The 56847-nt window shown below is 70.6% G+C and carries 53 protein-coding genes and 1 pseudogene (2 of these 54 running past the window's edge); 22 read left to right on the top strand and 32 right to left on the bottom strand.

The genetic code is table 11. The annotated features are described in order from the left end of the window. Positions 1 to 13 carry the end of a GNAT family N-acetyltransferase gene (locus AB0B45_RS40740; protein ID WP_358142554.1) on the top strand. It extends 878 nt beyond the left edge of the window, so the window shows 13 of its 891 coding nt (coding positions 879–891); the start codon falls outside the window, past its left edge; its stop codon occupies positions 11 to 13. A 3-nt stretch (positions 14 to 16) separates the two neighbouring features. Here the strand turns inward: AB0B45_RS40740 and AB0B45_RS40745 are convergent, their stop codons facing one another. Beyond that, positions 17 to 469 carry an Lrp/AsnC family transcriptional regulator gene (locus tag AB0B45_RS40745; protein ID WP_358142557.1) on the bottom strand — a complete coding sequence of 151 codons (453 nt, stop codon included), beginning with the start codon at positions 467 to 469 and terminating at the stop codon, positions 17 to 19. A 79-nt stretch (positions 470 to 548) separates the two neighbouring features. On the opposite strand from AB0B45_RS40745, the gene AB0B45_RS40750 reads away from it, so the two are divergent. The 4 genes from AB0B45_RS40750 (at position 549) to AB0B45_RS40765 (ending at position 6940) form a co-directional block, all read left to right on the top strand. Continuing rightward, positions 549 to 3818, top strand: coding sequence for an indolepyruvate ferredoxin oxidoreductase family protein (locus AB0B45_RS40750; protein WP_358142559.1), 3270 nt, complete (start codon positions 549 to 551; stop codon positions 3816 to 3818). A gap of 31 nt (positions 3819 to 3849) precedes the next feature. Next, positions 3850 to 5478, top strand: a complete 1629-nt coding sequence (locus AB0B45_RS40755) for an alpha/beta hydrolase (RefSeq protein WP_358142562.1) — start codon at positions 3850 to 3852, stop codon at positions 5476 to 5478. Then, positions 5475 to 5936, top strand: coding sequence for a hypothetical protein (locus AB0B45_RS40760; RefSeq protein ID WP_358142565.1), 462 nt, complete (start codon positions 5475 to 5477; stop codon positions 5934 to 5936). The genes AB0B45_RS40755 and AB0B45_RS40760 overlap by 4 nt, the downstream gene beginning before the upstream one ends. A 239-nt stretch (positions 5937 to 6175) precedes the next feature. Further along, positions 6176 to 6940 carry an SDR family oxidoreductase gene (locus tag AB0B45_RS40765; protein ID WP_358142568.1) on the top strand — a complete coding sequence of 255 codons (765 nt, stop codon included), beginning with the start codon at positions 6176 to 6178 and terminating at the stop codon, positions 6938 to 6940. Positions 6941 to 7130: 190 nt separating this feature from the next. Here AB0B45_RS40765 and AB0B45_RS40770 read toward each other — a convergent pair whose 3' ends face one another. The 9 genes from AB0B45_RS40770 to AB0B45_RS40810 all read right to left on the bottom strand — a co-directional run bounded on the left by AB0B45_RS40770 (position 7131) and on the right by AB0B45_RS40810 (position 18804). Continuing rightward, a complete protein-coding gene (locus AB0B45_RS40770) occupies positions 7131 to 10118 on the bottom strand; it encodes a chondroitinase family polysaccharide lyase (protein ID WP_358142571.1) in 2988 nt (995 codons plus the stop codon). 62 nt (positions 10119 to 10180) lie between these two features. After that, the gene (locus AB0B45_RS40775; protein WP_358142574.1) at positions 10181 to 11614 is read right to left on the bottom strand and encodes an aldehyde dehydrogenase family protein; all 1434 of its coding nucleotides are present in this window, start codon (positions 11612 to 11614) and stop codon (positions 10181 to 10183) included. After that, a complete protein-coding gene (locus tag AB0B45_RS40780) occupies positions 11611 to 12690 on the bottom strand; it encodes a P1 family peptidase (RefSeq protein WP_358142577.1) in 1080 nt (359 codons plus the stop codon). Before AB0B45_RS40780 ends, AB0B45_RS40775 begins: the two co-directional genes overlap by 4 nt. A gap of 31 nt (positions 12691 to 12721) precedes the next feature. Then, complete coding sequence (locus AB0B45_RS40785; protein ID WP_358142580.1) at positions 12722 to 13903, bottom strand: M20 family metallopeptidase; 1182 nt, start codon at positions 13901 to 13903, stop codon at positions 12722 to 12724. Next, complete coding sequence (locus tag AB0B45_RS40790; protein ID WP_358142583.1) at positions 13900 to 14685, bottom strand: ATP-binding cassette domain-containing protein; 786 nt, start codon at positions 14683 to 14685, stop codon at positions 13900 to 13902. The genes AB0B45_RS40785 and AB0B45_RS40790 overlap by 4 nt, the downstream gene beginning before the upstream one ends. Continuing rightward, on the bottom strand, positions 14654 to 15556 hold the full coding sequence (locus AB0B45_RS40795; RefSeq protein ID WP_358142586.1) for an ABC transporter ATP-binding protein: 903 nt from the start codon (positions 15554 to 15556) through the stop codon (positions 14654 to 14656). The genes AB0B45_RS40790 and AB0B45_RS40795 overlap by 32 nt, the downstream gene beginning before the upstream one ends. Then, positions 15543 to 16364: an ABC transporter permease gene (locus AB0B45_RS40800; protein ID WP_358142589.1), complete on the bottom strand. Its 822-nt coding sequence runs from the start codon at positions 16362 to 16364 to the stop codon at positions 15543 to 15545. Before AB0B45_RS40800 ends, AB0B45_RS40795 begins: the two co-directional genes overlap by 14 nt. Further along, complete coding sequence (locus AB0B45_RS40805; protein WP_358142592.1) at positions 16361 to 17299, bottom strand: ABC transporter permease; 939 nt, start codon at positions 17297 to 17299, stop codon at positions 16361 to 16363. The genes AB0B45_RS40800 and AB0B45_RS40805 overlap by 4 nt, the downstream gene beginning before the upstream one ends. Further along, complete coding sequence (locus tag AB0B45_RS40810) at positions 17296 to 18804, bottom strand: ABC transporter substrate-binding protein (protein ID WP_358142595.1); 1509 nt, start codon at positions 18802 to 18804, stop codon at positions 17296 to 17298. The genes AB0B45_RS40805 and AB0B45_RS40810 overlap by 4 nt, the downstream gene beginning before the upstream one ends. Before the next feature lie 120 nt (positions 18805 to 18924). Between AB0B45_RS40810 and AB0B45_RS40815 the strand changes: the two genes are divergently transcribed. Continuing rightward, positions 18925 to 19617: a FadR/GntR family transcriptional regulator gene (locus tag AB0B45_RS40815; protein WP_358142597.1), complete on the top strand. Its 693-nt coding sequence runs from the start codon at positions 18925 to 18927 to the stop codon at positions 19615 to 19617. On the opposite strand, the gene AB0B45_RS40820 is transcribed toward AB0B45_RS40815, so the two are convergent. Genes AB0B45_RS40820 through AB0B45_RS40845 form a run of 6 tightly spaced genes read right to left on the bottom strand, consistent with a single transcriptional unit; the run spans position 19578 to position 25339 of the window. Continuing rightward, complete coding sequence (locus tag AB0B45_RS40820) at positions 19578 to 21026, bottom strand: HAMP domain-containing sensor histidine kinase (protein ID WP_358142600.1); 1449 nt, start codon at positions 21024 to 21026, stop codon at positions 19578 to 19580. The genes AB0B45_RS40815 and AB0B45_RS40820 overlap by 40 nt on opposite strands. Next, complete coding sequence (locus AB0B45_RS40825; protein ID WP_358142603.1) at positions 21023 to 21724, bottom strand: response regulator transcription factor; 702 nt, start codon at positions 21722 to 21724, stop codon at positions 21023 to 21025. Before AB0B45_RS40825 ends, AB0B45_RS40820 begins: the two co-directional genes overlap by 4 nt. Beyond that, a complete protein-coding gene (locus AB0B45_RS40830; protein WP_358142606.1) occupies positions 21711 to 22220 on the bottom strand; it encodes a hypothetical protein in 510 nt (169 codons plus the stop codon). The genes AB0B45_RS40825 and AB0B45_RS40830 overlap by 14 nt, the downstream gene beginning before the upstream one ends. Next, positions 22213 to 23433, bottom strand: a complete 1221-nt coding sequence (locus AB0B45_RS40835) for an ABC transporter permease (RefSeq protein WP_358142608.1) — start codon at positions 23431 to 23433, stop codon at positions 22213 to 22215. The genes AB0B45_RS40830 and AB0B45_RS40835 overlap by 8 nt, the downstream gene beginning before the upstream one ends. Further along, positions 23430 to 24248 (bottom strand): ABC transporter ATP-binding protein, encoded by an 819-nt coding sequence (locus tag AB0B45_RS40840; protein WP_358142611.1) that lies wholly within the window; start codon positions 24246 to 24248, stop codon positions 23430 to 23432. The genes AB0B45_RS40835 and AB0B45_RS40840 overlap by 4 nt, the downstream gene beginning before the upstream one ends. Continuing rightward, positions 24245 to 25339: an efflux RND transporter periplasmic adaptor subunit gene (locus AB0B45_RS40845; protein ID WP_358142614.1), complete on the bottom strand. Its 1095-nt coding sequence runs from the start codon at positions 25337 to 25339 to the stop codon at positions 24245 to 24247. The genes AB0B45_RS40840 and AB0B45_RS40845 overlap by 4 nt, the downstream gene beginning before the upstream one ends. Positions 25340 to 25486: 147 nt before the next feature. Here AB0B45_RS40845 and AB0B45_RS40850 point away from each other — a divergent pair, with 147 nt between their 5' ends. From AB0B45_RS40850 to AB0B45_RS40870, 5 genes are all read left to right on the top strand, one after another. After that, complete coding sequence (locus AB0B45_RS40850) at positions 25487 to 27076, top strand: efflux RND transporter periplasmic adaptor subunit (RefSeq protein WP_358142617.1); 1590 nt, start codon at positions 25487 to 25489, stop codon at positions 27074 to 27076. A 73-nt stretch (positions 27077 to 27149) separates the two neighbouring features. Further along, positions 27150 to 28214 carry an FUSC family protein gene (locus AB0B45_RS40855; protein WP_358142620.1) on the top strand — a complete coding sequence of 355 codons (1065 nt, stop codon included), beginning with the start codon at positions 27150 to 27152 and terminating at the stop codon, positions 28212 to 28214. 177 nt (positions 28215 to 28391) lie between these two features. Then, a complete protein-coding gene (locus tag AB0B45_RS40860) occupies positions 28392 to 28766 on the top strand; it encodes a BlaI/MecI/CopY family transcriptional regulator (protein WP_358142622.1) in 375 nt (124 codons plus the stop codon). Further along, positions 28763 to 29704, top strand: a complete 942-nt coding sequence (locus AB0B45_RS40865; RefSeq protein WP_358142625.1) for a M56 family metallopeptidase — start codon at positions 28763 to 28765, stop codon at positions 29702 to 29704. Before AB0B45_RS40860 ends, AB0B45_RS40865 begins: the two co-directional genes overlap by 4 nt. A 260-nt stretch (positions 29705 to 29964) precedes the next feature. After that, positions 29965 to 30810 carry a DUF4097 family beta strand repeat-containing protein gene (locus AB0B45_RS40870; protein WP_358142627.1) on the top strand — a complete coding sequence of 282 codons (846 nt, stop codon included), beginning with the start codon at positions 29965 to 29967 and terminating at the stop codon, positions 30808 to 30810. 22 nt (positions 30811 to 30832) lie between these two features. Here the strand turns inward: AB0B45_RS40870 and AB0B45_RS40875 are convergent, their stop codons facing one another. The 3 genes from AB0B45_RS40875 to AB0B45_RS40885 are packed head-to-tail and all read right to left on the bottom strand — an operon-like array spanning position 30833 to position 34569. Continuing rightward, positions 30833 to 31729: a hypothetical protein gene (locus tag AB0B45_RS40875; RefSeq protein WP_358142630.1), complete on the bottom strand. Its 897-nt coding sequence runs from the start codon at positions 31727 to 31729 to the stop codon at positions 30833 to 30835. Continuing rightward, a complete protein-coding gene (locus tag AB0B45_RS40880) occupies positions 31726 to 32913 on the bottom strand; it encodes an MFS transporter (RefSeq protein WP_358142633.1) in 1188 nt (395 codons plus the stop codon). Before AB0B45_RS40880 ends, AB0B45_RS40875 begins: the two co-directional genes overlap by 4 nt. A 3-nt stretch (positions 32914 to 32916) precedes the next feature. Beyond that, positions 32917 to 34569, bottom strand: a complete 1653-nt coding sequence (locus AB0B45_RS40885; protein ID WP_358142636.1) for a discoidin domain-containing protein — start codon at positions 34567 to 34569, stop codon at positions 32917 to 32919. A gap of 345 nt (positions 34570 to 34914) precedes the next feature. Between AB0B45_RS40885 and AB0B45_RS40890 the strand changes: the two genes are divergently transcribed. Both AB0B45_RS40890 and AB0B45_RS40895 read left to right on the top strand, forming a co-directional pair. Then, a complete protein-coding gene (locus AB0B45_RS40890) occupies positions 34915 to 35331 on the top strand; it encodes a VOC family protein (RefSeq protein WP_358142639.1) in 417 nt (138 codons plus the stop codon). A gap of 25 nt (positions 35332 to 35356) precedes the next feature. Further along, positions 35357 to 35980: a helix-turn-helix domain-containing protein gene (locus AB0B45_RS40895; protein ID WP_358142642.1), complete on the top strand. Its 624-nt coding sequence runs from the start codon at positions 35357 to 35359 to the stop codon at positions 35978 to 35980. Positions 35981 to 36260: 280 nt separating this feature from the next. Here the strand turns inward: AB0B45_RS40895 and AB0B45_RS40900 are convergent, their stop codons facing one another. Beyond that, positions 36261 to 36893 (bottom strand): response regulator transcription factor, encoded by a 633-nt coding sequence (locus AB0B45_RS40900; protein WP_358142645.1) that lies wholly within the window; start codon positions 36891 to 36893, stop codon positions 36261 to 36263. After that, positions 36890 to 38029, bottom strand: coding sequence for a sensor histidine kinase (locus AB0B45_RS40905; protein WP_358142648.1), 1140 nt, complete (start codon positions 38027 to 38029; stop codon positions 36890 to 36892). The genes AB0B45_RS40900 and AB0B45_RS40905 overlap by 4 nt, the downstream gene beginning before the upstream one ends. A gap of 112 nt (positions 38030 to 38141) precedes the next feature. On the opposite strand from AB0B45_RS40905, the gene lgt reads away from it, so the two are divergent. After that, positions 38142 to 38960, top strand: a complete 819-nt coding sequence (gene lgt, locus AB0B45_RS40910; RefSeq protein WP_358142650.1) for a prolipoprotein diacylglyceryl transferase — start codon at positions 38142 to 38144, stop codon at positions 38958 to 38960. 363 nt (positions 38961 to 39323) lie between these two features. Next, a complete protein-coding gene (locus tag AB0B45_RS40915; RefSeq protein WP_358142653.1) occupies positions 39324 to 41339 on the top strand; it encodes a hypothetical protein in 2016 nt (671 codons plus the stop codon). A 452-nt stretch (positions 41340 to 41791) separates the two neighbouring features. Here AB0B45_RS40915 and AB0B45_RS40920 read toward each other — a convergent pair whose 3' ends face one another. The 6 genes from AB0B45_RS40920 to AB0B45_RS40945 form a co-directional block, all read right to left on the bottom strand. Then, complete coding sequence (locus tag AB0B45_RS40920; protein WP_358142655.1) at positions 41792 to 42100, bottom strand: hypothetical protein; 309 nt, start codon at positions 42098 to 42100, stop codon at positions 41792 to 41794. 330 nt (positions 42101 to 42430) lie between these two features. Further along, a complete protein-coding gene (locus AB0B45_RS40925) occupies positions 42431 to 43006 on the bottom strand; it encodes a hypothetical protein (protein ID WP_358142658.1) in 576 nt (191 codons plus the stop codon). Positions 43007 to 43010: 4 nt separating this feature from the next. Further along, entirely contained in the window at positions 43011 to 47153 is a 4143-nt protein-coding gene (locus AB0B45_RS40930) for a hypothetical protein (protein WP_358142660.1), read from the bottom strand. A gap of 4 nt (positions 47154 to 47157) precedes the next feature. Further along, complete coding sequence (locus AB0B45_RS40935) at positions 47158 to 47466, bottom strand: hypothetical protein (protein ID WP_358142663.1); 309 nt, start codon at positions 47464 to 47466, stop codon at positions 47158 to 47160. Further along, positions 47466 to 47852 carry a YbaB/EbfC family nucleoid-associated protein gene (locus AB0B45_RS40940; protein ID WP_358142666.1) on the bottom strand — a complete coding sequence of 129 codons (387 nt, stop codon included), beginning with the start codon at positions 47850 to 47852 and terminating at the stop codon, positions 47466 to 47468. The genes AB0B45_RS40935 and AB0B45_RS40940 overlap by 1 nt, the downstream gene beginning before the upstream one ends. 166 nt (positions 47853 to 48018) lie before the next feature. Then, the gene (locus tag AB0B45_RS40945) at positions 48019 to 48402 is read right to left on the bottom strand and encodes a lantibiotic dehydratase (RefSeq protein WP_358142668.1); all 384 of its coding nucleotides are present in this window, start codon (positions 48400 to 48402) and stop codon (positions 48019 to 48021) included. A 14-nt stretch (positions 48403 to 48416) separates the two neighbouring features. On the opposite strand from AB0B45_RS40945, the gene AB0B45_RS40950 reads away from it, so the two are divergent. The 3 genes from AB0B45_RS40950 to AB0B45_RS40960 all read left to right on the top strand — a co-directional run bounded on the left by AB0B45_RS40950 (position 48417) and on the right by AB0B45_RS40960 (position 50819). Then, complete coding sequence (locus AB0B45_RS40950) at positions 48417 to 49004, top strand: MFS transporter (protein WP_358142671.1); 588 nt, start codon at positions 48417 to 48419, stop codon at positions 49002 to 49004. 341 nt (positions 49005 to 49345) lie between these two features. Then, positions 49346 to 50200, top strand: a complete 855-nt coding sequence (locus tag AB0B45_RS40955; RefSeq protein WP_358142673.1) for a helix-turn-helix transcriptional regulator — start codon at positions 49346 to 49348, stop codon at positions 50198 to 50200. Between the two features lie 61 nt (positions 50201 to 50261). Further along, positions 50262 to 50819: a hypothetical protein gene (locus tag AB0B45_RS40960; RefSeq protein ID WP_358142676.1), complete on the top strand. Its 558-nt coding sequence runs from the start codon at positions 50262 to 50264 to the stop codon at positions 50817 to 50819. Between the two features lie 198 nt (positions 50820 to 51017). Here AB0B45_RS40960 and AB0B45_RS40965 read toward each other — a convergent pair whose 3' ends face one another. The 3 genes from AB0B45_RS40965 to AB0B45_RS40975 all read right to left on the bottom strand — a co-directional run bounded on the left by AB0B45_RS40965 (position 51018) and on the right by AB0B45_RS40975 (position 53059). Next, the gene (locus AB0B45_RS40965; protein ID WP_358142679.1) at positions 51018 to 51836 is read right to left on the bottom strand and encodes a hypothetical protein; all 819 of its coding nucleotides are present in this window, start codon (positions 51834 to 51836) and stop codon (positions 51018 to 51020) included. Between the two features lie 97 nt (positions 51837 to 51933). Next, positions 51934 to 52071 (bottom strand): hypothetical protein, encoded by a 138-nt coding sequence (locus AB0B45_RS40970; RefSeq protein WP_358142700.1) that lies wholly within the window; start codon positions 52069 to 52071, stop codon positions 51934 to 51936. Positions 52072 to 52336: 265 nt separating this feature from the next. Further along, positions 52337 to 53059 carry a TetR/AcrR family transcriptional regulator gene (locus tag AB0B45_RS40975; RefSeq protein ID WP_358142681.1) on the bottom strand — a complete coding sequence of 241 codons (723 nt, stop codon included), beginning with the start codon at positions 53057 to 53059 and terminating at the stop codon, positions 52337 to 52339. A gap of 118 nt (positions 53060 to 53177) precedes the next feature. Here AB0B45_RS40975 and AB0B45_RS40980 point away from each other — a divergent pair, with 118 nt between their 5' ends. Further along, on the top strand, positions 53178 to 54458 hold the full coding sequence (locus AB0B45_RS40980) for a hypothetical protein (protein ID WP_358142683.1): 1281 nt from the start codon (positions 53178 to 53180) through the stop codon (positions 54456 to 54458). A gap of 3 nt (positions 54459 to 54461) precedes the next feature. Here the strand turns inward: AB0B45_RS40980 and AB0B45_RS40985 are convergent, their stop codons facing one another. Then, positions 54462 to 54692, bottom strand: coding sequence for a hypothetical protein (locus AB0B45_RS40985; protein WP_358142685.1), 231 nt, complete (start codon positions 54690 to 54692; stop codon positions 54462 to 54464). Here AB0B45_RS40985 and AB0B45_RS40990 point away from each other — a divergent pair. The 3 genes and pseudogenes from AB0B45_RS40990 to AB0B45_RS41000 all read left to right on the top strand — a co-directional run. Then, positions 54691 to 54996 carry a hypothetical protein gene (locus tag AB0B45_RS40990; RefSeq protein WP_358142686.1) on the top strand — a complete coding sequence of 102 codons (306 nt, stop codon included), beginning with the start codon at positions 54691 to 54693 and terminating at the stop codon, positions 54994 to 54996. The two genes, AB0B45_RS40985 and AB0B45_RS40990, sit on opposite strands and share 2 nt — an antisense overlap. Positions 54997 to 55900: 904 nt before the next feature. Beyond that, the gene (locus tag AB0B45_RS40995; RefSeq protein ID WP_358142688.1) at positions 55901 to 56164 is read left to right on the top strand and encodes a hypothetical protein; all 264 of its coding nucleotides are present in this window, start codon (positions 55901 to 55903) and stop codon (positions 56162 to 56164) included. Positions 56165 to 56613: 449 nt separating this feature from the next. Further along, positions 56614 to 56719 (top strand): annotated as a pseudogene (locus AB0B45_RS41000) (transposase); the annotation flags it as partial. Between the two features lie 62 nt (positions 56720 to 56781). On the opposite strand, the gene AB0B45_RS41005 reads toward AB0B45_RS41000, so the two are convergent. Then, positions 56782 to 56847, bottom strand: the 3' end of a protein-coding gene (locus tag AB0B45_RS41005; RefSeq protein ID WP_358142689.1) for an MFS transporter. It continues 1221 nt past the right edge of the window; 66 of the gene's 1287 nt are visible here — the last part of the coding sequence; its start codon lies off the right edge, out of view; the stop codon is at positions 56782 to 56784.

The raw sequence follows: 56847 nt of genomic DNA on the forward strand, positions 1-56847 counted from the left end.
CGACAACTTCTGAGCGTCACAGGGGCAGCGAGCCGCCCGGCTTGAGGGCCTTCATGGCGATCTGCGAGGTGAGCTTGTCGAGGCCGGGCAGGCGGCCGAGCTTCTCCAGGCAGAGGCGGCTGTAGGCGTCCATGTCGGCCACCGCCACCCGCAGCACGTAGTCGGGCCGCCCGAACATGCGCAGGCACTCGACGACGTCCTCCACCTCCATCACCGCCGACTCGAAGGCGGTGACGGTCTCGGCGTCCTGGCCCTCCAGCTCGACGTACGCCAGGACCTGGAAGCCGCGCCCGATGGACGGCGCGTCGACGACCGCCCGGTAACCGGAGATCACCCCGGTCTCCTCCAGGTTGCGCACCCTGCGCAGGCACGGCGACGGCGTCAGCCGTACGCGATCGGCCAGCTCGATGTTGCTGAGCCTGCCGTCCTCCTGCAGGAGGCGAAGAATTGCGCGATCCGTGGCATCCATGACTTCAGATGCTAACCGGGGCATAAAGTACCGCAAGTATTGACATCGAATATCCCCATCCTTGAAATAATCTCACGTCATGACGAGCAACGCCTTCATGAGTGGTACGCAGGCGCTGGTGCGGCTGATCGAGGATCAGCTGGCCGCGGACCGGAGGGCGGGCCTGGACACGGGCGCGATGGTCTCCGGCTATCCGGGGTCGCCGCTGGGCGGCTTCGACCAGGAGCTGGCCAAGAACACACCCGAGGGCGTGGTCCACCGTCCCGGCCAGAACGAGGAACTGGGCGCGACCGCGGTGTGGGGCAGCCAGCTCGTGCCCTCCCTGCCCGACCCGCGCAAGGCGGGCGTCCTGGGCGTCTGGTACGGCAAGGCCCCAGGCGTCGACAGGGCCGCCGACGCGTTCAGGCACGGCAACTTCGTCGGCGCGCACCCCGACGGGGGGCTGATCGCGCTCTGCGGCGACGACCCGACCTGCAAGTCCTCCACGCTTCCCAGCGCCACGGAGAGCACGCTCGTCGCGCTCGGCATGCCGGTGATCTACCCCGGCACCGTTCAGGAGCTGCTCGACCTGGGAAGGCACGCGATCGCGGCGTCCAGGGCGAGCGGCCTGTGGGTGGCGATCAAGGCGGTGGCCAACGTGGTCGACGCCACCGCCACCGTCAACCTCGACCCCGACAGGGTCAAGCCCGTCATGCCCGAGGTGATGTGGCAGGGCAAGCCGTACCGGCACACGCCCGACGCGACGCTGCTCACGCCGTACTCGCTGGACATGGAACGCACGCTGGTCGGGCCGCGCCTGGAGCTGGCGCGCGCCTACGCCCGCGACAACGACCTCAACCAGATCACCGTCGCGGCCCCCGACGCCGCGATCGGCGTGATCGCGGCGGGCACGGCCTACTACGACGTGCGCGAGGCGTTCGGGAAGCTCGGCATCACCGACGAGGTCCGCCTGCTGAAGATCGGCATGCTGTGGCCGCTCGAGCCGACGGTGGTCCAGGAGTTCGCGCGCGGCCTGTCGGAGATCATCGTCGTCGAGGAGAAGGCGCCGCTGCTGGAGGGGCTGGTCAAGGACGTCCTGTACGGCACGCCGAACCCGCCCGCCGTGACCGGCAAGGCGGTGATCCCGCAGCACGGCGGCGTCGACGCCGACCTGGTCGCCAGGGTCCTGGCCGACCGGCTGTCCATCGACCTGCCGCGCCGGCGCGAGCCGCTCAAGCTCCTCGGCCCTGCCCGCACGCCGTTCTTCTGCTCGGGCTGCCCGCACAACCGCTCCACCGCCGTCCCCGAGGGGTCGGTCGTCGCCGCGGGCATCGGCTGCCACACCATGGTGGTGCTCAACCCCGCGGGCAAGGGCGACCTGGCCGGGCTCACCCAGATGGGCGGCGAGGGCGCGCAGTGGATCGGGCAGGCGCCGTTCACCGGCACGCGGCACATCTTCCAGAACCTCGGCGACGGCACCTTCCACCACTCGGGCTCGCTGGCGGTCAGGGCGGCGGTCGGCGCCGGCGTCAACATCACCTACAAGCTGCTGTACAACAGCGCGGTCGCCATGACCGGCGGCCAGACGATCACGCCCGCGCTGTCGGTGGCGTCGCTGACCCGCTGGCTGGAGCTCGAGGGCGTGCGCAAGGTGATCGTCACGACCGACGATCTCGCCCGCTACCGGGGCGTACGGCTGTCGCCGATCGCCTCCCTGCGCGACCGCGCCGACCTCGAACAGGCCCAGCGGGAGCTGGCCGCCGTCGAAGGCGTCACGGTGCTGATCCACGACCAGCAGTGCGCGGCGGAGAAGCGGCGGCTGCGCAAGAAGGGCGACCTGCCCGACCCGGTGAAGCGGGTGGCGATCAACCAGCGGGTGTGCGAGGGCTGCGGCGACTGCGCGCAGAAGTCGGAGTGCCTGTCGGTGCTGCCGGTCGAGACGGAGTTCGGCCGCAAGACGGAGATCCACCAGTCGTCGTGCAACAAGGACTACTCGTGCGTCGAGGGTGACTGCCCCTCGTTCCTGACGATCATCCCAGGCTCGAAGAAGCGCTCGACCGCACCTGCGCCTCCCGAGATGCCGGTTCCTGACCTCCACGCGAAGGACACCACGATCAGGCTGGTCGGCATCGGCGGCACCGGTGTGGTGTCGGTCGCCAGGCTGCTCGGCAAGGCGGCGCTCATGGACGGACGCCAGTCGCGCGGCCTCGACCAGACGGGGCTCGCGCAGAAGGGCGGCACCGTCGTCTCCGACATCCGCCTGTTCGACGGCGAGGAGGACAGGTCGGGACAGGCCAGCGCCGCCTCGGTGGACGCCTATCTGGCCCTCGACGTGATCGGCGCGACCGACCCCAAGCACCTGCGCACCGCCTCACCCTCACGTACCGTCGCGGTGGTCTCCACCCACCTGTCGCCCACCGGCGGCATGGTGCTCGACCCCGCCACGCACGTCACCGACCTCGGGCCGCAGCTGACCGCGCTGGAGGCGCGCACCCGCTCGGTCGTGGCGCTCAACGCCGAACGCCTCGCCCAGGCGCTGTTCGGCGACCACATGCAGGCCAACACGATCGTGCTGGGCGCCGCGTGGCAGCTCGGGCTCATCCCGCTGTCGCTGACGTCGATGGAGAAGGCGCTCGGCGCATCCGCGACCGCTTTCCACTGGGGTCGCGCGGTGATCGCCGCCCCGTCGGCGGTGGACGCGCTCTTCCCCGCCCCCTCGGTGGCCGAGCCGTCTGCCGAGGTGCTGCGGCAGATCGCCTTCGCCGGCGAGGACAGCGAGCTGCACCGGCTGCTGGCCGTACGGGTGCCCGACCTGGTCGCCTACCAGAATCCCCGCTACGCGCTGCGCTACGTGGCGGCCGTCCGCGAGGTCCACGCGCTCGCGCCCGGCGCGGTCGCCGAGGCCTACGCCACGCATCTGCACCGGCTCATGGCCTACAAGGACGAGTACGAGGTCGCCCGCCTCCACCTCGACCCCACCGAGCGCGCCAGGATCGCCGCCGAGTTCGGCCCCGGCGCGCGCGTGGCCTACAACCTGCACCCGCCGGTCCTGCGCGCGCTCGGGCTCAAGCGCAAGCTGAGCCTCGGCCCGTGGTTCGACCCCGCCTTCAAGGCCCTCTACGGCATGCGCACGCTGCGCGGCACCAAGCTCGACGTGTTCGGCCTCGGCGAGGTGCGCAGGACCGAGCGATCGCTCGCCGCCGAGTACACCCGCGACGTGCTGCGCGCGCTGTCGTCGGGGGCGCCGGAGGAGAAGGTGCTCCAGCTCGTGGAACTGCCTGACGTGATCCGCGGCTACGAGCACGTCAAGCTGCGCGGCGTCGCCGACTACCGCGAGCGGGCGGCCGCGTTGCTGGAATCCACCGGCTGATCCCGTAGTCGCCCGGCTACTCTTTGTGGCCATGGTGGCCTTTCAGCATGCCGTACGGCACGCCGCCGAGGTAGCGGGCGTCCTCGACGAGCCCGCGCGGGCCATGGCGGCGCAGGCGTGGGTCGGCGGCGGCGCGCCCGCGTTCGCCGCCGAACTCGCCAGGCGGCGCGCCGCCCTCACCGCGGCCCTGGAGTCGGCCCTGAGCAGGCTCGCAGGGGAGGGCGACGCCGTCCCCTCGCTGGCCAGACCGGCCACCGCCATGACCGCCCTCCACGGCTCGTTCTCCGGCGTCGAACCCGCCCAGCTGCGGCGAGTGGTCACCGGCCTCACCACGGCGGCCGGCGAGCTGCCGCGCGCGGCCCAGAGCCTCGGCGCGCCCGAGGTCGCCGCCATCGGCTCGTGGTCCGCCGCCCAGGCCGACGACCTGCGCCGCCGGCTCGCCCTCATCCTGCGCGACGGCGGCACACCGGCCTCCGCGCCCCTGGTCGCCTTCGGCCTGTACGGCGGGCACGCCCCCTCCGCCGTCACCGCCCTCCTGACCGGGGCCGCGGGAGGTGACGCCGCCGCGCTCGCCCGGCTGGTGGACGTGCAGCGCCAGGCGTCCGACCCGACGCTCGCGGCCAGGGTGAACGCCTGGTGGCGCATGCTCGACGCCTCGGCCCGCGACCAGGCCGAGAAGGCGCTGCCCGGTCTCGGACTGCTCGACGGGCTGCCCGTGGCTCTCCGCGACCGGGCCAACAGGGCGCTGCTGGCGGGTGAGAAGGCCCGGCTCGCGGCGCTCCTCACCACGGTGCCGTCCGATCGGCAGCTCCTGCTGACCTGGCCCGCGTTCCTCGACCGGGTGATGCGGGAGCTGGACCACGTGAAGATCATCGAGGAGGGGCTGGCCCAGGGCGGCAGGAACGGGCGGCCTCCGGCGTACCTGCTGTCCTTCGACACCCGCGCCCTCGGACAGGCGGTGATCTCCTTCGGCGACCCCGACGCGGCGGACCGCGTGGTGGCGTACGTGCCGGGGTTGAACACGGTGCTGGCCTCGTACGGGGGTGACCTGAACAGGGCGGCCGTCCTGTGGGACCAGGCGCACTACTTCGCGCCGGCCCAGAAGATCGCGTCCATCGCGTGGCTGGGGTACCGGGCGCCGCAGATCGACTGGCAGCTGAACGTCCCGGGGAGAAGCGTGGCGGCGGACGGGGCGGCGGAGAAGGGGGCTCGGGCGCTGGTCTCGCTGACGGACGGCCTGCGCGCGAGCCACGGCCCATCGGGGACGGCGAAACTGACGATCCTGGGCCACAGCTACGGCTCACTGGTGACAGGGAAGGCGGCGGTGCTCCGCCCGGGCCGATTCGCGGACGAACTGGTCTTCGTGGGCAGCCCGGGGGTGGGGGTGCGACGGGCGGAGGAACTGGGGATGGGGCCAGGGCGCGTCTGGGCGGGAGAGGCGGCTGGTGATCCGGTGGCGGACCTCGCGCGCTTCGGCAACGACCCCGGAGATGACAGCTTCGGGGCGCGCCGCTTCTACGTCGAGGACGGACCCTTCTACCTGACCTTCAAGGCCCACTCCGACTATTGGAACGTTCACTCCAAATCGCTGAGAAACCTGGCCCGCATCGTCAATGGTGACCACCACAAGGTCACCACACATCCAGGAGCCCAGCCGTGATCCGCCTCAGCGCTCTGCTCCTGTTCGTTCTCGTCGCCTGTGGGGAGACATCTGCCTTGAACGAGAGACAAGCGACCGAGCGGGTCGAGCAACTCATTCGTGAATCGGTAGCGGTGATCAGACCACAACCCAGCCTTGAGTTGTATCGCCCCAGTCTCAACAAGAACCTTTGTCTGGGAGCAACGGACGGCGGATCCGAAGAGCGCGTCATCATCACCCGCACGTACTACCTTCGCGGCCTCCCGAAAGATCGCTTTGTTGATGTCGCCCAGGCGGTCAAGGCCCACTGGCAGGAGCAGGGGCACGTCATCACTCAGACGCGCGGCCTCGACACGGGAGAGCCCGAGATAGCGGCCCAGAGCCGTCCCGATGACTTCATCCTCTCCCTCTCGTGGACCCAGGGGGACGTTCTGGGCATCGGTGTGACCTCCACCTGCGTCTGGCCCGACGTGAAATGAGCTCGCTCATTACCTGGGGTCCGAAAAGGGCTGGGGTGCGATCTCCTCGCCCGATCTTCCTCCAGGCAAGCTCACTTCAGCGACATCGTCGGCGAAGGTTTCCGGGAGTTGCACCCCGGCGGCGTTCGAGCTGGTCTAACGCGGTCAGGACAGCTTCGACTTCTGCGCGGCGAACGTTCGCAGGCTCTGACGCCGAGGCACCTAGTGCACTGGTCGGACCAGTGGCTAAAGTGACGAACATGGACTACGAGCGGTTGTTCCGGCTTGACGGGCGGCGGGCGGTTGTCATCGGTTCGGGGAGCGGCATCGGCAGGGAGTCCGCGCTGGCCCTGGCCGCTCAGGGCGCCGAGGTGGTGTGCGCCGACCGTGACCTGCGCTCCGCCGAGGAGACCGCGGCCCTGTGCGGCGGGACGGCCGTCCCGCTCGACGTGCTCGACGGCGAAGCGGTCCGCGACGCCGCCGCGAAGCTCGGCGCGGTCGACGTGCTGGTGTTCACCGCCGCCACGAACGTTCGCAAGCGGTTGCTCGACTACTCCACCGAGGAGTTCGAGCGCGTCGTCGATCTCAACCTGCGTGCCTCGTTCGAGGTGGTCCGGGCGTTCGGCGCCGGGATGGTGGAGCGGGGGACCGGTTCGATCGTGGGTTTCGCCTCCATCAGGGCGTCGGTGACCGAGCCGGGCCAGGGCGTCTACTCGGCGACGAAGGCGGGCCTGGTCCAGTTGCTGAGGACCGCCGCCGCCGAGTTCGGCCCGTACGGCGTGCGCGTCAACGCGGTCGCCCCGGGTGTGGTCGAGACGCCGCTCACCCGGCAGATCAAGGACGATCCCTCCTGGTACGACGCCTACGCGGCCAAGTCCGCGCTCGGCAGGTGGGCGCAGGCTCCCGAGATGGCGGGCGCGGTCGTCTACCTGGCCTCCGACGCGGCGAGCTTCGTCACGGGCTCGGTGCTCTACGTCGACGGTGGCTGGACCGCGGTCGACGGCAGGTTCGACCCGCCCAACTGAGCAGCGCCCTGACCGGGATACCGTGACGGTCGTGCCCTGACCGAGCCGCGCACGGACCCGCGGGATACCGTCGACGAGCGCGAAGGCGACCACGGCAGGTTCGACCCGCCCCAACCGAGCAGCGCCTTGACCGAGCCGCGCACGGACCCGCGGGATACCGTCGACGAGAGTGAAGGCGACCACGACGGGTTCAGTCCGCCGAAGTGAGCCGCACCTGGATTGGGACGCCGTGGACCGTCTCGAACTCGACCACGGTCCTGCCGCCGGTGACCCGCGTCTCGCATCGGCCCTCGGCGCGACGCCACCGGCCGGCGAGCGTCACCCTCAGCAGGTGGGGGTGGCTGGGGCTGGTCAGCCACGGCCTGGACCACGGGCTGTAGTGGCCGACGTACCTGCCCCGCTCGTACTGGTCGTGGTCGATGCCGTTGTAGAGGCGCAGGTCGGGGTCGGCGACCGCGAGCACGAGGTCGTCGCCGTCCTGCCGGGTCATGAGCAGCGAAGGCGTGTCGACCTCGAGGACGCGGCCCGCCAGCCGTACCCGCTCGAAGATCGCGTAGCCGGTGACGCCGGTGGCGCGGTCGGTGACGATGTGCGCGGCGTCGTCGGCCCTGAGCACCGCGTACGGCACGTCGGCCGCGAAGGCCGCCATCCGCTCGGCGGTGGTGTCGACGACCATGGCGTACTCGTAGGAGGCGGCGCGCGGCGCGGTGCCGTGCCTGATCCACGCGGTGGAGAAGTCGCCGCTGGTCGGCGCCTCGGTGGCGTTGTTGCGTGAGGCCTGGGTCGAACGGGTGAGGCCGACGCGCTGACCCTGCCGGAGGTAGTAGCCGAGGTTCTTGTCGTCGAGCAGCCAGCGGGGTTGGAGGTCGAGGCGCTCGTAGGGGAAGGGGACGTCGGTCCCGTCCATGACGACGCGGCCGGTCCTGGTGGTCTGGAAGAGCGTGGTCTCGGTCTCGTTGGCGCCGTCGGCGTTGGCGATGCCGGTGCCGAGAGCCACGATCCGGTCGTCGAACAGGAACACCGACTTTTTCGCCCGGTGCGTGCCCTCGTACTTGGGGTGTTCATGCAGGTCCATGGCGAACATCCCGTGCTGTCCGTCGATGGCGCACGATCCGCCGACGCGGGAGTCGGTGAGGAGCATCTCCTCGATCGCCCCTGTCAGGTCGCCTTTGAGCGCGTCGAGGGACTTGTGGATCGTGGTGGTTCCCGGCCTGCGGTTCCAGTCGTAGCCCGGCTGGGCGTAGCCGCTGTCGAGGTTGGTGCCGCGGTGCACGACCTGGATCTGCCCGTAGGTGTTGTACCTGCCGTACCAGTTGGCGCCGACGTAGATCTCGGTGGACCACAGGTAGCGGTTGTGGCCGCGGACCGTGACCTGCCACTCGCCGCGCCGGTGGACGGTGAGCGCGGCGTAGTTGAGCGCCCAGTTCCCCGCCGGCGAGGGCTCGGCGGTGACACCTCTGGCGGCCAGCCTGGCGGCGAGCTCCTTCTGCTGCGGGGTGGGCGAGGCGGGCATGAGCCTGAGGAAGGCGGCGCCGATCTCGTCGTCGATGGGGGCCAGCCATTGGAAGGGCACGATGGACAGGGCGGTGGCGCCGCTGGGGTTGCGGCCGCTGATGGAGATCGGCCACTGCGTCCTGCCCGCGTAGACGCGCTGCATGAGCAGCGCCTTCTTCATCGCGCCGTACGCCTCGGGGGACACCGCGAACGCGCCGCCGCTCATCACGTACACCAGCGGGGCGAGCCCGGTGAAGCCGTCGCGGACGTAGTCGGGGAAGAAGCCGACGTGGTGGAAGGCGGTGCCGTCGATCTTGATGCCGTCCTGGATGCCGTCGGTGGGCAGCAGCGCGGCGTCGAGCCAGTCGCGCAGGGCCTTGAGGTAGGCGACCTGCTCGGCCTCGGTGTCGCGCAGGAGCACGGCGGCCAGCATCCCGCGGAAGGTCGTGTTGAACAGGTCCATGATGGAGCCGTGGGCCATGCGGTGCTTCCAGCCGCGGAAGATCCTGCCCAGTCCCGTGAGCCAGTCGAGGTCGGCGCGGACCTGCTCGAACCTGCCCGCCTCCCGCAGGGCGTCGCGCATGAGGTAGACGGAGTCGTAGTAGCCGCGCACGTCGTAGCCGAGGTGGTGGATCGTGCCCTGGCAGCTGCCGCGCGTCCAGCCCTGCTCGCGCAGGTGGTCGACGATCTTCAGGTAGAGGGCGGCGAGCGCGGGCCTGTCGGGCGGGCTGGCCTGGTGGCCCTGGGCGATGGTCTTCATCAGGTCGGTGCAGGCGCGCAGGGTGACGGGGTCGACGAACGCCTTCAGCTCGGCGGCGATCTCGACGGGATAGATCTGCGACTGGTAGGCGTGCACGGGACGCCCCATGAGCGCGTCGGTCTGGGCGGTGAGCGCGGCCACGTCCGGCTTGACCTGGGCGACGAGGTAATCGTCGTGGTAGCGGGTGACCAGCGCGCGCAGCGCGGCTGCCTCCTCCCCCGTCGGCGGCCTGACCTCGGGCTTGCTGGTGGAGAGCAGCCGGTCGAACAGGTAGAGGGCCTGCCAGTGCTGGTTGTCGTACTCGTCGCCCTCGGGGGCGATGCCGGGCAGCTGGTGGTCGCGGCAGGGCGCGTCCGGGCGCAGCGGCACGTTCAGCATGAGCTGGTCGAGATGCAGTCTTCCGGTACGGCGGGGCGCCACGATCCGCAGCGTGTCCATGTCGGGCCTGGGCCTGCCGTGCATGTCGTAGGCGTAGCGCACCCACGCGGTGCGCCAGCCGGAGTAGTTCAGGTGGAACTCGAACCACACGTCGGTCCTCGAGCCCCTGCCGAACTCGAACCGCACGACGTCGTCGACCGGGTTCTCGTTGTGGATCCACACGCAGAAGGCGTCGACGAGCCCCTGCCAGGCCTGGTCGTCGCCGAGCCGGTACGGGTCGGGCGCCCATCTGAGCGGGGCGCGCACGGTGATGACGGCGCGTTCGGCGTGGTCCCAGCGCAGGGACTTCTTCCCGCAGACGGCGACCTGGTCGCCGATGGCGAGGCCGTCGCCGCTGAAGTGCGGGGGGACGGCGCTCTCCAGCAGGAACACCGGCGGGTCCATGGCCATCGCCCGTTGTTCGAGGTCGGCCGGCGCGGTGACGGTGGGGAGCGCGGGCAGCAGCGCCGCACCTTTGATGACGGTTCTGCGCGAGATATTCGCCACGATCATCATCCAACGCGAAAACTAACTTCACGTCCAGAGACCGGACCCCACCGCCACAGGACCTACGGCCGTATGATCGCCATCCGCGTCACCGTGAACTCCTCGATCGCGAACCGGGGCCCCTCACGCCCGAGCCCCGAGTCCTTCACCCCGCCGTACGGCATGTTGTCCGCCCTGAATCCCGGCACCTCGTTCACCACGACGCCGCCCGCCTCCAGCCGCTCGATCGCCGCGAACGCCGTCGCCAGCGACCGGGTGAAGATCGACAGGTGCAGGCCGTACCGCGACCTGTTGACCGTCTCGAAGGCCTCCTCCAGGCTCCCCACGGTCCGCACGCACACCACCGGACCAAAGATCTCCTCCTCCCACGCGGCCACCCCGTCGGGCACGTCGGCCAGCAGGGTCGGCGCGATCGCCCGCCCCTCGGGCACCCCACCCGTGACCAGCTCGGCCCCGGCGGCCACCGCCTCGCCCACCCACGCCAGGACGCGTGAGGTGGACCGCTCGTCGATCAGCGCGGCCACCCGGGTGTCCTGGGAACGCGGGTCGCCGACCACGACCTCCTTCATCCGCGCGGCCAGCAGGTCGAGGAACTCCGTCCGCACCGCCTCCTCGACCACGACGCGCTGCACCGAGATGCAGGCCTGACCCGACGCGTAGTAGCCGCCCCTGATCACCGCGTCGGCGGCGGCCTCCAGGTCGGCGTCGGCCGCCACGACGAGCGCCGCGTTCGACCCCAGCTCGAGGAGCACCTTGGTGGGCGCGGCGTTGCGCGCGATGGCATGCCCCGCCGCCGCGGACCCCGTGAAGGAGACCGCGCCGATCCGCCGGTCCTCCACCAGCGTCCTGCCGACCTCGACGTCACCTGTGACGAGCTGCACGGCGGCGTTCGGGAGCACCCCGACCGAGCGCAGCAGCTCCACCAGCCCGATCGTCGCCAGCGGCGTCGAGGGAGCGGGCTTGACGATCACCGGACACCCCGCCGCCAGCGCCGGCGCGATCTTGTGCGCGGCCAGCAGCAGCGGATAGTTGAACCCGGTGATCCCGACCACCACCCCGATCGGCCGCCTGGTCCAGAACCCGATCAGCCCCTCCCCCGAGGGCAGCAGGTCCATCGGCACGGTCTCCCCGTGCAGCCTGGCGACCTCCTCCGCCGCAGTGGCCAGCGTGACCAGGGTCCTGGCCACCTCGACCTTGCAGTCGACCAGCGGCTTGCCGGTCTCCAGGACCAGCAGCCGCTCGAACTCCTCCCTGCGCGCCGCGAGCGCGTCGTGCGCCCCCGTCAGCGCGGCCCTGCGGACGTGGGAGGGCGTCCTCGCCATCGCGGGAGCCACGGCGAGCGCCTCGTCGAGGGCCCTTCTCGCCAGCTCCGCCGTCCCGACGGGCACGTGCGCCACCGTCGTGCCGTCGTAGGGGAAGACGACCTCGGCGCTCTCCTTGACCCGTACCCACCCGTCTCCGACCGGCAGCCCGTCCATCACGTCCGACCCCCTCATGCTTGCTTGCGTGCGCTCGGGAACACATCCAGGTACGCCGACGCGCCCTCCCTGCCGGTGGCATGGAGGACGGCATGCGCGACCGCCCTGCTGAACACGTCGGCCGCGGCGGCGAGCACGTCGTGAAGCTCGGTGTCCTCGGGGCCCGGGCGCCCGCAGGTGGACATCGCGAAGATCGTGTCGCCGTCGACCATCGTGTGCGCGGGCCTGATCGCCCTGGCGAGGCCGTCGTGCGCGACTCCGGCCAGCTTGCCACACTGGGCCTTGGACAGCGTGAGGTCGGTGGCGACGACGCCGATCGTGGTGTTGAACGACGGCGCCTTCGTCGGTTGCCAGCGCAGGAACTCGTCGTGGTCGGGCTCGCGGACGTGGTCGAACTCGCCCGGTAGGCCGTACCTGGTGCCGGACAGCAGGCCGCTGCCCGGGTCGAGCACGGATCCCGCGGCGTTGACGACGGCCAGGGCGGCCACGGTGATCCCCGAGGGGAGCACGGCGCTGGCCGTCCCGATGCCACCGGCCAGTCCGCCCGCCATCGCCCCCGTTCCGGCCCCGATGGACCCGTTGAGCGCCGAACCTTCCGGGGACGCCGCCGCGGACGAGAGCGGGCTGCGGGAAGGCGCGGGGGCAGGCCTCGCCTCGAGGGAGGGTGCGGAGGCGAGGGCGGCGTCGTAGGCCGCGGCGCCCAGGACCGCGTCCGGCGTGGCACGGAAGCGTCCGCCGCGCCCCAGGTCGTAGATGACCGCCGACGGCACGATCGGGACGACACCCTCCGCCACGGGGAACCCGACCCCCGCGTCGGCCAGGCGCTCCATGACCCCGCACGCGGCGCTGAGGCCGTACGCGCTGCCGCCGGTCAGCACGATGGCGTGGACGCGTTCGACCAGGTTGCGCGGATCGAGCAGCTCGGTCTCGCGGGTGCCAGGGGCGGCTCCCCGCACGTCCACTCCCGCCACGGCCCCTCCGGGTGGGGCGAGCACGACGCTCACCCCTGTCCGGTAGCCGTCGCCGATCCGCTGCGCGTGTCCGACCCTGAGCCCGGCGACGTCGGCCATCGAGTTGGTGGGACCCGGCCTCATCGGGTGCTCCGGGGACGAATCGAGCGGCGCGTCATGCCGCACCGCCGGACAGGAAGATCCGCGCGGCCTCCGCGAAGACGCGGGTGCAGCGGACGATCTCCTCGACCTCGACGTACTCGTCGGCCTGGTGCGCGATCCACTTGCCGCCGGGACCGTAGACCACCGAGGGGATCCCGCCCCAGTGCGTGAGCACGGTGCCGTCGGTGGATCCCGGCACGCCGCCGTACACCGGCTCCTCCCCTGTGACCGCGGTGTGCGCGGCGGCGAGGGAGGTCACGACGGGGTGGGTGACGGGCACGTCCACGGGCGGCCGGTCGACCAGGATGACGACCTTCGACTCGATGCCGTCGAAGGCGGCCAGCTTCTCCACCCTGTCGGCCACCTCCTTGTGCTCGAGCCCTGGCACGGTTCGCACGTCGATGAAGACGGAGGCGACGGCGGGGATGACGTTGACCTGCTCCTGCGAGCCCGCCTGGACGACCGTCGGCGTCACGTACACCTCGCCGAGGTGCTCGTGCGCGGGGTGGGCGGCCTGCAGCGCGTCCTGGTAGGAGCGCAGCGCGACGAGCAGCGCGCCCACCGCCTGGACGGGATTGCGCCCGTGCTGCGGCATCGCGCCGTGGGCCATCTTGCCGGTGAAGTCGACCCGCAGCCGCAGCGCCCCCTTGGCGACGGCGCAGATCTCGCCCGCCTCGGGTTCGGCGACGATGGCCGCGTCCACGTCGGAGGCGAGCTCGGAGCCGACGAAGTGGTGGGCGCCGATCATGAGCCCTTCCTCGTCGGCGAGCGCGCAGACCTTGATTCGCCCGGGGAACGGTCCAGCCAGTTGCAGCGCCCTGGTGGCGTACAGCACGGCGGCCAGGCCCGACTTCATGTCGGCACTGCCCCTCCCCCACAGCCTGCCGTCGCGGATCTCGCCGCCGAACGGGTCGACCGTCCACTCCGCGAGGTCGCCCTCGGTCACCACGTCGGTGTGACCCTCGAACATCAGCGTCGGTCCGTCACCGCCGCCGCCCTCGACGACCGCGACGACGTTGGGCCGTCCGGGGGCGGCCTCCTCGACGACGGGCTCCCAGCCCCACGAACGCATCTTCGCGGCCACCAGCTCGGCCGCGGGCAGCTCGTTGCGCCCGCGGGCCGGGTCGTTGGTGCTGGGGATGCGGACCAGTTCCTGGGTGAACTCGACGACTCCCCGGGCATCGATCTCGATCAAAGCAGTCCCTCCAGAGTGGGTACGGCCTGCAACAGCGTCCGCGTGTACTCGTGCCGCGGCTCGGCCCAGACCTCGTCGACCAGGCCTCGCTCGACGATGGAGCCGCGATGCATGACGGCGACGCTCTCGCAGACGTGCCGGACGACGGACAGGTCGTGCGACACGAAGACAAGGGTGAGCCCGTGCGTGTCGATGAGGTCGGCCAGCAGGTTGAGGATCTGGCCGCGGACGGACACGTCGAGGGCGCTGACGGCCTCGTCGGCGACCAGCACCTTGGGCTGGGGGGCGAGGGCTCGGGCGATGGCGATGCGCTGCCGCTGCCCGCCGGAGAACTGGTGGGGGTAACGGTCGGCGGCGGAGGCCGGGAGACCGACCTCCTCCAGGAGCGCGGCGACGCGGCCTTCGGCCGGGCGGCCGAGGGCGACGAGCGGTTCAGCGACGATGTCGCGGACCCTCATCCTGGGGTCAAGCGAGCTCATCGGGTCCTGGAAGACGATCTGCAGGTCGTCGCGCAGGAAGCGCAGGTCGCGCTCCCTGCGGCCGACGATCTGCCGCCCATCGAAGGTGATCGAGCCGCTGGTGGGCTGGTCGAGCCCGCACAGCAGGCGCAGCAGCGTGGACTTGCCCGACCCTGACTCGCCGACGATGCCGAAGCGTTCGCCGCGCCCTACATCGAGGGAGACGCCGCGCAGGGCCTGCACCTCGGGTTTGAACAGCGAGGTGCGGTAGACCTTGGTGAGGTCGCGGGCCTCAATCACGGGGGTGCCAGCAGGCGTAGGCATGGCCCTCTCCTTGCAGCGTCGGCTCCTGCGAGCACGTGGGCATGGCGTGCGCGCACCTGTTACTGAAGACGCAACCGTCGGGGAACTCGCCCGCCGCGGGCACGGTGCCGCTGATGGTGGGCAGGCGGGTGCCGCGAGGGGTGAGCCTGGAGGCGGCGATGAGGCCCTCGGTGTAGCGGTGGCGTGGGTTGGTGAACACCTCGCGGATGGGGCCGCTCTCGACGACGCGGCCGCCGTACATGACCAGGACGCGGGAGCAGACGGAGGCGACGACGGCCAGGTCGTGGGTGATGAACAGGACGGCGGGCGCGAGCTCGGCGATCAGCTCCAGCATCTGCTTCTGCACGGTGACGTCGAGCGCGGTGGTGGGCTCGTCGCAGATGAGCAGCGAGGGCTCGTTGGCCAGGGCGATGGCGAGCATGACCCGCTGGCGCTGGCCGCCCGACAGCTGGTGCGGGTAGGCGCGGGGGGCCTCGACGCCCACGCGGCGCAGCAGGTCGAGCGTGCGGGCCCGGGCGTCGGCGCGCGGCGTGCCGTGCAGGGTCATGACCTCGGCCACCTGCGCGCCGACGCGCATGGTGGGGTTGAGCGCGGTCATCGGCTCCTGGAAGACCATGGACACCACGCGGCCCCGCAGGTCCTTGACCCGCTTCTCGGGGACGCCGACCAGCGGTTGGTCCTTGAGGAGGGCCGAGCCCGTGGCCGTGACGCCCTCGGGCAGCAGTCCCATCAGCGCCAGCGCGGTCAGCGACTTGCCCGAGCCCGACTCGCCGATCAGGCCGACCCGTTCGCCGTGGGCGATGTCGAACGACACCTGGCGGACCAGCTCCAGGTCGTCCGCCCGGACGGTCAGGCCCTCAACGCTCAGCACGGATCCTCCTGAGCTTGGGGTCGAGGTGGTCGCGCAGCCCGTCGCCGAGGAGGTTGAATCCGAGGACGGCCAGCGCGATCGCCAGCCCCGGCCACAGGGCGAGGCGCGGCGTGGAGAAGAGCAGTTCCTGCGCCTCCTGCAGCATGCGGCCCCACGACGGGGTCGGCGGCCTGGTGCCGAAGCCGAGGAACGACAGCGCCGCTTCGGCCAGGATCGCGATGGCGAAGGAGACCGACGCCTGGACGATGAGCATGGAGCCGATGTTGGGCAGGACGTGCCGGACGGCGATCGCGGTCCGCCGGCGTCCCGCGGCGCGGGCGGCGAGGATGTAGTCGGTGACCATGACCTGCATGGTGGCGGCGCGGGCGATGCGGGCGAAGGCGGGCACGGTGGCGATGCCGATCGCGATCATGGCGGTGAGGGTGCCGGCCCCGTAGACGGCGCCGAGCATGACGGCCAGCAGCAGCGCGGGGAAGGCGAAGACGAGGTCGTTGACCCGCATGATCAGCTCGGACAGCCAGCCGTGCGGGGTCATCCCCGCGACCATGCCGAGCGGCGTGCCGACGAGCGCGGCGATGCCGACCGCGACGATCCCGACGTACAGCGTGGTGCGCGCGCCGACCATGAGCTGGCTGAGCGTGTCACGGCCGAACTTGTCGGTGCCGAGCAGGTAGTCGCCGCCCGGCGGGGCCAGCCGGTGGGCGGCGTCCACGAGCGTCGGGTCGTGCGGCGTCCACACGAACGACACCAGCGCGGCCAGGACCGTGAGCCCGACCAGGACGGCGCCGACGACCAGGTTCCCTCTCATCGCAACCTCGGATCGAGTACGGCGTAGGCGAGGTCGACCACGAAGTTCACCAGCAGGACGGCCACGACGAGCATCATGACCACCCCCTGGACGAGCAGCAGGTCGCGTTGGGCGACGCCGTTCAGCAGCAGGTCGCCGAGCCCGGGGATGACGAAGACCCGCTCGACCACGACCGCCCCGATGAGCAGGGTGGCCAGCTGGAGCCCGAGCACGGTGACGACGGGGATGGCCGCGTTGCGCAGCCCGTGGCGCCACAGCGCGCCCATCCGCCCCCTGCCCTTGGCGCGGGCGGTGCGCAGGTAGTCCTCGCGCATCACGTCGAGGACGGCGCTGCGCACGTAGCGGGTGAGCACCGCCCCCTGGACCAGCCCGAGCGACAGCCACGGCAGCAGCAGCGACCGCAGCCACAGGGACGGGTCCTCGGCGAAGGGCACGTAGCCGCCCGAGGGCAGCGCCTGCGCCTGCACCGCGAAGACGAACACGAGCAGGATGCCCGCGAGGAAGGCGGGGACGGCGATGCCGACCTGGCTGAAGGCGCTGATGAGCGCACCGAGGGGGTTGCGGTGGTGGACGGCGGCGAAGGTTCCCGCCGGGACCGCGACGACCAGCGCGATCGCCATCCCGCCGAGCACCAGCGTGAGCGTGACGCCGAAGCGTTCGGCGATCTGCGGCCCGATCGGCGAGCTGGTGACGTAGGAGGTGCCGAAGTCACCGGTGACGAGCCCGCCCACCCAGTCGAGGAACTGGGCGAGCGCGGGCCTGTCGGTGCCGAACTGCCTGCGCAGCGCTTCGAGCGCCTCGGGCGTGGCGTTGACGCCGAGCGCGACCTCCGCGGGGTCGCCGGGCAGCAGTGCCATGAAGGCGAAGACGACCACACCGGCGGCCGCGGTGCTCGCCAGGAGCACCGCGGCCCGCCTGACCAGGTACCAGATCACTGCTTGGTGAGGGCCGTGAAGTCGAAGGACTCGGCGATGGCGTTCTTCGGCAGGCCCGTGGCGACGCTCTTCTTGGCCACGATGAGGTTGGGGAAGAGGAAGAGCCAGTCGGCCGCGGCGTCGTCGGACAGGAGCTTGGCCGCCGCTCTCAGGTCGTCCACCTGCTGCTGCTCGGAGCCTTGGTCGGCGGAGGCCAGGAGCTCGCCGTAGGCGGGGTTGTCGTAGTGGAAGTAGTACGACTTGTCGGCGAAGATGCCCATGTCGCGGGGCTCGACGTGGTTGATGATGGACATGTCGTAGTCGCCCTGCTTGAAGACCACGTCCAGCCACCGGGCGGGGAACTCCAGCGGGTCGATCTCGGCGGTGATGCCGACCTGGGCCAGCTGCGACTTGACCACCTGCGCGGTGGCGACCGCGTAGGGCAGGTTGGGGATGCGCAGCTTCACGTTGTAGGTCTTGCCGCCGAGCAGCGCCTTGGCCTTGGCCACGTCATAGGGGTAGTCGCCGGTTCTGTCCTCGTACCACGGGTCGGTGGGCGGCACCATGCCGCCGATGAGCTGGCCGCGTCCCGCCCACGCGGTGTCGAGCAGCGCCTTGTGGTCGATGGCGTGGCGGACGGCCTGCCGTACCTTCTTGTCGTTGAAGGGCGGGCGGGCGTTGTTCATCGACAGCACCACCTCGCCGTTGGTGGTGCCCTCGACGACCTGGAAGCGGTTGGGGTCGGCGAACTGGGCGAGGGACTCCGGCGCCTGTACGGCCGAGATGACGTCGATGCCGCCGGTGAGCAGCGCGTTGTTCATCGCCGTGGCGTCCTTGAAGTACTTCAGGGTGATCCGCGAGACCTGGGGCTGGGCCCCCCAGTACTTCGCGTTGGCGTCGAGATGGATGGAGTCGCCGCGCTTCCACGAGCCGAGCTGGTACGGGCCGGTGCCGACGGGCTTGTTGGCCAGGTCGGCCACACCGGTGCGGCTGAACATCGCGCCGAGCCTGGTGGCCATCGAGTACAGCCAGCCGTTGCTCGGCCGCTTGAGCGTGACGACGGCCGTGGAGTCGTCCTTCTTCTCCACCTTGTCCACGACGTCCATCTGGGTCTTGATCTTCAGCTTCCAGTCGGACTTGACCCTGTCGATGGAGAAGACCACGTCGTCGGCGGTGAACGGGGCGCCGTTGGTGAAGGTCACGCCCTTGCGTAGGGTGAAGGTGTAGGTCTTGCGGTCGGCCGAGACGTCCCACTTCTCCGCGAGCAGGGGCTGGATCTTGCCGTCCTGATCCAGCTTCACCAGGCCCTCGTAGACGTTGACCAGCAGCGCCTGCGGGATGGCCGCGCCCTCGGTGGCGGTGAAGTCGAGGTTGGCCGGTTCGGCGACGAAGCCGACGGCCAGGGTGGAGGGCTGCGAGCCCGTCGCGCCGCCGCTGCGGTCGGCGGCGCTGTCGGCGCCACCGCCGCCGCAGGCCGCGCTGAGAAGAAGGGCGCCGAGGGCGGCCCAGATTCCAATGCGCCTCATGCCTCAAGCCTCCTGGCTAGTGCACTGGTCTGACCAGTAGGCTACGCACACTGCCAGCCCGGGACTTTTCGGTCAAGAGGGGGCGCGATGGACGGACCTCGGTTCCAGCCTGTGCGAACCGTGCGCGCTTACGAGCGCATCGTCGAGCAGGTCGAGCAGGCCGTGGAGAGCGGTGAGCTGCGGCCGGGCGAGCGGCTGCCGAGCGAACGGGACCTGATGGTGCAGTTCTCGGTGAGCCGGTCGACCGTCCGCGAGGCGTTGCGGGTCCTGCAGGCGCGCGGACTGGTCAGGTCGCGCCCCGGCGACCCGAACGGCGCGGAGGTGATGCCGTTCACCCCCGCGGCGCTGCACAAGTCGATGACCACCCTGGCCAGGGTGGACGAGCTGTCGCTGGCCGAGCTGGTGCAGTTCAGGATGGTGTTGGAAGGCGCGGCTTATTTGCTGGCCGCGCGGCTGCACACCCCCGCGCAGCTGGCGGAGATGGACGACGCGATCGCGCGCATGCGGGCCGCGGACGGCTACGAGTCCTTCAGCGCCGCCGACGTGGACTTCCACGACGCGGTGGCGCGGGCAAGCGGCAACAAGCTCATCCAGATCTGCAGCGACGTGGTCCGCTCGATCGTGCTCGACCTGATCGCCGACAAGATCAGGGCGCCGGAGCAGCGGCGGCGCAGCATCGCCCATCACGAGGAGGCGCTGGCCGCCGTCCGCGCGGGCGACGGCCCGCTGGCCGCGCGCCTGGCGCGCCAGGCGCTGAGCGACTTCTACTCTCCCTACCTGCCCGACGGCGCGCTCGACGAGCTGCTGGAGTAGACCGGCAGCCTGATCCGGAAGACCGCTCCCTCGCCGGGCGGCGAGGCGGCGCTGATCGTGCCGCCGTGCGCGTCGGTCAGCGCCGCCGCGATGGACAGGCCGAGCCCGGTGCCGCCCGAGTCGAGCCCCCTGGCGGGGTCGGCGCGGTAGAAGCGCTCGAAGACCCTGTCGAGGGCGTCGGCGGGCAGGCCGGGCCCCTCGTCGGCGACCTCCACCACGGCCTGCCCTCCCTCCGTCCCGACCCGCACGGTGAACGGCGTGCCTTCGGGCGTGTGCTTGAGCGCGTTGCCGACCAGGTTGGCGACGACCTGGCCGAGCCTCGCCTCGTCACCCAGGACGGTCACCTCCCCTTCCCCGCCGTCCAGCCGCTCGAAGCGGATGTCCCTGTCGGGCGCGAGGGCCCTGGCGTCGATCACCGCGCCCGCCGCGAGGCTGAGCAGGTCCACGGGTCGGCGGTCGAGCGGGCGGCGCTGGTCGAGACGGGCCAGCAGCAGCAGGTCGTCGACCAGCAGGCTCATGTGGCCGGCCCGGTTCTCGATCCGGTCCATCAGCCACGTGGTCCTGTCCAGGTCGGGCGCGCCCTGGCGGTACAGCTCGGCGAACCCTCTGATCGAGGTCAGCGGGGTGCGCAGCTCGTGCGAGGCGTCGGCGACGAACCTGCGCATCAGCTCCGCCGACCGGCCCGCGGCGTCGGCCGCCGCCTCCCTGTCCCTGACCGCCCGCTCGATCTGCGCGAGCATCCCGTTGAGCGCGCGGCCCAGCCTGCCCATCTCGGTACGGCGGTGCCGCTCGGTCACGCGCCTGGACAGGTCGCCCTCGGCGATCGCGGCGGCCGTGCGTTCGATCTCGCCCAGGGGGCGCAGGCTGCGCCGTACGAGCCAGTAGCAGGCCAGGCCCAGCACGACCAGCACGCCGCCGCCGACGCCGGCCACGATCGCCACCAGGCGGGAGACGGTGCGGTCGATGTCGCCGAGGCTGACGGCGATCACCCGGGTGGTCTGCCCGGGGCCCGGCACCGCGACCGCCCGCCACTCGGGCCCGTCGCGTTCCACCGAGTCCAGGTTGAAGGGCCGTCCCGCCCTCTCGATCACGTCGGCAGGGGTGATCCGCGGGATGTCGGGCCTGTCGACGTCGACGGACTCGGCGAAGGTCCTGACCACCGCGCCCCGCTGGTCGAGCAGCACCATGTGGAACAGCCCCGGCAGTCGCAGCGGCCGCGCCTCCACCGGCCGCGGCGGCAGGTCGGGGACGGGAAGGGGCCGGGCGGCGCTCGACAGCTGCTGGTCCACCCGCTCGACGAGGTAGCCGCGCAGCAGCCGTACGGCGAAGCCCCCGGTCAGCGTGATCGCCAGCGTGACCAGGAGCAGCGTCGCCGAGACGAGCCGCAACCACAGAGGGAGCGCCTTCACTGCCGGGGCGCGCGCAGGACGTAGCCGACCCCACGCAGGGTGTGCAGCAGCCGGGGACTGCCCCTGTCGAGCTTGCGCCGCAGGTAGGAGACGTAGGACTCGACGACTCCCGTGTCGCCGTCGTAGTCGTGCGACCACACGTGGTCGAGGATCTGCGTCTTCGACACCACCCGGCCCGCGTTGACCATGAAGTAGTGCAGCAGCTTGAACTCCGTCGGCGACAGCGACACCGGCACCCCCGCCTTGCGGACCTGGTGCGCCTCCTCGTCCAGCACCAGGTCGCCGACCTCCAGCCTGGACGGCGCCGCCTCCCCTCCCCTGGTACGGCGCAGCACCGCCCTGATCCTGGCCAGCACCTCGTCGAGGCTGAACGGCTTGGTGACGTAGTCGTCGCCGACCCGCAGCCCCGCCACCTTGTCGTCGTGGGCGTCGCGGGCGGTCAGGAACAGCACGGGCACCCGCCTGTTGCCCGCCCGCAGCCGGTCGGCGATGGCGAAGCCGTCCAGGTCGGGCAGCATGACGTCGAGGATCACCAGGTCGGGCCTGTCCTCCTCGGCCAGGCGCAGCGCCTGCCTGCCGTCGGCGGCGGCCCGCACGTCGAACCCCGCCAGGCGCAGGCTCGCCGACAGCAGCTCCCTGATGTTGGGCTCGTCGTCGACGACGAGCAGCCGGGCCTCGTGGGCCCTATCTCCTGGCACCGAATCCGCCTCCCTGGCTGATGGAGGTGGCCGCCACCTCGCCGTTGTCGCCCTTCTCACCCTGGACGACCACGGTGGAGCCGATCTTCAGGTCCGACAGCGCGCCCTGCTTGGTGACCTGAACTGTAGTCTCGCCCGTCGTCTTCACGACCACGGTGGAGCCGTCCATGGTCTTCAGCGTGACCTTGTCCTGCTCGACCTTCTCGACGGTGCCGATGGTGGCGCCGCCCTGGCCTGGACCTCGCATGACACCCCCCGGCGACTGACCCTGGAGTCCCGGCCCGCCGCCCGGCTGCCCGCCGTACCCCATGAGGCCGCCGCCGAGCTGTCCGGCGCCGGCGGCCGTGGCGCCGCCGAGCGCCTTCTGCGTCTGGATGCCGATCAGCACCCCCGCGACCAGCACCAAGGCCGCCACCAGGCCCAAGGTGAGCTTGGACGTCCCGCGGCGCGGCTGGAACTCCTCCTCGAACGACGACACGACCTTCTCCTCACTCATGGCGCAGCGCCTGGATGGGACGGAGCTTCGCGGCCCTGTTGGCCGGATAGCTGCCGAAGAACAGCCCGATCCCGATCGAGACGCCCAGGGCGAGTGCGACCGAGGAGGGCACCAGCACGGGTTCGATCCCCGCGATCGTGAACCGGGTGCCGAGGAAGGCGATCAGCACTCCTGACAGCCCGCCGACCAGGCTCAGCAGCGTGGCCTCCATCAGGAACTGGCCCAGGATGGCGCCCCTCGGCGCGCCGATGGCCTTGCGGATGCCGATCTCGCGGGTCCGCTCGGTGACGGTGACCAGCATGATGTTGGTGATGCCGATGCCGCCGACCAGCAGCGAGATCGCCGCCACCGCGCCGAGCAGCACGGTGAAGGTGCCGGTCGCGGCGCTGACGGTCTCCTGCAGCGCGGCCTGGTTCAGGATGCGGTAGTCGGGGGTGGCGCCGACGCCGTGGCGCTGGTTGAGCAGGGCCGTCACCTCGGCCTGCGCGGACTCGGTGGCTGTCGCGCCCGTGGCCTGCACCACGATCGAGCCGAGCGAGCCGAACCCCGTCAGGCTCTGCTGGACGGCCGGCAGCGGTGCGATCGCGACGTCGTCGGCGTCCTGCATGCCGCTGGAGCCCGACTCCTTGAGCACGCCGACCACGGTGAACGGCACGCCCGAGACGCTCAGCTGCCTGCCGATCGGGTTCGCCTGGCCGAACAGCTCCTCGGCGACCGTCTGGCCGATCACCATCACCTTCCTGGCTGCGCGGACGTCGTCGTTGACGAAGTACGTGCCCGAGGCGACCTGCTTGTTCGTCGCCTCGAAGTAGCTGGGGTAGGTGCCGACCAGCTGCCCGACCGCGTGGCTCGCGCCCTCGTGGACGGCGGTGGCCGCGTTGGCGTTCACCACGGGCGAGACGCTCTTCACCGAGGGCAGCTCGGTGAGCGCCTTGGCGTCCTGCAGTGTGAGCGGCCTGGCCTGAGTCCTCGGCCCCGACCCCTGGCCCCCGCCGCCTGGCCCTCCCCCGGAGAACGACGGGGAGATCGTCAGGGTGTTGGAGCCGAGGCGCTGGATGTTGCGCTGGATGCTCTGCGACGAGCCCTCGCCGACGGCGACGAGAAGGATCACCGCGGCGACGCCGATGAGGATGCCGAGCGTGGTCAGCGCGCTGCGCAGCTTGTTGGCCGCGAGGCCGCGCAGCGCGAAGCGGAGGATCTCCAGCTGGTTCACCTGGCCCGCACCTCGCTCGCGGGCTCCTCGTCGTGGTCTCCGCCCGCTCCCCTTGGCGGTCCCGATCCGATTCCGGGGAGCGGGGCGGAGGTCTGTGACGCCAGACGCGGCGGCGGTCCCTCGACCGGCGCATGGCGGCGGTCCTCGACGATCTCACCGTCCACCAGCCTGATGACCCGTTTGGCGTGCGCGGCCACGTCGTCCTCGTGCGTGATGATCACAATGGTCCTGCCCGACTCGCTGAGCTGGTCCATGATGTCCAGCACGTCGCGCGTGGACATCGTGTCGAGGTTGCCCGTCGGCTCGTCGGCCAGCAGCAGGGCAGGCGCGGTGACCAGCGCCCTGGCGACGGCCACGCGCTGCTGCTGGCCGCCCGACAGCTCGTTCGGATCGTGGTGGACGCGGTCGGCCAGGCCCACCCTGGCGAGGGCGTCGAGCGCGCGGGCGCGGCGCTCGGCGGTGCCGACGCCGCCGTAGGTGAGCGGCAGCTCGACGTTGGCCAGCGCGCTCATGCGCGGGATGAGGTTGAACGACTGGAACACGAACCCGATCTTGCGATTGCGGAGGACGGCGAGCTGGTGCTCGTCCAGGGAGCCGACGTTGGTGCCGTCGATGAGGTAGCGGCCCTCGCTCGGCACGTCGAGGCAGCCGAGGATGTTCATGAGCGTGGACTTGCCCGAGCCCGACACGCCCATGATGGCCACGTAGTCGCCGTGCTCCACGTCGAGGCTGACCCCGCGTAGCGCGCGGACCTGGGCGTCGCCCTCGCCGTACGTCTTGACCAGGTTCTCCACTCTGAGGACCGGCGCGCTCACCTGCCACCTCCAGGACCGCCGCCGGGGCCGATCATGCCGCCGCCGCCTGGGAACCTGCCCAGTTGCTGGGTGCCGCCGGTGCCGGTGCCGGTGGCGGCTGGCGGGACGAGGACGTCGCCCTCCGCCACGCCCGACTTGATCTCGGTCGTGGCGGTGCCCTTCACCCCGATCTCGACAGGGATGCGGCCCTGCCTGCCGTCCTTCAGGACGGTGACCGTGCTCTGGCCGCCCGCCGTGGTCACGGCGATGGAGGGGACGGTCACCACGTCCTCCGCGCGGTCGGTGACGACCTCAACGGTGGCGGTCTGCCCGAGGCGCACCTCGTCGGGCACCTTCGTGAAGGAGATCGTCACCGGGTACTGCACGACGTTCTCGCTGGTGGCGGCGACGGGCTCGATCTGGGTGATCTTCCCTGTCGCGGTGACGCCGGAAAGGGCGTCGAAGGTGATTGCCGCCTGCTGGCCGACCTTCAGCCTGGTGACGTCCGCCTCCGTGAAGGAGCCGACGAGCTTGAGCTTCCTGGTGTTCGCCACGTCGATGAAGCCCGAGGGCGTCTCCTCTCCCTGGCCCGCGCCCGCCGCGGCGGACGAACCACCGACGGCGCCGTTGACCGCGGTGACGGTGCCCGCGATGGGCGCCTTCAGCACGGTGCCCGCGACTTCGCGCTGGGCGGCCCTGTAGGCGTTGCGCGCCTTGACGTAGGAGGCGTAGAGCGCGGCGGTCGAGGTGCCGTCGTCGGATGCGGCCTCGTAGGCGGCGCCGGCCGAGGACAGGTTCTCCTGGGCGGCGTCGTCGTCCAGCCTGGCGAGGATCTGGCCCTTGGACACCGTGTCGCCGGCCTTGACGTAGATCTTCTCCACGGTGCCGGTGGAGGCGAAGGTGAGTGAGCGGGACTGCGCGCTCTCCACGGCGCCCGAGGCCGAGACGGAGGCCTCGACCGTGCCTCTCGTCGCGGTGACCGTACGCACGCCGGCGTCGGCCGAGGACCCGCCCGTTCCCAGCGCGGAGTAGGCGAGCCCGCCCCCGGCCAGCAACGCGACCGCGAGGATCCCGTTCGTTATCAGGCTCCTGCGCCTGGTCGACAGCTTCACAGGCCGTGACCCTGACACACCAGCCTTGGCTCCAGCCTCACGAAGCCTGGGCCTTTGCTGAACGCCGGGGCGTGCCCCCACCGCGCACAGCCAACCTCCAGCTTCCCGACAGCCTCTTCCGAATCAGGACCGCCAGGATGGGCGCCCATGAGACCGAGTCATATTCGTCGGGGCGCCCTTGCCGTGGCCGCGGCGGCGCTGGTGGGCGCGGGAGTGCTGGTGGTCGCGCCGAGCGACGAGCCCGCACCCCTTTCCACGGTACGGCTGGCCGCCGCCCAGCGCGGCACGGTCACCGCGTCGGTCTCCGCGGCGGGGAACACCAAGGACGGATCGCGGCGAGACCTCGCCTTCGGCGCCTCGGGGAAGGTCCAGGGGCTGAAGGTGAAGGTCGGCGACAGGGTGCGCAAGGGCCGGCTGCTCGCGTGGATCGACGCGACTGCGGCCGGGGAGGCGTACACGGCGGCGAAGGCGGACGTGGCCGCCGCCCAGGACGCCCTCGACTCGGCAGGATCGGGGTCGTGCGCGGCTCAACCGGGCGGGTCGGCGGCCGGATCGGGCGCCGGGATCGCGCTCACCGCCTTCACCCGCGCGACTTCGCCGATCACCCCCTCACCTGATCCGCGTTCGGCCGACCTCCGCTCAGCTGATCCGCGCTCGGCTGATCCGCGCTCGGCCGATCCCGGCCTGCCCGAGGAGCCCGTGCCGACGGTGACGGTCACGGTGACCGAGCCCGCCCCAACCGTGACCGTGACGGTCACGGCCACACCGAGCCATGTCCCGGACCCTCGGCCTACCGACGGCCTCGGCGGCATCCCCGCCGTGACGGCCCGTCCCACCTCACCCGGCCCGGCCACGAGCCCCAGCCCTTCGGCGGCACCCAGCGGAAAACCCACCGCCAGTCCCAACCCCTCCGCCGGAACGAGCGGCAGACCCAGCGCGAAACCCTCCACCGGAGCCAGCGGCAGGCCGAGCGCGAAGTCTTCCGCCGGAGCCGGCCGCAGGCCCAGCGCGGCGCCGAACGGCAGGCCGAGCGCGGGGCCCAAGGCCACCGCGGGACCCAGTGGTCAGGCGAAGGCGGACTGCGGGATGAGCCAGGAGCAGGCCGAGTCCGCCCTCGCCAAGGCCCAGGCCACCATGGAACACGCCGCCGACGCCGCCAGGGCCACGAGGATCGTCGCCCCCGCTTCGGGCACCGTCCTGTCCGTCGAGGGCGCGCGCGGCGACAGCGCGGGCACCGGCACCTTCATCAGCCTCGGCGACCTGGACGAGCTGCAGGTCGAGGCCATGTTCACCGAGTCCGACGTCAACAGCCTCGCCCTCGGCCAGAAGGCGGGCGTCACCCTCGCCACGCGCCAGGGCGAGCGGCACACCGGCACCGTCACCCACATCGCGCCGACGGCCACGGCCACCGGGCAGCTCGTCCGCTACGCCGTGACGGTCACCTTCGACGACCCGCCCGCCGACCTCCTGGTGGGCCAGTCGGCGACCGTCACCGTCACGACCGGCGAGGCTGACAACGCGCTCTACGTTCCCGCCCAGGCCGTCAAGACCAGGACGGACGGCAGCGCCACGGTCACCGTGAAGAACGCCGCGGGTCAGAAGGAGCAACCGGTCACGACCGGCGTGCGCGGCGACCAGTACGTGCAGATCGAGGAGGGCCTGAGCGACAGCGACCAGGTGGTGCTGGGCGAGAGCGGCACGGGCGAGTTCCCCGACGGGAGCTGGCCCGAGGGCTGACAGCGGGCGTTCAGCAGGCTGCCAGGTTTCCCCAGGTAACCGGTTTGTCATAATTTGCGGGCATGCTGGCGCCGTGAGAATCGACGTGCGGGGCCGGATGGACCGGCTCGCCCTCATGGCCCCCTCGATCGCCCAGTGCGCACTGGCCGCCGCCGTCGCGTGGCTGGCGGCCAAGGACCTGCTCGGTCACGCCCGCCCGTTCTTCGCGCCGATCGCGGTGGTGCTCTGCATCGGCGTCGGGCTCGGGGCGCGGCTGCGCAGGGTCGCCGAGCTGGTGGTCGGGGTCGGGCTCGGCGTCGGCGTGGGAGACCTGCTGATCTCCCAGATCGGCTCGGGTCCGTGGCAGGTCGCGCTCGTCGTCGCGCTGGCCATGGGCGTGGCCGTACTCCTGGACAGCGGATCGCTGATCGTGTTGCAGGCGGGCTCGTCGGCCGTACTCGTCGCCACCCTGCTGCCGCCCTCGGGGACCGGCGGACTGGACCGGATGGTCGACGCCCTGCTCGGCGGCGTGCTCGGCATCGCGGCCGTGGCGCTGATGCCCGCCGACACCGCCGCCATCGCCCACCGGCACGCGACCGCCGCCCTGGATGCGCTGGCCGAGGCGCTGGAGGACACGGCCGAGGCTCTGGAGAAGTCGGACCCCGAGCTGGCCGCCGCGGCGCTGGAGGAGGCGCGCGGCACCCAGAAGGCGGTCGAGCAGTTCGCCGAGGCCTTGCAGACCAGCAAGGAGATCATCGCGATCTCCCCGCTGCGCCGCAGGCGGCGGCGCGAGCTGCTGCTCCGGTACGAGACCGCGCTCACGCCCGTCGACCATGCCCTCCGCAACACCCGCGTCCTGGCCCGCCGCGCACTCGTCGCCGTCGACCAGGGCGCGCCCGTTCCTCCGTGGCTGCCCGGCGCGCTGCACGACCTGTCGGCCGCCGTTCTGCTGCTGCGGGACGAACTGCCCTCGCGCCGCGAGCCCGAAGGGGCGCGCTCCGCGATCCTCGCGGTGGCGGCGGCGCTGCCGGGCGACAGGGAGGGGTTCGCCGCCGGCGTGCTGGTCGCGCAGCTCAGGTCGATCGTCGTCGACCTGCTCCAGGCCACCGGCGCGAGCCGCGAGGAGGCCGCCGCGGCCCTGCCCCCGCTCTCCGACTGAACGCCCGTCAGGCCCGCTCGCTCCTCGAACGCGACCCCACGGTCACGTGGAACGCCGGCCGCCTGGCCGAGGTCCGCGCCGCCCTGTCCTGACCCCCGTTCGAGTGGGGGGCGAGTGGGGGTGGTCGCGAGGATCGACCCCCTCGACTCTTCTACGATCGCCGGTAGCATGAGCCGCATGGTGCGCGCTCTGGGTGATCTCGAAGCCACGATCATGGACAGGATGTGGGCCTACCATCGCCCTGCCTCGGTGCGCGACGTGCTCGAAGATCTGCGCCGCGAGCGGGAGATCGCCTACACCACCGTCATGACGGTCATGGACAAGCTGCACAAGAAGGGCCTGCTGAACCGTCACCCCGTGGGCAAGGCCTACGTCTACGAGACGGTCACCAGCAAGGAGGCCTACACCGCCGGCCTCATGCGCGAGACCCTGGCCAGCAGCGGCAACCAGGCCGCCACGCTCGTCCACTTCCTGGAGCGGCTGACCCCCGAGGAGTCCGCCGCGCTGGAGTCGGCGTTGCAGGTGTATCCGCCGAAGGGCCGCCCGGCATGACGGACGCCGTCGTCCTGGCCTGCTACACGGTCGCCGTCTCCGCGCTGCTGCCGGGCCCGCTGAGCAGGGCGCGGTGGGCCGACCGGTCACCCAGGCTGGCGATCGCCATGTGGCTGGCGGCCTGCGCGTCGGTCGTCGGCTCCGCGCCGCTGGCGCTGGTGGCCGCGACGGTCCCGGCCGACGCGATCGGGCACGGCCTGGCCGACCTGTTCGAGCTGTGCACGATGATGCTGGCCGAGGGCCCCGGCCCGGCCGCGTGGGCGGCGCTCGCCGCCGGCGCGCTGGTCGTGGGCAGGGTGACGGGCTGCGTCGCCGTGGTGCTGGCCAAGGCCAGGAGGGAGCGGCGCCGCCACGCCGAGGGGCTGGCCGTGCTCGGCCGTCCCGACCGCGACCTCGGCGCCGTCGTCGTCGACCACCCCGAGCCGCTCGTCTACTGCCTGCCCGGCAGGGGCGCGACGACCGTGATCACCACGGCCGCGCTGCGTTCGCTCCACACCGAGCAGGTCGCGGCCGTGCTCGCGCACGAGCGGGCCCACGTGCGCGGCAGGCATCACCTGGTGCTGGCCACGGGCGAGGCGTTCGCGCGGGCGTTCCCGTTGGTGCCGCTGTTCGCCGGGGCGAGGGCCGAGGTCGCCCGCCTGGTCGAGCTGCGCGCCGACGACGTGGCCGCCAGCCGCCATCCCAGGGTGCAGATCGCCGCCGCGCTGGTGGGCCTGGCGACGGGGCGGGTGCCCGCGTTCGTGATGGGTGCCGGCGGGCAGAGCGCGCTGGCCAGGGTGCGGCGCATGCTGCGCCCCGCCGCTCCGCTGGCCCGCCGCGAGCGGATGGCGGGACTGGCGGCCGTCGCCCTGCTGCTGGCCGGGCCCGCGGTCGTGGCCGCCGTGCCCGGTCTGAGCGCGTTCGTCACCCACCACTGCCACGCGCTGTTCGTGCTGTGATCTACGATCCTTCGTCGTAGCTCCGCCTCGACCCCGAACGGAACGCCGGCGGCCAGGTCACCGACCGCACTGACCGTGATCGCACCGGTTCATGGCCAGGCGGGCGATGCACCCTGAGGAAATACAACCAGTAGACCACTATTGGCCAACATGCGACCGGGGTGGCTCGTGCTCGCCGTGACCTCCGCCCACTGAAGCTGACGCCAGCGTGAGGCCATGACCCTCTTGCCATGATGTCATTCTGGCGTCATAGTGGTGCCGTGGCTGACACGTTCGACACCCCGGATCCGATCCTGGCGACGGTCTCCGCCGGCACAGGCCTCCTGCGGATCAACGCGAGCGACCGCGCCGACACCGTCGTCACGATCCGCCCGGCCGACGAGTTCGACGACGCCGACCTGAAGGCCGCCCAGCAGACCACGGTCGAGTACGCGGGGGGCCGGCTGCTGGTGAAGGCGCCGAGGAGCAGGGGCCTTTCGCTGTTCAGCCGCACCGGCTCCGTCGACGTGACGATCGACCTGCCGGCAGGCTCGCGTGTCGAGGCCACCACGGCGGCCGAGATCCGCGCCAGGGGCAGGCTCGGTGAGTCCACGCTCTCCACCGCCTCCGGCGACATCACGCTCGAGGAGACGGGCAAGGCGCGGCTGAGCACGGCCGACGGCGACATCAGCTTGACCGGTTCGACCGGCCACATCGACGTCACCACCGCCAACGGCGCGATCAGCGTGCGGCGGATCGACGGCACAGCGGTGATCAAGACCTCGAGCGGCGACATCAGGCTCGGCGAGGTGACCGGCGAGCTGCGGCTCAACACGGCCTACGGCGACATCACCGTCGACCGCGCGCTGGCGCGCGTGCACGCCAGGACCGCCACCGGCAACATCCACGTCGAGGAGTCCGTCCGCGGCTCGCTCGACCTCGAGACCGGTCACGGCCACCTGGAGGTCGGCGTCAGGGAGGGCACGGCCGCGTGGCTCGACGTGAGCACGTCCCACGGGACGGTGCGCAATCTCATGACGGCCGCGGCGGGGCCCGCGGAGTCCGAGGAGACCGTCGAGGTTCGCGCCAGGACGTACCACGGCGACGTCGTGATCCGCCGCGCCTGACCGCTCCCGCCCGGTGCGCGGCTCAGCGGACGGCCGACGGTGAGGAGGCGCCGGCGACCAGCAGGCGCGCCGCGCCCGTGCCGTCGGCGGGCACCGCCCACACATCCCGCCCCTTGGCGTACATCACGGTCGTGCCGTCCAGCCACGCCGCCTGGTCGTCGATGTTCGCGCCCTCGGCGAGCGGGGTCTCGGCCATCGTCGACAGATCGAGCGCGTGCAGCCGCCACGCTCCCCCGGGCATGCGCTTCTTGAACACCAGCCGCCTGCCGTCCGGCGACAGCGAGGGGCACTCGGCGTTCGAGCGCAGCACCCGCGCCTCCCACCTGCCGTAGTCGCCCTGCACCAGATACGTCTGGCCGCGGGTGGACACGGTGGCGTAGAAGCGGTTGTCGTCGGCGGCGAACGTGACGCCCCAGTAGTTGACGTCGGGCGAGTGGTAGCGGCGACCGTCCTTGATCAGCGGGATCTGCTCCATGTTGGTGATCGCGTAGCCGGTGCGGTTGTCGAGGATCCCGGTCCAGGTGGAGAAGCCGCTCTTGTTGTAGGAGTCGCCGGTGACGAACACCGTCCAGGAGATCATCCGGCCGCTCGGCGACACCCTGGCGCGGCTCGGGATACCCGCGATGTGCAGCCGCCTGGTCTCCTTCATCGTCCGGTCCACGACGACGGCGTAGGTCCTGGCGACATCGGTGACCAGGCAGAGGCCCGTTCCCGAGGCGGTGGCGAACCGCTCGCATCGGGTACGGCTGCCGCGCACCAGGCCCGTGCCCTGGTCCCTGACCACGACCTGGCCGGGTCTGGCCAGGTCGAAGGCGGCCGATCCCCCGCCCTGGTCGACCCTGGCGGCGCGCACCGCGTAGAAGAGAGCGCCGCCGCCGAGCACCAGCAGCGTCACGGCGAGGATCAGCGTTCTCCTCATCGGACCACCTTCCAGAACGCCAGGCACGCCACGATCCCCGTGCCCATCACGACCAGGCCCGGCACGGGGCCGGCGAGCGTCCACGCCGCGCCGTACATGATCGAGCACAGCATGCGGGCGACGGCCTGGCCCGTCTGCAGCACCGCGAGCCCGCTGGTGCGCAGGTGGGCGGGCAGCAGCGGGCCCGCCGCCGCCATCAGCACGCCGTCGGTGGCCGCGTAGAACAGCCCGAATACCCCGAGGACCAGCCAGTACGGCGCGCCGCCCGCCAGCAGCGCGTAGACGCCGACGAGCGCTAGGTGGCCGAGCAGGAAGACCGGCACCCGGCCCCACCTGTCGGCCAGCCTGCCCACGGGCACGGCGAGCAGCAGGTAGACCGCGGCGGTGCCGAGCGGGAGCAGCGGGAAGTGCTCGGGCGCGATGCCCGTCCCCTTCTGCAGCAGCAGATAGACGAAGGGGTCGCTGACGGTGACCAGGCCGAGCGCGGCGGCCATGAGGCAGATCCGGCGGAAGGGCCGCTGCCGCAGGAGCGCGAGCGCGGGGCGCAGGCCGACGCCTTGTGGCGAGGGTACCGTCGTCCCCGGGGGTCGCTCCCTGACGTACAGGGCCAGCAGCACGACGCCGAGCGCCGCGACCGCGAAGCTGACCACGAACACCGCGTCGTACGCGCCGGTCGCGCCGAGCACCGCGAACGCGGCCAGCGGCCCGAGGAACGCGCCGACCGTGTCCATCGCCCTGTGCACGCCGAACGCCTGCCCCTGCGCCTCGGGGCCCGCGCTCAGCGAGATGAGCGCGTCGCGGGGCGCGGTCCTCAGGCCCTTGCCCGTCCTGTCGGCCGCGACGACCGCGCCGAGCAGGCCCACCGAGCTCCCTGCGGCCAGCAGGCCGAGCTTGCACGCCGCCGAAAGGCCGTAGCCGATCCCCGCGACCAGCTTGCGCCGCTGCCACCGGTCGGCCGCGTGCCCCGCGGCCAGCCGTACCAGGGCGGTCACCCCGAAGTAGATGCCGTCCAACAGGCCGTACGCCAGCGGGCTGAGCCCCAGCACGAGCACCGCGTAGTACGGCAGGACCGCGGTCACCATCTCCGAGGAGATGTCGGTGACCAGGCTGACCAGGCCCAGCGCCAGCACGTTGGCGGGCACGGCCATGGTCAGCCTGCGGTAGCGGAAACCCGAGATGTACACGCGTCAGTGGCAGGTGTAGGTCGGGCTGGTGTCCTTGACCTGGCCGTCGACGCCGATCAGCTGCCAGGAGAAGGTGCTGTCCCCCATCGTCAGCTTCACCACGCCGAACGTCCCCGACAGCCGCTTCTGGCTGTTGGGCTGCACGTTCTCGATGTTGTACGGCGAGGCGCCGCCCATCCCGCCGAGCACCTCGACGATGCCGTTCGGGTCGGCCTGCGCGTTCGGGTTTTGCGGGCCGAACCGCTCGTAGTGGTGGTCGTGGCCGTTCAGGACGAGGTCGGCCCGCCGGTCGTAGAGGATCTGCCACACCGGCCTGCTGACGGGGTCGTTGCCGTGCTCGCCCGAGCTGAACAGCGGGTGGTGCCAGTAGGCGGCCACGCACCGCTTGTCGGTCGCGGCCAGGTCGGCCTTCAGCCAGTTGATCTGCGCGCTCTGGTCGAAGAGGTTGGAGTCGAGGGCGACGAAGTGCCAGTTACCGCGGTCGTAGCTGTAGTAGCTCTTGCCGTTGGGGAAGGCGATCGGGCCGAAGTAGGACTTGTAGCCCGCCTCGAACCCGGCGGGGTCGTAGCTCTCGTGGTTGCCCGCCGACGGTCGGGTCTTGTTCTTGAACGCCCCCCACGACTTGTCGTAGTAGGCGGTGAAGTCCTGCAGCCTGGCGTCGTCGTACTGGTTGTCGCCCATCGTGATGACAAACTCGGGGTTCATAGACCTGACCACGTTGGCGGTCTTGGGGTGGACGCAGGAGCTGGAGCTTGCCGTGCACTGCTCGGCGATGTCTCCCGCGGCGGCCACGACGAACGTCTCGCCGCCCGAGGAGGCGCCCACCGTGAGCTTGTCCAGGTTGGGGCCGCCGGTGGCGCCGGTGGCGGTGGCGCGGACGATGTTGGCCCCGGCCTTGAGCGTCGCGGTGAGCGTGACGTCGGACCACGTGGCCCAGGCGCCGGTGCCGGGGAAGTCGCGGTCGACGGTGGCACCGTTGACGGCGATCGCCAGCGGGCGGGCGGCCGTGGTGCCGTTGGCGTAGCGGAAGGTCAGGGTGGCCGGGCCCGCGGTGGCGGCCTGGACGGTCCACTCGACGTAGCCGCCCACGGTGTTGACGTAGTCGACGAAGCCGGTTCCGGTGTATCCGGCGTGGTTGGCGGCGACGCCGGCCTGCGAGAGCGTGGCGTTCTCCGCCTGGTAGTCGGGGCCGCCGGGGGTACCGCCGCCGTACACCTGCATCTCGTGGAGCGAGTAGCCGTAGGAGGTGCCTCTGGCGGTGCCGTACATGCGGACGAACCGGCCCTCACCCGTCACCGTCAGGTCGTCGGTGCCGCCGTCGCCGCTGGTGGTGGTGTGGACGGTGGTCCAGGTGACGCCGTCGGGCGAGGTCTGGATCTGGTACGCCCTGGCGTAGGCGGCCTCCCAGGTCAGCTTGACGCGGGAGATCGGGGTGACCGTACCGAGGTCGACCTGGATCCATTCGGGATCGTGGCCCTCGGCGGAGGCCCATCGGGTGGCGCTGAGGTCGCCGTCGAAGGCGGCGGCGGGGCCGAGCGAGGCCTCCTCGGTGGAGGAGGCGGTCGACGGTTTGCCCTGGGACAGGAGGGTTTCGGCTGCGGTGGCCGAGGCGGGGCCCACAAGCAGGCCGGCCAGGAGGACGAGGGATAAGAGCATGGCACGCGGCATGGGGGCTCCAAGGCATGGGGCAACGACTCACGACGCGCGGCCGGGGCAGAAGAAGGAACTGAGCGCGTCACGTCGTCGCCGACGCCGCGCCAAGCCGCTTAGCGCATCTTGGCAACCGGTTCAGGCGACTGTCAAGTAAGTTAGGAAACCTTCCTAACTCGTATGCAAGCACCCCCAGGCGATCTCCCGGCGGCACGGTCAGGACGGCGCCGAGCAGCAGCGGGTCGCAGCCTCGCACGACGTGAGTCGCGTGATCACCAGGAGTGAGCCGAGAATCCTGTTTACGATCTGGGTGACCGGCATCATCGCCCCTCTCGCGTGAGGACCCCGCCCATGGACTGGAAGCTCGAGGTCGTCCCCGTCCCCGTCACCGACATCGACAGGGCCAAGCGGTTCTACACCGAGCAGGTGGGCTTCAACGCCGACCACGACACCCAGGTCAACGCCACCACCCGCTTCGTGCAGCTCACCCCGCCCGGCTCGGGCTGCTCCATCGTCATCGGCGCGCCCGTCAGCACGGCCCCGGGGACGCTCCAGGGACTGCAGCTGGTGATCTCCGACCTCGCCGCGGCCCGCGCGCAGCTCCTCTCGCACGGGGTCGAGGTCAGCGACATCAAGCACTACGAGAAGGACGGCTCGCTGGCCGACGGCCCCGGCGGGCGGTGGAACTCCTTCGCGTTCTTCGCCGACCCCGACGGCAACGGCTGGGTGCTCCAGGAGAGCCCCCCGATAGCATCGAAGGAGGACTGACGCACCAGCTGACCTGGACGGACCCATGGCCTCCACCACCCCGCCGCTCCGCAGGGACGCCGAACGCAACCGGCGCCTGATCATCGCGGCGGCGCACGAGGTGTTCAGGGAACGCGGGGTGAGCGCGACCCTCGACGACGTCGCCCGGCGGGCCGGCGTCGGAGTGGGCACGGTCTACCGGCGCTTCGCCAACAAGGAGGAGCTCGTCGACGCGCTCTTCGAGGACATGGTCGACACCGTCGAGACCGTCACGATGGAGGCCGCCGCCGAACCCGACGCCTGGGCGGGCCTGACCGCCTGCCTGGTGCGGGTGTGCGAGATCCAAGCCCTGGACCGGGGGCTGCGCGAGGTCACCCTCGGCACAGGACGCGGCCCGCAACGGCAGGCGGAGATGCGCGAACGAGTACGGCCTGCCGTCGACAGCCTGCTGGCCAGGGCGAAGGAGCAGGGAGCGCTCCGGTCCGATGCGATGGCCGCGGACCTGCCGATCATCCAGCTGATGGTGGCGGCGGTGACCGAGCACACCGGCCGTCCGGACCTGTGGCGCCGCTACCTGACGGTCATCCTGGACGGCCTCCGCGCCCACCCAGGCAACGCCGAACTGCCCGGCGAGAAGGAACTCTTCGCGGCCGATGGCAGCGCTCAATGAGAGCGTGAACGGACCTCCCCCGCTAAGTCGGCGAGCAGCCTCCGGCCCGCGCCCCCACCGACAAGACCCTCACCCTCCTAGATCGCCGCCAGGCGTACTGGCTCAACGCCAAGCTGCACGACGACATCGTGGCGGAGCCGGAGGGGCTGCCCCCGCTCCCGACGTGCTGGCCGCCCAACGCCGCGAACGCACCCGTATCCGCAGCGAGAAACAACGCCGCTGGGGCCGACCGTTCGCCCGAGCAGCCTGATCACGGCGACACCACAGCCCTTACGACCCATTAGCCGCCGAGACGGATGATTCCGCGGGAAGCGGCGACCGTCACCGCGGCGGTGCGGTCGTTGACGCCGAGCTTGGCGAAGATGTGCAGGAGGTGGGTCTTGACCGTGGCCTCGCTGATGCACAGGTGGGCGGCGATGGCCTTGTTGCTCATCCCTTGGGCGACAGCGCAGAGGACCTCGATCTCCCGACCGCTGAGGGCGTCAGGCGCATCGGCACGTGCCCACGACACCACCCGGGTCGCGATCGTCGGCGACAACGCACTCTCTCCTCGCGCCGCCGCCCGGATCGCGTCGAACAGCTGCTCACGGCGAGTGTCTTTGAGCAGGTAGCCGATGGCTCCCGCGTCGATGGCACGCGAGATGTCGCTGTCGGTGTCGTAAGTGGTAAGGACGATCACTCTGGCGCCGGGGTCGTGTTCGCGGATCCGGCTGATCGCCGTCGTGCCGTCGATCTCGGGCAGTTGCAGGTCCATCAGGGTGACGTCGGGCCGCAAGTCGCGCGCCAGCCGTACGGCATCAGCGCCGGAGGCCGCCTCGCCGACCACCTCCAGATCGTCCTGCGTGCCGAGCATCGCCCGGATACCGTCGCGGACCACCGGATGATCGTCGGCGATCAGGATCCGGACGGTCATCGCACCCCGATCAGCGCCACCGCCGGGAGGCTGGCCACAACCGTGGCACCCGCACCGGGAGCGCTTTCCACGACCAGTGTGCCGCCAAGCTGCTCCATCCGCTCCCGCATGATCGACAGACCATGTCCGGAGGCGGCCCGCTCAGGATCGAAACCGCCGCCGTCGTCGTGGACATCCAGCACGACCAGGTCCTCCATGTACGAAAGGGTCAGCGTAACCTGCTCGGCGTGGGCATGGCGGCGCGCATTGGCGACCGCCTCCTGTGCCACGCGCAACAGCTCTGCCTGGACTTGGGCTTTCAGCGGCCGGAGCGTGCCGGTGATCACGGTGTGGGCCTCGATGCTGGTCTCGTCGGATAGCCGGCCGGACAGCCGCCGCAGGGCCTCCGGCAGGCCGCACTCGTCAAGTTCGCCGGGTCGCAGTGCTCGCACCACGCGGCGGCTTTCAGCCAGGTTCTCCCGGGCCGCCCGCAACGCCTGGGTGAGGTGCTTGTTGTCCGGCAGGGTTGCCTGCGCTGCCTCCAGCAACATCACCACGCTGGCGAACCCCTGGGTGAGGCTGTCGTGGATGTCCCGGGCCAGCCGTTGCCGCTCGGCCGCCACGCCCGCCTGCCGTTCGGCCGCCGCCCGCGCTTCCTGCGCGGCCTGCAACTGGTCGATGAGCCGCTTGCGCTCGGCGCTCTGCTGGGCCACGGAATTGAAGTATCCGACAGCGGTGGCCGCGCTGATCGCGATCAGCGCGCTGATGGCGATCTCGGTCCAGGTGATCGACCCGCTCTCGTGGTATCGGTGCCACAGCCAGCCCCCGGCGCACGACACCACCGCGACCAGGCCGACCCGAACAGCGTCCATGCAATACGGCACGAGCACGCTCAGCCCGACCACCAGGAAGGATGAATCGACGACGAACAGCCCCAGCCAGAGCAACCCGCCGCCAAGCACGTACGGCACGGGTACGTCACCCGAGGACGGCGTGCGCAGAACGAACCACACCGCATACCAGACGGCGAGCCCGGCCAGCAGTACCACCGGGAGGACCCGTCCCGCCTCCATCAGGGGTCCGGCAGAGGTCAGCACCAGCCACGAGGCGAAGAAAGCGTGCTGCCACCGGCGCCGTGACCGTTCCCAGGACTCCACACCGCCGACGATAGTCAGCCTCCTGTCGGCTCGGCATCAACCAGTCGACTGATCGCACAATCGGTGCACCGCTCGATGCGGGCGCAGCCGTACCGGAACCAGACTCGACGGCGTGACAGCCATCCCCAGCCCGTCCCAGGCCGTCTGGCATCTGGGCCCGATCGCGATCCGCGCCTATGCCCTACTGATGGTCCTCGCCGTCCTCGTCGGCATCTGGGTGACCCGGCGCCGCTGGGCCGCCCGCGGCGGCGAGCCCGGCGCGGTGGACGACATTGCCACCTGGGCCGTGCCGTTCGGCCTGGTCGGCGCCCGGCTCTACCACGTGGCCACCGACTGGCAGCTGTACTTCGGCCCCGGCCGAGAGCCGCTGCGAGCCTTCGCGATCTGGGAGGGCGGGATCAGCATCTTCGGCGCCCTCGCGGGTGGCGCGGTGGGCACGTGGCTGGCCTGCCGCCGGCGCGGCATCGCGCTGCGCGACTTCGCCGACGCCGTCGCTCCCGGGATCGCGCTCGGGCAGGCGATCGCCCGCTGGGGCAACTGGTTCAACCAGGAGCTGTACGGCAGGCCGACCACCCTGCCGTGGGCGCTGGAGATCGACCCCGCCCACCGGCCGCCCGGCCTGGAATCCACGGCCACCTACCATCCGACGTTCCTCTACGAGTCTCTGTGGAACCTTGGCGTGGCCGGGTTCGTCATCTGGGCCGAGTGGCGGTTCCGGCTCGACCGTGGCCGGACGTTCGCGGTGTACGCCGCGGCCTATACCGCAGGCCGCGCCTGGATCGAGTGGTTGCGCATCGACCCCAGTCACCACATCGTCGGCCTGCGCCTCAACAACTGGACGGCACTGCTGATCTTCTCGGCCGCGGTCGTCTACCTGGCGGCCATGAGGAAGGCCACTCCAGCTGATCGACCAGGCGGCGGGCTTCGATGACCCGGACCAGCCGCCCGGCCGGCCAACCGGAGGCCGCCGCGGGGGAAGAGAAGAGCAGTTGGTGGATGCAGATGCCGGCATCGGTCATGTCGGGGCCGAGCGTTCGCCCAGCTCACGGGTAGTGCGTGATCGTCGTTGAGCGGAGGGCACTGGCGTACGGCGTCCGGCCTGGCCGCTCAAAGCGCCGCACGCGCGCCGCACCGCCGTTCCGAACAACGCGCACCTGGCCGCGCGCTAAACCCACGAGGCAGCAGCACACCGCGCATTACGCGGGCTGTTACCGGCGGGCGGTGGCGGGCCGCTCACGGCCGTCTTCCGGATTTCGAGTCGCCGGACACACCGAAAACGTGCTACCTCTCGGGGATGCCCGACGAAGGTGATCTTTACATCGGGGCGTCGGAGGACCACGGCGACGCCATCACCGCGGTCGCGGTCTCCCCGGACGGACGGATCGGGGCGACCGGCGCGCGCTCCGGCGAGATCCGGCTGTGGGATCTGCGCCATGGCCTGCTGACCGCCTATGTGGGAGGGCTGCAAGGCGGACCTGTGGAGAGCGCCGCGTTCATCGGCGACGTGAAGCAACCCAGGTTGCTGACCACAGGCCCATCTGCCTCGTTATGGACGGTGACCGCGGAGGCCCTGGAATGGCGGCAGCTCCCTTGGGACGGCGGGCGGCTCCTCACGTCCTCCGACCTGGAGGCGGTGCTCAGGCAGTGTGGAGACCTTCGCTGGCTGGGCGTCTTCGGCCCCCTCTACGGCAGAATCACGTTGGACTCCCCGATGGCATTGGGGCGCACCGGCTCCGGCCTGATCGTCGTGAGCAGTGACGAGGGCCGGGTCGAGGCATGGCGACGGCCTTCCGGGGAGACCTATGGCGACACCGGGCTCGTGTGGGCCTTCGGCGGACGCGATGCGGCGGATCAGCGGCTGACGCGCTGTTGCGACCGGTGGCGGCTCGTGGTGTCCCCGCGGCGCGGCCGGGTGGTCGTTCTCGACGCGGAGACTGGGGCGGCCGTGACCGCGTTCGCCCCGCCCGCCCGGCCGACGGCGATCGCGGCGCATCCGGACCGGCCGCTGGTGCTGCTCGGCGGGCGGGACGGTTCGCTGTCGTGGTGGGATGCCCGCTCGGGGCACTGCCTCGGGCGGGTTCAGGCGCATGGCGGCCGCGTCCGGGCGTTGGCGCTCGCCACCGGCACCGACCTGGTGATGTCAGTTTCCCAGGATGGAACGGCCGCGCTCTGGCGCCTGCACGGCCGGGGACCCGCCGGCCGCTTCGCGCCCCCCACGCCCTCCGGCCCCCGGGAGCTGACCCATGTGGCCGGTACGCCGGACGGGCGGTGCTGGCTGATCGGCGGGCGCGGCGGGCAGGTCCACGTTCTCCACTGGTCCGGCCATGCCGGGCTCGTGCCGCAACGCGTCGGCCGCCCCTCCTGGGTGATGGACGGCCGTGACGTGGAGACCCTGCTCGACGACGTCCGCCACCACTGGGACGACGGCCCAGCGAGCGTGGCCGCAGTCCGTGAACTGGCCTCGGGCGACCTCGACGAGGCGTGGCACGGGACGGCGGTGGACGCGCTGGCGGACCTGGTCGTGAACGGTGCGGATCCGGCGGCGCGGGAGGTCGCGGTGATCGCGCTGGCGGAGATCGACGAGGGCAAGGCCACCACCGCCCTCTACCGGATGTTCGATCGTCACGACAGCCACGGTTCCGCCGAGCGGTTGCTGGCGTACTTCACCGGCGAGGACGAGTCCACGACGGAGGAGCTCATCGCGAGCCTGCCCGGGATCGACAACTTCTTCGGTGTGCTCACCTCGGCCACCTTGGGCGAACGGGGCGCTACCGCGGTCCCGGCGGTGCACGCGGCGCTCCGCGCGTTTCCCTTCCCGGCCCGGGAAGACGCCGACCACTGGTTCCATGACGAGTCGACCAAGTACTGGCTGATGCACGCCCTCAGGCAGGCCGGTGCGGCTGCGGCGCCCGCGACGCCGACCCTGCTGGCCGTGCTGGAGGACGAGGAGATCTACCGGGACACCCGGCACCAGGCGGAGGTGACGCTGCAGGCGATCGGCCTCCAGGAGACGGCCGACACGATCGCCGCCGAGGTCCGGCGGCGGGCCGACCTTGTCGTACACGGCGAGAACGACGAGGACGACGAGACGGAAGGCTTCAGCCGCCTGCTCGATGTGCTGCTGGGCATGCCACCTGCGGCTCTGGCGGCCTCCCGCGAGGTCGGACCGGCGCTGGAGGCGGTGCGGCGCCGCTTCGGCGACGGCATCAGGACGTACGAGGAGGACGGCGAGACTCGCGAGTACACCGTCTTTGAGATACGGCTCGCCGACTGCATCGACAAGAAGATCGCCGAGCAGGTCAAGAGGTGAGCAGCCCGCGGACGTGGGCGACGACCGCGTCGAGCGCAGTCTTCTCGCGGGCCCGGCCGGAATACGGGAGAAAGGGATCGAGGCGAAGCGTTCTCGCTGATCAGGTCCGTGGCGTGTCGCCGAGGCTGGACCGTGCCGGGTGAGAGCACCTGTACCGCGTCAAACTCTGTCGTTATGGCTCTGAGCTGCGGTTTGACTGAGTTCGCCGGTATGGACAAGATCACGGTTTGTGCTTGTTCGCCTGCTCTATCTCACCACGGTTCGGGTGTTCGGCCGGCTGATGTTGCTGGGCCGCAGCCAAGCGTCGAAGAACGTGGAGATCATGGTGCTGCGTCACGAGGTGGCGGTGCTACGGCGTCAGATCGCCCGCCCGAAGCCGGACTCGGCCGATCGGGCCGTTCTCGCGGCGTTGTCCCGGTGGCTGCCGGCCGTCTTGCGCGGTCATCGGCTCGTTACTCCGGCGACCTTGCTGGCGTGGCATCGGCGTCTGCTCCGACGGGCCTGGACCTATGGGCCCGCGGCCCATCGGCGAGCAGGACCGCCCACAGCCAGGTCTGTACCTCCGCCATGTCCGTGGGCGTCGCGGTCATGCCGTGCAGGGACAGCCTGTGCCCGTCGATACTCACGGGGACGCCGCGGTTGAGCGCCCGCCACAGGTTGTTCAGCAGCGCGTAGGCGCTACGGCCGTCGCCGACGCGGATCTGGAGCCGGGCCAAGTTGACCAGCGGCTCCAACGAGAGCTTGGCCACCTCGGCGCCCATGGGGCGGGCCCCCAGGTAGGCGTTGTAGTGCCGCCAGCACAGGGCGCGGGCGGCACCGGGCAGGCCGCAGTCGCTGGCGTGCGCGGAGGGGGCCTCCAGGTTGAGCGCTTACCCGGCGAAGGCGCGGGAGTGGTCGTCCTCGATGGCGATCAGCCAGGGCCGGACCGGCTTGCCGCGCTCGTCCGGTACCCAGATGGTGAACTCCGTCCCTTCACTCCCAGCGCAGAACTCCGGGCGTTCGCCTGCATCTCAACCCCCGATCCACGGCCTTCCCGATGGCGCTCGTCCGCGCCCGCGGCAAGTGACGCACAACGAATGACCAAGCAGACCTTAACCCGAGAAGCGGTAGAGCTCCTTCAACGCGTGCACGGTGACCGCCTCGTCGACCTCCGTCCAGCGGTATCCCCGCCCGGCGATGTGCGCGACCAGCTCAGGATCGGGCCGGATCCAGTGCTCCCGCAGGTAGTAGGTGACGGTGTCGGTCCAGATCCAGGCGCCGTCGGTACGGAAGCTCAGCGGCACCACCGCGCCGCGGGCGGGGTCGATCCGATCGCCGTCGAGCGCGGCCGTCCACAGGATGGGGGCGCCGGCTTCCAGGTACGCGGCGAGTCGCTCCCGTTCGGCTGGGTCGTCGACGATCGGGTGGTCCGGTGCGAAGTACGGCTCGCCGTCCCGCGTCCCGTCGTAGACCTGGGCGACGGTGATCTCCGGCATGAGCTGGACATACCCGTTGCTCCAGCCCGTGAGCCGGTCGAACGCCTCACGTGTGGACCAGCCTTCGGCCTTGGCCAGCCCCTCGAACGCGGACCTCATGCCGTCCGAGCTGAAGATCAGCTCCTCGCCGTCGAGGGAGACCGTGCCGATGAGATGGCCGCTGCGCACGTCCAGCATCTTCAGCGTTCTCATGGCCTCATCTCCCTCCGAGGGCGTATCGCTGGAGCACCGACGGCTGCCACTCGGTGATCGCGAACAGCCTGATGAGCCGTTCCTTGTCGGCCGGTCTGAGCGGGAGCTCGTCGAGCAGCCGCCGGAAGGAGCCGGTGTCCTCGTCTCGCGGAAGGCCACTGCCGTAGTGGGTGCCGACCGTTTCCGCTCCCGGGCTGCGGCTGCTGTCGCTCGACCGCAGGCCGGACTCCACCAGCGCCAGCGACAGCATCACCTCCGTCTGGACGATCGAGGGGTCGAGCGTGCCGTCCCAGAGACGAAGCTGCACGTGGTCGTCGGGCCGGCCGTGGACGTCGGCCATGCTCACGGCGAAGGCCCCGCTGTTGTCGCGGGTGATGGCTTCGAGACTGTACGGCGGCCGCGAAGGGTCCACGGCGTTGGGCATGCACGCGAAGAACCCCCGGTGCAGGCCGTCCAGGGCGGAAGGGGACTGGGCCAGCCGGAACAGGACGTCCTGGTTCTCCTTGACCACCTCGAGGAGCCGGTAGAGCTTGGCCACCGAGCCGGCGTAGTCGGACACCCCGATGTGGATGTGGCTCCCGATCTCGGGGCCGGGCCTGCCGCCGTGCGCGCGGATGATCTCGATGGTTCTCGCCAGGTCGTGCCATGCCCGCGGCTCATCGTAGAGAATCGGCGAGACGACCTCGCCCGCCACGGCGGTCCCTCTCTCCGTCTCCAGTCGCCAGCTGTCGGGCGCGGCGGTATGACCGCCGTCGCGTGCGCTGTGATGCGGCCAAAGGTCGGGGCTGCGAGCCAGCCCCGCCTGGTACAGGTCGCGGGCGATGGCCGCGTTCACCGCGGGCCGGTCAGCGGGCGCGACCCCGGGCAAGGCGTACTCCAGTTCGATGCCGAACGGCCGCCCGCCGTCCCTGGCGCCGAGCCCTCCCGTAGCGTCCTTGAGCTGGTAGGGGATGATGTCGCCGATCCGCTCGCCACGGTCGAAGCGGGCCCGCGCGTCGTCGTGCACCCGGTTGAAGGCCTCGACGTCGGCGTGGCTGCTGGAGCCGAAGTGCTGCTGCGGCAGGCCGAGCAGCGGCTCGGTGCCCGTCGCGTGCTCACCGAGCTCGTCAAGCCGGTGCATCATGAGGTCGAACAGCGGCAGTTGCCCTCGCGACTCGAACTCCGGCCGCAGCAGGGTGAGCCGTCGTTGCAGGTGGTCGATGTCCGAGCGGGTCAGCGGGTTGTCTATCCACCCGAAGCCGCCGTCGGGCCTGACGCCGAGAAAGGCCGCGGTGAACGGCTGGTCGCGATGTGCGCTCAGCGGGGTGTCGAAGTCGAAGGCCTTGCCGTGGTCGATGGCGAAGACCCGGCCGTCCGCGGTGACGATCACGTCGGCATTGGTCCTGTGGTGGTTGGCCGTCAGCACGTCGAGCAGCCCGATGAGCAGCTCATCGCGCGTGCCGGGATGGGACGACAGCGGCCTGCCCGCCTCCAGCGCCGTCTTGCCGACGATCTCCTCCACGAACACGGCCCAGTCGGCTAACGGGTGCTCGAGCACGCGCGGCACAGGAGCGCCGAAGGCGCGCCCGACCAGGGAGCCGAGCATCTCGGGAGGGACGCTCGCGGCGTCGTTCATCTCCTTCAGAATGGCGGTGCTGGTGTAGTCGAGGAAGTAGACGCGCGCGACCTCACCGTCGCCACCTCTGCCCAGCGGCTCGTGGGGCAGCCACGTCCTGCCCTCCATCGCCCGCTGGACCAGCTCGGGGGTGAGCGTGGCAGGCCCGGGCCTGCGGGAGTCGTGGGCGCGGTCGAGCAGCGGCCGCCTCCCCGACGCGTGGTCGGCGACCTGGTAGAGCCGGTCCATGACGACGTCATGCCAGTCCCCGCGGCCGAGCCGTTCGAACGCGGGGCGCAGGGCGTGCATCCGCTCGGTGATCAGCTCGACGTCCTGCCTGCTGAGCGGGTTGTCGATCCAGCCGCCTTGCCGGTCGAGGAAATGGCGGGCGAAGATGTTGTGGCCGTGCATCCAGTCGCCGGCACGGGTCTCGAACGAGTAGGTGAGGTCGATGCCTCTGGGGCCGCTGTCAGAGACGAACCAGTTGTCGTGACTGCGGTCGGGATTGGAGACGAGGACGTCGAAGAGCCCGAGCAGCACGCCCGAGTGGCCTTCGATGTGAGCCATGAACTCCGCGGGCGCCCTGTAGGAGGAGGCGGCAACCCCTTCCATGACGTCCATGTAGACGACGTTCTCCCTGAGCGGGTCCCTGATGACGTGCGGCACGGGGGCGCCGAAGGCCTGCCCGACCAGCGACGCGAGCACGTCCGTGTCCACCCGCTCACGACCGTGGTTCGTCATGGTCTTCCTGATGACCTGCGTGCCGTCGGCGAAGGTGAGCAGGTCGACCCTCCCGTGCGCACCGGTCTCGATGTGGGTCTCTCCGATCGGCTCCATGGTCAGCGTGCGCCTGAGGGCCTCCTCGGCGAGCGGCCTGCGCACCGCCCGGGGCTCGGGGACCTCGAACGGGGTGCGCGGCTGCTCGATCGGACGCTCGGGAACCGCCTTGTGCCAGGCGCCGTCGTCCCTGAAGACGGGGCGGCCGTCCGCCCGGTAGTCCACGATGCTCGCGGTGTGCGGAAGGCGGTCGGCGCCGATGTAGACGTACTTGTCGCCGGCGCTGACCGTGCGTCCGGTGATGTCCGCAAGCTCCTGGAGGGTCCTGGGGTTCAGCGCGGTCTCGCAGCCCAGGATCCGCAGCTCCGCCTCGGGGTGAGCCATCACCCGCGGATCGTGGGCGAGCATGGTGCCCAGGTCCTTCGCTGACAGCCGATGCTCGCCGATGCGGAAGTCGTGGGCGGCGCCCTCGATGCCGACGTAGAGAAGATCGGGGCTCTGGCGGAGCAGGCGCATGTCCGCGGAGGGCATCACGGCGGAATCGGGGTGGCGGAAGGAGATGCCCGCGTGGACGTCTTGGCGCGCCAGCGCGATCAGCTCGCGGTGCCTGGGCTCGAGGGGCGGGACGGCTCCCGCCTCCGCGAGGCTCGCCTCCGGTTGCCTGGGCGCGGGCGCGTCCGGTGACCGCGGCCCGAAGTGGTGGGCCGCGCCGACCAGCTCACCCCCTTGGCGTACGGCAGGCGGTGCCGTGCCGAAGACGTCGGAGAACCGGTTGTGATAGGGCTCGGGCCGGGCGGAGGCGGCCACGGTCGGATCGGGCATTCGCAGGTTGGGCGGGTCGGGCAGACGCGGCAGACGCTGCCTCCCCGTGGCCCGGGGACCCGCATACCCCGCGCGGCCGTCGATGCCTCCGACGAATCCCGACGTGGCCGCCTTGGCCAGAGCCAAGGGGGTGAGCTGCCCCGACGAGATGAGCATCGGAAGGGAGCCGACCACCGAGGCCAGGCTGCTCTGGGTCGCGACGCCCGCAGTGGTCTGGCTGAGGAACGCCGCCACCTTCTCCCTCGCGGTCATGTCGGCTTTGGCGACGAGGCCCTTGGCCATTCCTGGCCCGGCGAGCCTGGTGATCGCAACCCCCAGCCCGGCGAACGCGAGCCCGGTCAGCAGCCCGCCCTCGATCGCGACGACGGTCTTGCTCTCGTCCCAGTCGGTCCGCTTGCCCTCCGCCATCTGCCATGTCTGCGCGGTGCCGTCCAGACCGACCATGAAGGCGATGCACATCAGCAGCAATTTGGCGATCGTCCGGACGTTCATCCTGGCGATCGTGCATGCCGGGCCGATGGCCCAGAACGACGCCCCGCCCGTCGCCGGCGCCAGCGCGTAGCAGCGCAACAGGAAGAACCCCAGCAGCACCAGGCTCAGCGCGATGTACTTCTGCGTGTAGTCGATGTCCAGGCCGTAGCCTTCGAGCTGACGCGCGGCCTCCTCACACGCCTTGGCCAGTTCCTCCACGTAGGCGGGCTCGTCCACGGTGAACTGGCGCCAGTACCCTGACAGGGCGTCGGCCGCCGGGCCCTGTGCGCACCGCAGGACGCGTTGGAGGGTCTCATCGCCCTCGCCGCACGCGTCGCGGATCTGGCCGGCCGCGGCCACCAGACCCTTGGACGTGTGAACGCAGCGGTCGGGGTCGCCCTCCGGGTAGTCCATTCCGACCACCCAGCCGAGCACCGGCTCCACCATCGGGAAGACCGGCCCCAGCAGGCTTCTGAGATCCACGCCGTCACGCCTCGACGATGCGCGGCCTGTCCGCCTCGCGGTAGCGTCCAGCGGCGTCGTCGACCGTGTCGACAAGGGCGTCGATACAGTTGGCGCTGTGGGTGCAGCCGTCCACGACGCCCTCGATACGCGCCATGAAGTCGGGCTTGAACTGCTTGCTGTACTGGTCGTCATGTCCCCACGGCTCGTCGGCCACGAGGCCCTTGACGAACTCCCGCGTCGCGCGCAGCCGGTCCGCCGTGGGCGACCAGTCCTGTCCCGTGCGGCGCATCCTGTCCCAGGCGACGGCGAACCCGTCGAACGGCTCTGCCACTACGTCGACTTCCTCGTCCGTGGCTGGGGCAGAAGCGAGGTGACGTCCGCGTTCGCTCCGAAGATCTCCTCGAAGGCCAGCCCTTCCGGCACCAGCGGCGCCATCAGATCCTGGGTCTGCTGAGCGACGTCACGCGTGGCCTCGCCGATCAGATCGAGAATCATGCCGGAGAGCTCGGTGGGAGACATCCTGGAGTAGACCCGTGGATGAAACAGCAGGGCGTCGATCCTGCCCTGGGGACCGATCGTCACGGTGACAGTACCGTCCGCGGAGACGGCCGTGGCGGTGATCTGGCTGAGCTTGGCATGCGCCTCGCGGACATGCTCGACCTGCCGGGTGTACTCCGAGAGGAGTTCCTCAAGAGCGGCGTTCAGGCCATCGTGCACAATCGCCCTCCCTTCCCACATGTCGCAGTCGCCGCATCATTTCAGCCCGGCGGTGTGCATCCAGCCTGATGATCAGCACGATCTCGACAATATCTCTCCATTTCCCCCAGAACGACCAAAACTCCCACCCAGCCGATGCGTCGGGCAGGTCGGCTGTGGTGAGCCGTCAGCGAGCGGGCGAGATGACCGTGCGCCCGTAGCGCAGCGCCGGAAGGAACGGCAGCGCGGCCGCGGCGCCCCAGTCGAACCCCGTGCACGGGGCGCGCAGCGCCTGCGGCGCCTCCATCAGGAACCGCGCCAGTGGGTGGGTGTGCAGGATCGGGTGCACCGCGTTGAAGGCCACGGGCTCGATGGGACGACCAAGTGAGCGCGACACCAGGTGGATGCCGTCTCGGTCGGCGGTGACGGCGATGTCGTCCACCGCCACCTGCCGCACGTCCCCAGCTGGGTCGGCCGGGGGCTCGCCGACCGGCAATACGTGCGCCAGCACCTGCGGGACGCGGGCGACGTTCTCGGTGACCGTGTACGGGGCCGGCGCCGAGATCTGCACGCCCGGCGCGCCGCGTGTGCCCGCGGGCAGAGCCGCATATAGGGCTGGCTCTGGGCTTCTCCCCGCTGACCGCCGGCCTGATCTTCGGTGTTCCGGGCCTGGCGGCCGTGGCCGCCGGGATGATCGCCGGCCGCTTCATCGGGCGCTTCGGCAGCCGCAAGGTCCTGGCCGTGGGCCTGGCCGTGCAGGGCCGGGCGACCCTCCCACTGGTGTTCCTCGGCACCGACCGAATGGCGCTCGTGGTCCTGATCCCCGCGCTGTTCGTCGGATTCTTCGGGCACGTCACCTCCATCGTGGCGGACACGGTGACCGCGACCTCGGGTCTGCCGAACGAGGAGCAGGGCCTGGCCACGGGCCTGACCTCGATGACCCAGCAGGTGGCCATCACCGTCGGTATCCCGATCCTGAGCTCCGTCGCCGCGACGCAGAGTATGGAGCTGACCGGCATCCACCTCGCGCTGAGCGTGAACGTGGCCGTGACGCTCCTCAGCGTGGTCCTCATCTGGTTCGGGTTACGCCCGCGCGGCGAGCGCCGCACGGCAGCGGCAGCCGGACCGGTATGGAAGGAATCCGAGAAGGAACTGGCCGCGTCTTCGGCCTGAGCCGGTACGGCAGGCCCTGCGCATACGGAATCTGCAGGAGTCTTCGAGATGCGTCCCAGGGCACCAAGGGATGGGTGTGACCGCGTTCCGGTGTGCACCCATCCCGTCCACCGGCACGACGCGCGCACCGGCGACGAACAGTGCGCCTGCCGACAATGTCCGCCACTGATACCTCGGTCGGGCTGCTTTCGCGATCATCCCGGAGCCGGGCCGCCGCCTGAGAGGCATGATCCCCTAAGCTCGTGGAGCCCGGCCTGGTGGAGCTTCGCCGGTGACCGGATGACGAGCTTCCCGACCGTCCCACCGCCGTCTACGACGGATCCGATAAGAAAGTATGACCCGTGGTCGACACCCTGCAAAGGCACCGGCTCGCCGCGACCGGAGCGATGGTCATCGAGGACGTTCGCGAGCCGGCCGAACTGCAGAACCCGGCGTGGACGCCCCTGCGGGAGACCACGAGCTGCAGCGTCGTCCTCGTGCGCGCCGGCGGGTTCCTGCGTGAAGCCCAGGGCCAGCGCCACTTCGTTGACTCCACCGGCGGCTACGTCAACGCTCTCGATATCGAGGAGCGCTACGCGAACGCCACGAAGGGACCCGATGCCAGCACGGTGATCAGACTCCCGCCGGACATCTACCACGACCTCGTCGCCGGCATCGAGGGCCAAGGGGGCTGGCGGATCAGCACGAGCCCCGAGTTCGATCTGCGCCATCGCATGCTCCTGGCCGCCTGCTGGCAGGGCACGGACGACTTCGAGGTGAGCGAGCGGCTGCTGAACCTGCTGCAGCTGCTGCCCCGCCGTACGGCACGGGACGGTCCAGGGGCGCGGCCCGCGACCGAGCGGGCGCACCGGGCGCTCGTGGCGGCCGTCCAGGAGGCGTTCAACAGCGGACATCTCATCGTGAGCCTGGAGGAACTGGCGAACCTGGTGAACTCCTCGCCGCACCACCTCAGCCGGGTGTTCCGCCGCCTGACCGGGCGCACGATCACCGCCTACCGCAACGAGCTGCGGGTACGCGCGGTCCTCGAACGGCTCGCCGCGGGCACGGGGAATCTGGCCGAGCTCGCCACGCTGTACGGCTTCGCCGACCACGCGCACCTGGCCAGAACCGTCCGACGGCACACCGCGCACTCGCCGTCCGCGCTGCGCGGGAGATTGAGCATGAATGTTCAAGCCCGTCCCATGGACTCACCCTGATCATTGCCTGCAGGCACTCAATCAAGGGGGACCTTTGGACAGCCACCGCATCACACGGGCCGTGACTGCGACGATCATGGGGGTGGCGGTGCTCGGCATCGCCACCCCCCAAGCTCACGCCGCGGAGTACGACTGCACGTACCTGAACACCGTCGCGATCAAGACGCAGGCCACCAGCGCCAGGCCGAGCAGGTACCTCTCGGCCGAGCTGGCCTACGGCGAGCCGTACTACGGCATGATCCGCGCCCGCGCCACCCAGATCGGGCCGTGGGAGAAGTTCAAGCGCTACCGGTGCGCCGAGGGAGCACCTATCCCCGTCTACGCCTTACGGGCCGCCAACGGCCTGTGGGTGTCGTCGGAGCGGGGCTACGGCGGCGCCTACAACGGCCTGCTCCGCGCCAGCGCCGACATCGTGCAGGAGTGGGAGCTCTTCTACATGAAACTGGGTGGCAACGCCCCCGGCGAGTGGAGCGACATCTACTGGACGCCGTCCTACGGCGCTCAGAGGTACTACGTCTCCGCCGAGTGGGGTGCCGGCGGCGACCACCACGGCATGGCGCGTGCCCGAGCCGGCCAGGTCGGGCCGTGGGAGAAGTTCGAGATCGAATTCATTAACTGATCCTGGTATCCGTGGCGCGCATCCAGGCAGACCCGCCGCCCCCGGCGTCGGCACCTCGGAGTCGAATCCGACGGTGACATCGCCGCGGGGTCGCGGGGATGCGAACCAAGCAGGTACCAGCGCGTCGCGCGCCCGATGGGGCGTGGACGGTCCTCTTGGGCGCGCCGTGCAGGATGGCCGCTCGTTCCCCACAGTGCATCAGGGCATCAGCAGCAACCGCCGCACCTTGGTGCCTACCAGAGTCTTGCGGGCCAGCATTATGGTGAGCAAGGCGTCGGCGATGTCATCGGGCCGGTTCTCGTCAGTGAGCAGAACGTGCTCGCTGGTCTCCTCCAGGACCTCGCCGTGACCGGCGACGTAGACGGCGATCAGGTCCGTCTCGCGCCGCTCGGAAGACGTGCAGAAGGCACGGAGCTCCGGGGCCGTCCCGGTTGACCGAAGCGGCGGAACGACCAGCCTGGAGCGCCGCACCTGCCCTTCCTTGCGCCACAACATCCTCCACGACGATCGAGGTGTTGCGACGACCAGTTGGATCCGCCCCAGCGCCCCTCCCCCGGCCACCGTCTTGCACATGCTCCGCGGCGACCACGACGACTGAGCCCCTACCCGCCGCGGATCGTCAGGAACAATTGGCTGCATCTGGTTGCCCGTGCCCGGCCGGTGCCCACGGTAGGCCGGATCGATGATGGTTGCTCGAGCGCAGGAAGTCGGCCCACGTGGTGGACGCCCGCTCAGGAGCCGGATCAACACCTTCCTGCTTGAGGATCTCCCAGACCGTGGACGGTGCGATCTTGATGCCGAGTGTGGTGAGCTCGCCCTGGATCCGCCGATATCTCCACGATGGATTTTCGCGGGGGCGAATCTCACCCTGCTGTCGGCGCCGAGTTGCCGTTCAAGGACGGTGATCTGATGGCGCAGGGCGAGGATCTCGATGTCCTTGTCCCGATCGCCCATCGGCAGCAGCCGCAGCGTGGTGAATACGTTCGTAACGGTCAGATAGGTCAGGCGACGGTGCACGGCCGATCATCATGCCGCATGCGTTTCCCTCTCCTGGTGGCAGGAGTTCGCGCACGTCACGCGAAGCCCCACATGGCCATGGCCTGGGCGGATGAAATTATCGGCAGGCGCAGGGCCCGGCAGCCGGCAGCGTAGTCTCGTAAAGAACGAAGCCGAAGTCCTGCCGGAGCTCTTCCATCGTCAGCGGATACCGGGACTCGACGGCCCCGCCGAGCGACGCAGCACTCTCCAGCAGGCCCGCGGCCGATCAGGGCCTTGCCGCTTTGCCCTGAAGGTGGCACGGACGCGCGGGGGCGACCTGAGACTCCGCGCGGCGAACCCCCAGGCCGCGGTCCACATGACCCGCGTGACGTACCGCTGGCTCGGCAATGTCGGCACCGCCAGCACCTATCTCGCAGCCGTTCTCGGTCCGCTGCTGGTCAACGGCATCTCTGCCTGGCTGACCTTTATGCCAGGCGCCTTCGTGCCCGGCGCGCGCGGGGCGTCACCGGAGGAGCCATTCAGGCCACGCGCAGGTTTGGACTCCGCGTGAGGCCGAGGAGGCCGAGCAGGTCGTCCATCATGTGCTCGAACAGCGGCAGAGGGTTCTCGAAGGCGAATTTGTGGTGTCCGTAGACGGCCATGCAGAGCAGCCCGTAGATCTGCCGCCAGCAGATGACCATGAGTAGCACCACCCCGATCGGGAACTCCAGGCCGACGTTCGCGCGGTAGGTGCGCAACTGCGACGCCAGGACGGGGTCGATGTCCTCGTCCGCGAGGCAGGTCAGCCGCCCTTCGTGCCACAGCCGTGCGAACAGCCGCCCGAACAGGCCGCCCAGCTCGCGCGCGATGACTATCGGGATGCCCTCCTCTGACGCGGCGACCTTGGGGAAGCCGGCGCCCATGAGCATGTCGAACTCGACCTTGTTGGCCAGCGACCAGTCGAGCACGGCCCGGGTGCCGGCGTGCAACTGGGCGCTGACATCGTCGGGGTCCTGGCACCGCACGGCCCGGGCGATAGTGTCGATGAACTCCGCGGTGACGTCGTCGTAGACGGCGCGGACGAGGCCCGCCCTGCCGTTGAAGTAGCGGTAGAGGGCGGGGGGCGTCACTCCGACACCGCGGGCCACAGCGGCGACGGTGAGGCCCTCGATGCCCTCCTCCGCGGCGATTCTCCGGGCGACGGCCTTGGCGTCGCGTTCGAGCTCGGCCCGCATTCGTTCCCGTCGCGTCAACGCTGTCACCCGCCCATCTTCTCCGGTCTCGCCCGCTGCCGCCACTTGCAGTGAAGGGGCAACACATGGTTAATGGTATTCACTCTTTAATGGATCATCATTGAAACGGCGTGAAGGAGTCCTTTTGATGGGTACCCGCAGAGGCGGCTGGCCGGCGACGGTGGTCGCGATCTTCCTGGCGACCACCGGCTGTGCGACGCACGCCCGCCCCGCCGCTCTGTCACAGCCGAGCCCGAGCGTCACCGTCACTCCGGACGTCAGGAAGATGGCACTGGCCGAGGCGGCGAAGAGCCTCCCCGCCGTGCTCTCCGCCCCAGGGCCGGTCGCCTGCTCGTGGAATGACGATCAGTGGCAGGCCACGGCCTACGACGAGGCCTTCCGCACCCGTACCGCGACCATCTCAAGCACCACCCTCGCGCCTCTCCTGACCGAGATCGCCACGAAGGTGGGCGGAGAGGAGGCGTTCGTCCGCAGCCTGTGTGGTGCCGAGGGAGATCCCGGTATCAGCCCGGTCTCGCCGGACGGCCGCCGGGTCGCCGTCCAGGTGGACTTCCCGTCCAGCGGCGACCCGACGCACGTCGGCTGGCTGGACCTCAGCACGGGGACATTCACCGACCTCACCGACAGGTCGAACAAGAAGGGGTACGTCAAGGAGACGTTCTCCGACAAGGACCCCGGATTCGCGCCTGACGGGTCGTTCTGGTTCCGGCGCGACTCCCAGCAGTACTTCTCGGCGGACCCGAACGGCCGGCTGACCCCGCGCCGGCTCAGCCTGGCCTGTTTCAGCAACAGGGACGAGGACACCTTCTACCGCGTCGTGCGGTCGGTCGCCGTGCTGTGCCCGGGCATCGTCCACCCCTCCGGGAGGTTCGCGGCCGACCCCGGTGGCGTGGCCGTGGGGATGGCCTCGGTCCAAGGAGTCGAGCTGGACATCCTGACGAACACGGTCGACCGGTACGCCGACGCTCCCATCCACTTGCCGTTCGGCATGAAGGTCGCCGTGCGCGACGGCGGCGACCTGCGAGACTGCGACCCCGTCGCCTGGATCAACACGACCGACCTGCTCTGCGAGGGAGCGAGCAACGACTTCTACACCGTGGAGATCGACCCCAAGACCGCCCGGGACGACCTCGAGTACGTGCAGTCCACCGAGGTGAGGGTGAAGGCCGAGATCGCCCCCGCCACCGAGACAGCGATCATCTCGGTGGCCGTCTCCCGGGACCGCCGCTCTCTGATCATCGCGGCCGACGAGAACAACAGCACCGCCACGGCCAAGCTGTACCGCGCCAGCCTGGTCTCCCCCTCGCAGCCCGTGGAGATCGGCCCGATCCCGGCGGAATTGCGGGAACACTTCACCCTCCTGGGCAACTACCAGCAGCCCGTACGAGCCGCCAGCAGCGTGCACTGACCGTCACTTCAGGAAGCGGACACCTGGATGGGCGGGGCTCGGCCAGCCGAAAGGGCGGGTCGCCCGGCCCTGCGAGTACAGGCCGAAGAACGCCCCGCCTAGGCCCGCTGCGTCTTCATCGAGCGGGCCGGATCGACGGTGCCGACGAAACTCGTCCGGCAGGTCGAGCTGGGAGGCGTACTGCGGGTGCAGCGCCTCCGGCCGGTAGATGCCGACCGCGTCGATGGCATGCATGGCTGACTTCGACCTGCCTGACGATCTGATCGCGGCTCAGCGCGCCTACGACGAGGCCGACGCCCGAGTCGAAGAAGTGACCGCCGAGTTGCCGTCATCGGTCGCGGCCGTGTCGGGTGAGGCTGAGTTCACCGACAAGGTTGAACAGGTCACCGAACCGGCGACCGAGATCGTCGGTCGCCCAACGGTGCAACTTGATCTGCATCCTCCGTACCGCGAAGAAGGCCGAATCAGTGTTCGGCCATCTTCCAGCGTCGGTATTCACCGTCGCATCTTCGGACATCGCACTCTTCTCCTTGCCTGACACGCTGCCGTCCTTCCCCATGTGCCGGGCTCTCCCCGGCTCGGAGTACTACGACGGCTCCGTCCCGCCCGCGCCCTTCGGCGGACATCGCGCTTATCCCCGCCCCCCTTCCTGGCTGGGAGGTCGGAGAGGAGAGAGCGCGGGGGTTCCCCATCCCGGAATGAGGGGGACGGGCGCGCACCGCCGACCAGCCCATATCCACCGGATTTGAGCTGGCGTCACATCAAGAGGCGTAACGACACCGGTTTCTCGCGTGTACCTTCTCGTCTCGCTCACCGGACCCGGCCCATCCGGTAGTGCCCGCCGACCCGACTTTGTCGAGGCTGCTCCCGCCTCCCCAGCGATTCCAGGGTTGGGCTGCCTCCAGCGTTTGCTCCGCCACCACGACGGCAGAACAACGGTGATCTTTCACCTCCGCACGGACAGATCAGCGCTTCGTGGCGCACTGGGGCTGGTGACACGTTCGTTGAACGGCGCCCGTGATGCCATGTTCCGGTCCGCAGCGGGTCCTTTGGACAACCTCGCCGGCTGATTCACTGTCGAACTGGCCGTTTCGCGGGGCACGGCGGGGCGCATCTGCGATCTATCCCGCGTAAAGAGCCGTGACGACATGCCAGAACATTGCAATCCGGGGGCGGCGGCCTCCCCGAGTCGGCACAGGGCCTCCGGTGCGGACGAATAGCGAAGTATCACGGTAAGTAACCCCTGTATCGCTCTAAATAGCGAGAGGGTAATCCGACCGCTTCCAGGCTTTGGATTTCTCTAGGTGACCGCCGAAGTTCTCGCTCACTAACGTGGAATTTCAGTTCACCGTTGAATCGGCGCCGCAGGCGATGCCGATTCGGCGCTCCGTCAGCCCGGGCATCGCCCAGGACGCAAATGCTTCACGATGGAGTCACCTGTCATGATCAAGATCAGGAACGCTCTCGTGGCCGGGGCGATGGGCGCCTCGGCCCTCATCGCGCCGGTGACGATGCCAGCCCAGCTCGCCAGTGCCGAAACCGTGGCCGGGACTCCCTCGACCACGCCCGTTCTCGCCTCGCTGGAGCACCCCTGCCGCGAGCACAAGAACCCCCAAAAGTGCTTTGAACGGTGGGGCGGCGGCGGTGGTGACGACATTGGCGGCGACGACATCACGCATCCTGGGGGTGGCGGCATCGACGACTGACACCCGGACGGCGTAGTCAAAGGCCCGTAGAACAGCCCTCCCCGGCCCGCGTCCACCAGACAGCCGGGGAAGGGCTTTCATACGGCAGGTGCTCCAAGGAAACCTTCCGCGGTGAGAAGACCGGGATGATCTCCGCGGGGTCGGTGAGACAGGGGCTCGACGTCCAGCCCGGGACTCGCCGGGAACAGATTCCTGGTCAATCTGAGTAGGGCGGGTGGGACTTGAACCCACGACCCACGGATTATGAGTTGGCTTGATCAATGCCATCTGATGCTGCGCCGTGCCGCTTTCTGTCGCTCTGACCGTGACTGCCCCTGCCGACGTGCCGGACCATGACAATGCCTGACGCGCCGTCCCCATGCACACGAGCAACCAGCGAGCACTCACACGTCCTTGACCAACGGCAACCATGGCCACTGATTCGGTTCCATTCTGAGGCCACCTTCGTCGGCATCGCCCCCCATCCGTCATCCTCAGGCCTCACCGCGCCACCGGCTCAACCGCAGCGTGGACCGCCACCTCAACCGGGCGCTCCACGCCATCGCCCTCCTCCGGTCCCGCGCCGAGCCCGGCACCCACGCCTACATCACCCACCGGATCTCCGAGGCAAGTCCCGGTCATCGCGCCGGCGCGGCCGATGCCTTGCGGTTGAGCTCCGCGACTCGTGCGATCTCCGCGCTGAT

Origin of the sequence: Nonomuraea sp. NPDC049152 (assembly GCF_040648355.1) — a bacterium.
In the GTDB taxonomy this organism is placed as follows: Bacteria; Actinomycetota; Actinomycetes; order Streptosporangiales; family Streptosporangiaceae; genus Nonomuraea.

Excerpts from the sequence above, each read along its gene's own strand:
- AB0B45_RS40745 (WP_358142557.1), bottom strand. The coding sequence starts at position 469 with ATGGATGCCACGGATCGCGCAATTCTTCGCCTCCTGCAGGAGGACGGC.
- AB0B45_RS40750 (WP_358142559.1), top strand. The coding sequence starts at position 549 with ATGACGAGCAACGCCTTCATGAGTGGTACGCAGGCGCTGGTGCGGCTG.
- AB0B45_RS40755 (WP_358142562.1), top strand. The coding sequence starts at position 3,850 with ATGGTGGCCTTTCAGCATGCCGTACGGCACGCCGCCGAGGTAGCGGGC.
- AB0B45_RS40765 (WP_358142568.1), top strand. The coding sequence starts at position 6,176 with ATGGACTACGAGCGGTTGTTCCGGCTTGACGGGCGGCGGGCGGTTGTC.
- AB0B45_RS40775 (WP_358142574.1), bottom strand. The coding sequence starts at position 11,614 with ATGAGGGGGTCGGACGTGATGGACGGGCTGCCGGTCGGAGACGGGTGG.
- AB0B45_RS40780 (WP_358142577.1), bottom strand. The coding sequence starts at position 12,690 with ATGAGGCCGGGTCCCACCAACTCGATGGCCGACGTCGCCGGGCTCAGG.
- AB0B45_RS40790 (WP_358142583.1), bottom strand. The coding sequence starts at position 14,685 with ATGCCTACGCCTGCTGGCACCCCCGTGATTGAGGCCCGCGACCTCACC.
- AB0B45_RS40800 (WP_358142589.1), bottom strand. The coding sequence starts at position 16,364 with ATGAGAGGGAACCTGGTCGTCGGCGCCGTCCTGGTCGGGCTCACGGTC.
- AB0B45_RS40810 (WP_358142595.1), bottom strand. The coding sequence starts at position 18,804 with ATGAGGCGCATTGGAATCTGGGCCGCCCTCGGCGCCCTTCTTCTCAGC.
- AB0B45_RS40830 (WP_358142606.1), bottom strand. The coding sequence starts at position 22,220 with ATGAGTGAGGAGAAGGTCGTGTCGTCGTTCGAGGAGGAGTTCCAGCCG.
- AB0B45_RS40850 (WP_358142617.1), top strand. The coding sequence starts at position 25,487 with ATGAGACCGAGTCATATTCGTCGGGGCGCCCTTGCCGTGGCCGCGGCG.
- AB0B45_RS40860 (WP_358142622.1), top strand. The coding sequence starts at position 28,392 with ATGGTGCGCGCTCTGGGTGATCTCGAAGCCACGATCATGGACAGGATG.
- AB0B45_RS40865 (WP_358142625.1), top strand. The coding sequence starts at position 28,763 with ATGACGGACGCCGTCGTCCTGGCCTGCTACACGGTCGCCGTCTCCGCG.
- AB0B45_RS40875 (WP_358142630.1), bottom strand. The coding sequence starts at position 31,729 with ATGAGGAGAACGCTGATCCTCGCCGTGACGCTGCTGGTGCTCGGCGGC.
- AB0B45_RS40885 (WP_358142636.1), bottom strand. The coding sequence starts at position 34,569 with ATGCTCTTATCCCTCGTCCTCCTGGCCGGCCTGCTTGTGGGCCCCGCC.
- AB0B45_RS40890 (WP_358142639.1), top strand. The coding sequence starts at position 34,915 with ATGGACTGGAAGCTCGAGGTCGTCCCCGTCCCCGTCACCGACATCGAC.
- AB0B45_RS40895 (WP_358142642.1), top strand. The coding sequence starts at position 35,357 with ATGGCCTCCACCACCCCGCCGCTCCGCAGGGACGCCGAACGCAACCGG.
- AB0B45_RS40900 (WP_358142645.1), bottom strand. The coding sequence starts at position 36,893 with ATGACCGTCCGGATCCTGATCGCCGACGATCATCCGGTGGTCCGCGAC.
- AB0B45_RS40915 (WP_358142653.1), top strand. The coding sequence starts at position 39,324 with ATGCCCGACGAAGGTGATCTTTACATCGGGGCGTCGGAGGACCACGGC.
- AB0B45_RS40920 (WP_358142655.1), bottom strand. The coding sequence starts at position 42,100 with ATGGGCGCCGAGGTGGCCAAGCTCTCGTTGGAGCCGCTGGTCAACTTG.
- AB0B45_RS40925 (WP_358142658.1), bottom strand. The coding sequence starts at position 43,006 with ATGAGAACGCTGAAGATGCTGGACGTGCGCAGCGGCCATCTCATCGGC.
- AB0B45_RS40980 (WP_358142683.1), top strand. The coding sequence starts at position 53,178 with ATGGGTACCCGCAGAGGCGGCTGGCCGGCGACGGTGGTCGCGATCTTC.
- AB0B45_RS40990 (WP_358142686.1), top strand. The coding sequence starts at position 54,691 with ATGGCTGACTTCGACCTGCCTGACGATCTGATCGCGGCTCAGCGCGCC.
- AB0B45_RS40985 (WP_358142685.1), bottom strand. The coding sequence starts at position 54,692 with ATGCATGCCATCGACGCGGTCGGCATCTACCGGCCGGAGGCGCTGCAC.
- AB0B45_RS40995 (WP_358142688.1), top strand. The coding sequence starts at position 55,901 with ATGATCAAGATCAGGAACGCTCTCGTGGCCGGGGCGATGGGCGCCTCG.